Below are 54,969 nucleotides of genomic sequence, written 5' to 3' on the forward strand. Positions count from 1 at the left end.
GCCGGGTCGGCGTCCCTGTAATAGTGAACGCCCTGGACCAGCGACGACGCGCAGTTGCCGACACCGACAATGGCCACACGAACCGAACCCATGCGGTTCCTCCCATCAATGAACCGGAATGGTCACCATCCAAGTGCAGCGCAAAGGAGAGTCGCCACAAGCGTGTCGGGTATCCGACATTCACCACCTCCGGTGTTCGTCGGTCAGGTATCTGTAACTCCGATCCATCGAAGCCTGATTGGGTTGACTTGTTGTGCGCATAAATGCACACGGCTGCCGGAGAGGGAGGGCACCGATCACGCGCAGATGAGGCGTCGCAGCAGGGTGATGGCGACCCGCGGCTCTTCCGCTACGAACACTTCCCCCAACGCGATGGTGAACAGCGGATGCAGCGACACCGCCTTGAGATGACCCCACCCACGCTGCTGGTCGTGCGACATCCCCGGCTCACGGCACGGAACCGAGTTTTGAGCGGGGAGTCAAGCGCTGGTCGTCGGCGTATCCGTGGGCCGGCGGGCCCTCCAGCAGTTCTGCGTCTGTGTACTCGCAAACCGAACCTGCCACCTCACGGAATTCATGCCAGTATTCACGCGTCGTTGAGAACGGGAACACCTGCCTCACAAAATAGGCGCCTACGTGCAGGCGGCGTGGCCCAATCCGCATCGCTGCCGCTGTCATGATCGAACCATCCGGATGCCGGACCCTGGAAGGCGCCCTGCGCAGGGGCGGACTTGGCTGCCTTCCCAGATCAGAGGCACCTTTATCGTGCGATCAGCCCCACGGCGACGCTGTCGCTTACAGCGCATTCCGTAGATGGACACCTATATGCCGTGAAAGAATTCCACTGGGAAATGGCCGAAGGAGCGGCCCGGAGAGAAGCGGCGTTCCGTGATCTGACGGCATCAGCGGGAGTCAGATCACCGACGAACGTCCGAGCCCTGGATGGCGATTACCTGCAGACCCTTCCCCAAAGCCTGGGCGGCAGGACGGTCCGGCTTTACACCTGGCTTGAGGGCGCGCATGTGGACCCCGACGATCCGGCGACGGCTGCCCAACTCGGAGATTTGATGGGGCGACTGCACAGGCTCGCATCCCCGTCCAGGGAGAATCCCATCCCTGGTACGAGGTCGTCCCGGAGGAGAGCGAATGGGACGAGATCGCGCGCGCCGCGACCGCAGCCGACGAGGATTGGGCGCCACTCTTCCGTGAGAACCTTCAGGCGATGCTCGATCTGGCGACATTGGTGAAGCCCCTACCGGAGCACGAGCGGATCATGTGTCACCTGGACGTCCAACCGTCGAACGTGCTCGTCGACGGTGCCGGTCTGATGCTGCTCGACTGGGATGACGCCGGTCCGGGAAACCCGGAGCGAGAGCTGGCGTCGGTGCTCTACGACTGGCATGTGCGAGACGGCGTCGTAGACCGTGCCGGGGTGTCGCGAACCCTCGCCGCCTATCGACAGGCCGGTGTCCGCGCCGTGTTGGAAGGTGAGCATGCTTTTGCCATGAACGCGGCAACGCTTCTCAACTACATCGCGGCTCAGGCGCGACTCAGACTGGACACCGACGCCGAACCCATGCACCGAGAGACCGCCCGATCGGAATTGACAAGCGTGCTGGCCGATCTCCCATCGCGACGTATATATACGGACATCCTGGCCGCCGCTTCCGAAGAATCGACAGTGGCTCGTCACAAAGAATGACGGCCGCCCTCAGCGCCAGCCGAGTGCGGGGGCGACGTGGGTCAGGATCGATGAGAGCAGGTGCGCGTTGTAGTCCACGCCGAGCTGGCTGGGCACCGTCAGCAGGAGCGTGTCGGCCGCGGCGATCGCCTCGTCGCTGGCCAGCTCCTTGACGAGCACGTCGGGCTCGGCGGCGTACGTGCGCCCGAAGATGGCTCTGGTGGTGGCGTCGATGAAGCCGACCTGGTCGGAGCTGACGCGCTCGTGACCGAAGTACGCGCGGTCCGTCTCGTTGACGATCGGCATGATCGAACGGCTCACCGACACCCGCGGTTCGCCCTCGTGACCGGCCTCCTTCCACGCCTCCCGGTAGGCCGCGATCTGCTCGGCCTGCTGCACGTGGAACGGCTTGCCGTTCTCGTCGTTCTTGAGGGTCGAGCTCATGAGGTGCATGCCCAGGCCGGCGGCCCACTTCGCGGTCGCGTTCGAGCTGGAACCCCACCAGATCCGCTGCCGCAGCCCTTCCGAGTGCGGTTCGAGGCGCAGCAGCCCCGGCGGGTTGGGGAACATCGGCCGCGGGTTCGGCTCAGCGAACCCCTCGCCCTCCAGCACCTTGAGGAAGGTCTCCGCGTGCCCGCGCGCCAGGTCAGCGTCGGTCTCACCCTCGGCCGGCTCGTGGCCGAAGTAGCGCCAGCCGTCGATCACCTGCTCGGGTGATCCGCGGCTGATGCCGAGCTGAAGCCGCCCGCCCGCGATGAGGTCGGCCGCGCCGGCGTCCTCGGCCATGTAGAGGGGGTTCTCGTACCGCATGTCGATGACGCCCGTGCCGATCTCGATCCGGCTCGTCCGCGCGCCGACGGCCGCCAGCAGCGGGAACGGGCTCGCGAGCTGCTGGGCGAAGTGGTGGACGCGGAAATAGGCGCCGTCGGCACCGAGCTCCTCGGCGGCCACCGCCAGCTCGATCGACTGCAGCAAGGTGTCGGACGCGTTGCGTGCCTTCGAGTACGGCGACGACGACCAATGCCCGAAGCTCAGAAAACCGATCTTCTTCATATGCTCTTCAACCTTCCTCGCGTCAAGGACATTCCGCGAATCCAGCCGGGAGGCGGCGCCGGACGAGGTGGCCTCGCCGCCACCGGTGGCGGTCGGTGGAACCCGCCCGGGTGAACACCGATCCGCCCTGGTCACCGCTTCTGGTCGCAGCCACGTCGTCGAAGACGGGCCGCCTGGCAGCCGCGTTTCCGGCGATGCTAGGGTCTGCGGACATGAAAACCATTTCCATTCGATTGGGCGTGGTTGCCGGTCTGCTGACCTTGGTCACCGCATGCGGGAGCGGTACGGCGGAGACCACCGCCGCCGCACCTCAGGAAGCCCGGCTGACGAGTTGCGGGATTCCGCTGCGGATCGCCGCCCCACCGCGGCGGGCGATCGCCATGGAGCAGAACGCCGCGGAGATCATGCTGGCCCTGGGGCTGGCCCACCGCATGGCCGGCACCGCCTACCAGACCGACCCTGTGCTGCCCGAACTGAAGGAGCCCTACTCCCAGGTGCCCGTGCTCTCGGCCCAGTACCCGGGCCGCGAGGCGCTCCTGGCCGAGAAGCCCGACTTCATCTACTCCATGCGAGCCTCGGCCTTCGCGCCCGAGGCCGCCGGATCCCGGCAGGACCTCGCCAAGCTGCGCGTTCCCGCGTATCTGTCGTCCAACGACTGCGAAGATCGGGCGCTCATCCCCGCGACGGCCGAGTTCGAGGCGATCTTCAAGGAGATCAACGACATCGCCACGGTCTTCGGGGTGCCGGAGCGGGGACGGACGGTGGTCACCGACCTGAGGCGGCGGCTGGAGGAGGCCGAGCGTTCGGTGCCACAGGACCTCGATGCCGACGTCATGTGGTACTACTCCGGCACCAAGATCCCCGCCATCGCCGGAGACACCGGCCTGCCCGGCACCATCACCAAACTGCTGGGAGCACGCAACGCCTTCGCCGACGTCAAGCAGCAATGGCCGGAGGGCAACTGGGAGGAGATCGCCACCCGCGACCCCGACGTGATCGTGCTCGCCGACCTCACCCGCGGCGGCGACGGCGACAGCGCCGAGGCCAAGAAGCGCTTCCTGCGCGAAGACCCCGTCGCCTCCAAGCTCACAGCGGTCAAGAACGACCGCTTCGTCGTCGTCCCCGGCTCCTCCATGGACCCGTCCATCCGCAGCGTCACCGCCGTCGAGCAGGTCGGGAAGGGCCTGACCCGCCTGTACGGCTGAACCTCGCGCAAGCACCACCTCTTGGAGACATCACCTTGACCGCCCCCTTGACCTCCCTGTCACCGCGCGACCTGCTGGCCCACTGGGAGGAGCAGCAGAGCGCCTACGTCGCCTACCGCGAGAACCGCTTCGAGGCGATGCTGGACGTCCTCCGCCTGCACTCCCCCGCCGAGCCGACCGTGCTGGACCTGGCCTGCGGGCCGGGCTCGATCGCGGACCGGGTGCTGACCCGCCTGCCCGGCTCCCGTGTCGTCGCCACCGACTACGACCCCGTGCTGGCCCGGCTCGCCGAGACCGTGCTCGGCGAGTACGGCGAACGCGCCACGGTGGTCGACGCCGACCTGGCCGAACCCGGATGGAGCCGGCGCTTCACCGAGTGGCACTTCGACGCCGTCCTGACCTCGACCGCGCTGCACTGGCTCTCCCCCCAGCAGTTGCTCGGCGTCTACACCGAGCTGGCCGCGATCCTTCCGCCGGGCGCGGTCCTGCTCAACGCCGATCACCTCCGCTTCGGGCCCGAGCACCCCACCCTCGCCGAGATGTCGGTTCGCCACGACGAGCACGTGCAGCAGGCGGCCTTCGCCGCCGGCGCCGGCACCTGGGACGAATGGTGGACCCTGGTCGCGCGACAGCCCGGCCTTGCCGACCGGCTGGCCGAGCGCGAACGGCGCTTCGCCGACCGCCCGCCCCAGCCGCTGGCCCCGCTGGCCTTCCACCTCGCCGCCCTGCGTACCGCCGGCTTCGCCGAGGTGGGGACCGCCTGGCAGTACCTCGACGACTACGTCGTCTTCGCCAGGCGATGACGGAACGGACTCCGCCACGGCCCCGCACCGTTCTCATGATCGCCGGGGGCCTGCTGCTCCTGGTGCTGTCGATCGCGGCCGCCTCCGTGGTGGGGGCGGCCGGCCTGTCTCCCACCGACGTGCTCCGAACGGTCGCGGTCCACGCCGGTCTGCCGGTGGAGCCGCTCGCGCCGCTGGACGACGGCATCATCTGGGAGCTGCGCCTGCCCCGGGTCCTGCTGGCCGTGCTGGTGGGAGCCGGTCTCTCGGTGTGCGGGGCCGTCCTGCAGGCGCTGACCCGCAACCCGCTGGCCGATCCGTACCTGCTGGGGATCTCCTCCGGTGCCTCGACCGGGGCCGTGGCCGTGCTCGTCCTCGGGCTCGGCACCGGTGTCACGGCACTGACGACGGGCGCCTTCGGCGGGAGCATGCTCGCCTTCTGCTGCGTCCTGGCCATGATCGGCCGGGGGTTCGGCAGCGCGGTCCGGGTGGTGCTGGCCGGGGTCGTGGTCTCGCAGCTGTTCAGCGCCCTGACCAGCCTGGTCGTGATCTGGGCGGCGGACGCGCAGAGCACCCGTGGGATCACCTTCTGGCTCCTGGGCTCGCTGGCCTCGGCGAGCTGGGCGAGCGTGGCGCTGTGCGCCGCCGTCGCGACGGCGGGGCTGCTCGTATGCTGGCTGGCGTCCTCCGCGCTGGACGCGTTCGCCTTCGGCAGGGAGGCCGCCGCGTCGCTGGGCATCGCCCCGGCCAGGACGGAGGTGATCCTCTTCACGGTCACCGCGCTCACCACGGCGGTGCTGGTCGCGGCGAGCGGCGCCATCGGCTTCGTCGGCCTGATCGTCCCGCATGCCGTACGCGCCCTCACCGGCGGGCGGCACCATGCGCTGCTTCCGGCCTGCGCCCTGTACGGCGGTGTGTTCCTGCTCGCCGCCGACACCGTCGCCCGCACCGCCTTCGCCCCCCGCGAGATCCCCGTCGGCGTGCTGACGGCACTGATCGGCGTGCCCGCCTTCGCGCTCATCATGCGGCGGCGAAAGGAGACACCGGCATGACCATCCACGCCCACGACGTCAGCTGGACGGCTCAGGGCAGGCCGATCGTGGACAGCGTCACGGTCGAGATTCCGCCGGGCGGCCTCACGGGACTGCTCGGCCCGAACGGCTCCGGCAAGTCCACCTTCCTGCGGCTGCTCGCCGGGCTGTTACGACCGCACGGCGGCACGGTCCTGCTGGACGGTCACGACCTGAACCGCCTGCCGCGCCGGGACGTCGCCCGCCGCCTCGCGGTGGCCGCGCAGGAGGTGAGCACCGACGTGGAGATGACCGTGCTCGACGTGGTGCTGCTCGGACGTGTCCCGCACCGCCGCCGTCTGGCGGCCTCCGCCGGCGCGGATGATCTGTCGCACGCCCGCCGCGCCCTGCGGCAGTGCGGCGTCGCCGCTCTGGAACGCCGCCGCTGGTCCACCCTCTCCGGTGGCGAGCGCCAGCGGGTGAACATCGCCCGCGCGCTCGCCCAGGAACCCACCGAACTGCTGCTGGACGAGCCCACCAACCACCTCGACATCGCCCACCAGCTCGCCCTGCTGGACCTGCTCGCCACGACTCCCGTCACCGTCGTCACCGCCCTGCACGATCTCAACCTCGCCGCGCAGTACTGCGACCACCTCCTGCTGCTGCACGAAGGGCGGCTCGTCGCCGCGGGCCCTCCCGCGCAGGTCCTCACCGAGGAAACGGTGGAGCGCGTCTACCGTGTACGGACCGAGATCGCCACCTCCGCCACGGACCGTCCCATCCTTCGTTTCCTGAGCCCGTCCCTCCCCGCACACGTCGGGGACGACGCGCCAGGCTCAGGCGCGGGTGTCCACAGTGTGCAGGCCGGCGGCCCGTCTCCGGGAAAGGCGCGGTGAGGCTGCCTCAGAGAAGGCATGCTCCCGAAAAGCTCCCCGGTGCAAACCGCGCCGGCGAAGCTGGTGACCAGGTGGCGGCGGGTGGAGGCGCCAGGCACTGCCTGGACCGCATCGCCGCTCGCTGCGGCGTCGAGCCCGCCGGGCGGCGCATGCCAGCAAGCGCGATATGTACACTTGTACGCATGATGTCTGAGGCGGATGGCCGCTCCATGCGTGACCGGATGCTCGCCGGCGACCTGTACCTCGCCGACGACCCCGAGCTGGCCGAGCTCATGCTGGGCGCAGCGAAGCTGATGGAGGCGTTCAACGCGTCGTCGGCCCGCGATCCGATCGAACGCCGCCGGCTGCTCACCGAGTTGCTGGGCGGGATCGGGGAGGGCACCGAGATCCGGCCGCCGCTGCGGGTCGACTACGGCCGCCATCTTCGCATCGGCGCCCGTTCCTTCGCCAACTACGGCCTGGTCGCCCTCGACGTCGCGCCGATCACCGTCGGCGACGACGTGCAGATCGGCACCAACGTGCAACTCCTGACACCGACCCATCCGGTCGATCCCGAGCTGCGCCGGGCCAAGTGGGAGGCGGCCGAGCCGATCACCGTCGGCGACAACGTATGGCTGGGCAGCGGGGCGATCGTCCTGGGCGGGGTCACGATCGGGGACAACACCGTGGTCGGCGCCGGCGGCGTGGTCACCCGCGATCTGCCGGCCAACGTCGTGGCGGTGGGCAACCCCGCCCGGGTGGTCCGCACGATCGGGCCGGGTACCGAGCCGGCCCCCGCATGAGCGATCCCACCCCGGGACAGTCACCCGCACCGCGGCGGCCGCGCCGGCACGACCCGGGACGGCGGGACCGGCTGATCGACGCCGCGCTGACCGTGATCGTCGAGCGTGGCGTGGCCGCCACGACGCACCGGGAGATCGCCCGCGTCGCCGACGTGCCGCTGGGCTCGATGACCTACCACTTCAGCTCGCTGGAGGAGGTGCTGGCCGAGGCGTTCACCCGGCACGCCGAGGCGGTGGCCCGCGTCTTCGACGAACGGCTCGCCGCCGCACCCGACCGGAAGGCGGCGATCGAAGCCGTCATCACGCTGGTGGCCGACGACCTGCTCGGCTCCCAGGACGATCTCGTCCTGTCCGTCGAGCTGTACGTGGCGGCCGCGCGCAACCCGGCCCTGCGGGCCGTCACCCAGGCTTGGATGGCGCGCAGCCGCCAGGCGCTGGAGCGTCACTTCGACGCCACCACCGCCCGGGAGCTGGACGCGCTCATCGAAGGTCTCGTGCTGCACAGCGCCCTGTCGACCGACCCGATGACGCCCGAGCAGATCCGCCACGCCATCCACCGCTTCCTGCGCTGAAACTCCTTCCTGCCCCTCGCACGCAGCTCTGTCACCGTGATCGGAAAGCCGATGTCCGCTGTCGCCATGCCTCCCACCGGGCCTCCCACTGGGCCTCCCACTGTGCCCCCCGCTGTGCCCCCCGCTGTGCCCCCCCGCTGTGCCCACCCGCCGGGCCCGCGCCGCCTCGGCGGTGCGCTGTTCGTCGTGGGCGCGCTCGACGCCGTCGTCGACGTCGCGCAGAACGCCCACGGCCTGCGCGTGCAACGGCTCTACCGGCGCTCCATCCTCAACTCGCTGCACGGCGTGTGGAGCATCGGCGCCGTGCTGGGCGGCCTGATGGGCTCGGCCGCCGCCGGGCTCCGCTTGCCCCTGGCCGTCCATCTCGGCATCTCCGCGACGCTGTTCAGCATCGTCGCCATCGTCGCCTACCGGTTTCTGCTGCCGGGCCCGGAAGACGCCGAACGCGCCGCCGAAGCACAGGATTTCGCCGCCGCCGACGGTCGTCCCGCTGCTCCGCCCGCCCGGCCGGGCCGGCGCTGGTTCACCGGCGCTGCCGTGCGGATGCTCGCCGCGCTCGGCGTGCTGGCCGCGTGCGGCGCGCTGGTCGAGGACGCCGGCGCGTCCTGGGGCGCCCTCTACCTCACCGGGCTGCACGCCGACGCCGCAACTGCCGGCTTGGCCGTCGTCGCCTTCCAGGCCGCCATGACCATCGGCCGCCTGTCCGGCGACCGCGTCGTGAACCGTTTCGGACAACGTACGGTGGCCCGCGCCGGAGGCGTGCTGGCCGCCGCCGGCATGGGCGCCGCCCTCGCCATGCCGTCCGTCCCGGCCGCGCTGGCCGGCTTCACCCTGGCCGGGCTCGGCTTCGCCACCCTCGTCCCGGCGGCCATGCACGCCGCCGACGAACTGCCCGGCCTGCCCTCCGGCACCGGCCTGACCATCGTCAGCTGGCTGCTGCGCGGCGGCTTCCTGTTGTCCCCACTCCTGGTCGGGTTCATCGCCGACCTCATCAGCCTGCGCGCCGGCCTGCTGTCGGTCGTGCTGGCCGGCGTCGTCACCATCGTGCTCGCCCGCGTCCTGGTCAGCCGTACCCCGGCCTGACCACCGGGCCGGCCGCGGTCACTTCCTCAGCCAGAACATCGAGTACGGGCTGTCCCAGCGGCAGTCATACTCTTTGTACCCCTCTTGCCCACGCCTGCGCATGCGGTGGATGCCGAACTCGAAGGTGTTCTCCGGCTCCGATGCCTCGAACGCGAGCGGCACGACGGCGCTCTCTGGCTCCGGTAGAGCGCCCACTCCTCGCGGGCGGAAGGCACGGGGGCGGCATCCGCTTCGTCACTCAGAAGGCTTGTCAGCCCGAGCTGACGACATGGGCAGAAGGAAAACCTTCTCCCGCCTCTCCCAACGTATAGCGCAGCGGGGGGCTTGCGGCAAGACCCGGGTCGTACCGCAGAATCGTCGGCCGAGGCCGCAACCTGCGGAAGGGGGCACGACGGCGTGCGTGGGGGACGTGGTGGCGTCGAGCCGGTGATGGGACTGGCGGCGCGGTCGCGACGGAGCATGGCTATCTCGGAGGTGTCCCGATGATCGAGCGGTACGTACTGGGTCTGCGAGAGGTCGACGAGACGCGGGTCGCGGTCGTGGGCGGCAAGGGCGCGCACCTGGGCGGGCTGTCGCGGATCGAAGGCGTCCGGGTGCCGCCCGGCTTCTGCGTGACGACGGACGCCTTCCGGCGGATCCTGGCGGCAGCGCCGTCGATCGGCGATCGGCTCGATCAGCTGTCGCGTCTGAACCCGGACGACCGGGAGGCGATCCGCACGCTCAGCGCCGAGATCCGCCGGACCATCGAAGAGATCGCCGTCCCGGGCGACCTCGCGGCGGCGATCACCCGCGCTCTCGCCCAGCTCGGTGACCAGGGCGCCTACGCCGTCCGATCGAGCGCGACGGCGGAGGACCTGCCGACGGCCTCCTTCGCGGGCCAGCAGGACACGTACCTGAACGTCGTGGGGCCGGCGGCGATCCTCCACCATGTCAGCCGGTGCTGGGCCTCGCTGTTCACCGAGCGGGCCGTGACCTACCGCCTGCGCAACGGCTTCGACCACCGGAAGGTCCACATGGCCGTGGTCGTGCAGCGGATGGTCCTCCCGCAGGCGTCCGGCGTCCTGTTCACGGCCGACCCCGTCACGGGCAACCGGAAGGTGGCCACCGTGGACGCCGGCTTCGGCCTCGGCGAGGCCCTGGTCTCCGGTCTGGTGAACCCGGACGTGTTCCGGGTGCGAGACGGCGAGATCGTCGCCAAGGCGGTCGCGGCCAAGAAGCGTGCCATCCACCCGCTGCCGGGTGGCGGCACGCGGGAAGTGACCATCGACCCGCGGCGGCAGGAGCAGCCGGCGTTGACGGACGCGCAGGCCGTGCGGCTCGTGCGGCTCGGGCGGCGGATCGAAGCGCACTTCGGCCGCCCGCAGGACATCGAATGGTGCCTGGTCGATGATGACTTCCAGATCGTTCAGAGCCGGCCGATCACCACGCTGTTCCCCATCCCCGCGACCGGCGACCAGGGCGATCACGTCTACGTCTCCGTCGGTCATCAGCAGATGATGACCGACCCCATGAAGCCCCTGGGGCTCTCCTTCTGGCAGCTGACGGCCATGGTGGCGATGCACGAGGCCGGCGGGAGGCTGTTCGTCGACGTCACCCGGAACCTGGCGTCGCCCGCGAGCCGCGCCGGCCTCCTGGAGATGGCGGGGAGGTCCGATCCGCTGATCAGGGACGCGCTGGAGACCGTCCTCGACCGCGACGGCTTCGTCCCTTCGCTCCGGGACGGAGGTCCCGGCGGCCCACCGGCCGGCGGCGCGCCCGCCCCGATCGAGGCGGATCCGGCCATCGTCACCGGGCTGATCGAGCGCAGCGAGGCGTCCGTCGCCGCCCTGCGGCGCGAGATCCGTACGAAGACCGGACCGGCGCTGTTCGACTTCCTGCTGGAGGCCTTCGAGGAGCAGAAGCGAGTCCTCAAGGATCCGCTGAACTTCCAGGCGATCATGGCGGGGATGGAGGCCACCTGGTGGCTCAACGACAAGCTGCAGGAGTGGCTGGGCGAGAAGAACGCGGCCGACACGCTCACGCTGTCCGCCCCGGACAACGTCACGTCGGAGATGGGGCTGGCGCTGCTCGACGTCGCGGACGTGATCCGGCCGCATCCGGAGGTGGTGGCGTTCCTGCGGACCGTCGAGGACGAAGGCTTCCTGGAGAAGTTGCCCAAGCTCGCGGGCGGGACCGAAGCGCGCGACGCCATCAACGCCTACCTGGACCGGTACGGCATGCGCTGCGTCGGCGAGATCGACATCACGAGGCCGCGGTGGAGCGAGCGCCCCAGCACGCTCGTGCCCGTGATCCTCGACAACGTCAAGCTCTTCGAGCCGGGCGCCGCCCAACGGCGCTTCGAGCAAGGGCGGCAGGCGGCGGCGGAGAAGGAACGGGACGTGCTGTCACGCCTGCGGGCCCTGCCGGACGGGGAGCGGAAAGCCGACGAGGCCAAGCGGATGATCGACCGGGTCCGGACCTTCATCGGCTACCGGGAGTATCCGAAGTACGCCATCATCAGCCGCTACTTCGTCTACAAGCAGGCCGTGCTGGAGGAGGCCGAGCGCCTTGTGCGGGCCGGCGTGCTGCCCGAGGAGGAGGACGTCTTCTATCTCACGTTCCAGGAGCTCCACGACGTCGTGCGCTCGCACCGAGTGGATGACCGGCTCATCCAGCAGCGCAAGGCCGCGTTCCGGTCGTACTACGCGCTCACGCCGCCCCGGGTGCTCACCTCGGACGGTGAGGCCGTCGCCGGCGCGTACCGGCGCGACGACGTACCGGCCGGTGCCCTGGTCGGTTTGCCGGTTTCCGCCGGGACCGTCGAAGGGCGGGCCCGCGTCATCCTGGACATGGCCCAGGCCGATCTCGAGGCGGGGGACATCCTGGTCACGGCCTACACCGATCCCAGCTGGTCGCCCCTGTTCGTCGCGATCACCGGCCTGGTGACGGAGGTGGGCGGCCTGATGACCCATGGCGCGGTGATCGCGCGGGAGTACGGCTTGCCGGCCGTCGTGGGTGTGGAGCAGGCCACCCGGCTGATCCGGGACGGGCAGCGGATCCGCGTGCACGGAACCGACGGGTACGTCGAGATCCTGCCCTGAAGACCCATCCGCAACTTCCGGCGGTTCTCCCTACGCTGTCGCCCGGCCTGCCGCGCGGGCTTCGGCGGCCGGACGTTGGGCGGCGATCTCGTCCGCGAAGTCCGTCGCCAGGCTGGTGAGGTGCTCCAGGACGTCCGGATGGCCGTCCTTCAGGTCGTAGGTCTCAGCAGGGTCGATCTCCAGGTTGAACAGCTGAGGCAACTCCATGCCGTGTGCCCGGTTGGGGTCGCGCGGGAAGCGGTCGAGGTGGAGCTTCCACGGGCCCGATCGGACGGCGTTGAGCGTCCACCAGTGGAAGAAGAACAACGGCCGCGGTCCCGGGATCGATCGGCCGGCGAGGACCTCAGAGACGTCCACGCCGTCGATCGGCCGGTCCCGGGGCACCGTGCCGCCGACCAGGGCGGCCAACGTCGGCAGCAGGTCGAACAGGCACACCGGCTCGTCGGACACCGCGTCGGCAGGGATCCGCCCCGGCCATCGGGCGACGAAGGGGACGCGGATCCCGCCCTCGTACGTGTGCAGCTTGGTGCCGCGGAGCCCGCCAGTGCTGCCCTCGAACCACGGCCCGTTGTCGCTGGTCACCATGACCAGGGTGTCGTCGGCCAAGCCCAGGTCGTCGAGCCTGCCGAGCAGCCGTCCGATGTGGTGGTCCAAGCTCTCGACGACGTCGCCGTACCTGCCGCCGGCCGACCGGCCGCGGAACTCTTCCTCTACGTGGAGCGGGATGTGCGGCATGGTGTGCGCGAGATAGACGAAGAACGGCTGGTCGACGTGCCGCTCGATGAAGTCGATGGCCTGATCGGTGTAAGCACCGGTGAGCGTGGCCTGGTCGACGTCGGTGGTAGAGATCTCCTCCCCCTCGAACAGCTCGACCGGATGCATGTCGTTGCTGTAGAGCAGCCCGGCGTACTCGTCGAAACCGTGCCTGGTCGGGTAGTGCTCCGGCCGGCAGCCGAGATGCCACTTGCCGAACATCGCCGTCCGGTATCCGGCGTCCCTGAGCATCTCCGGCAGGGTGTGCTCCCAGGACGACAGGCCGGTGCCGTCACGGGGGGACAGCACTCGCGGCAGCCCGACCCGTTGTGGATACCGTCCGGTCAACAGCGCCGCGCGCGACGGGGTGCATATCGCCGAGGCCGCGTACATGTGGCGCAGGGTGATCCCGTCGGCGGCGATGGAGTCGATGCGCGGGGTGCGCAGGATCGTGTTCCCCGTGCACCCGAGGTCGCCGTAGCCGAGATCGTCCATGACCACCAGGACGATGTTCGGCTGGATGCGTGTCGGCGACTGGTCGCTCATCGTGCCCCCGGCTCCTCGTGACGTGTGCGGGCCGTAGCGTGATCGAGATCCAGCCAGACCGCCCCGAAGGGAGCGAGCAGGCCGTCGAAGTCGGCGCCGTCGCTGGCCAGCAGCACCTGACCGTCGAGTGGGATCGGCGCCGGGACCGGTCCGAAGTTGACGACGCAGCCGAAACCGGGCGAACGGGTGAACAGCAGCACGTCGTCACGCGGCGCGTCATGCCAGGTCACAGCGTTCGTACCGCCCAACGCCGGATGCGTGCGTCGCAGGCGGAGGGCCTGACGGTACAGCTCCAGGAACGAGGTGTCGTCGCCGTCCTGTGCCTCTACCGCGTGACTCCCCCATCCTGCGGGCTGAGGGAGCCACGCGCCGTCGTCGCCGAACCCGTACGAGCCGCCGTCGGTGGTCCAGGGCAGCGGCACCCGGGCGCCATCACGCCCCCAGCGCCGGCCCCCCGACCGGATCCAGATCGGGTCCTGCCGAGCGGCCGGGGGAATCTGGGCGTCCGCCAGCCCGAGCTCGTCGCCCTGGTAGATGTACGGGCTGCCGGGGAGCGCGAGCGTCAGCAGTGCCGCCGCACGAGCCCGGCGCCGGCCGAGCCGCTCGTCGACCGGACCCAGCTCCGGCCCGGACACGCCCGGGATGCGCCGGGTGTCGGCCCGGCCGTATCGCGTGACGACCCGTTCGACGTCGTGGTTGGACAGGGACCAGGTGGTGGGTGCGCCCACCGAGGCCGTGGCCGCGATCGAGGAGTCGATGGCCGTGCGCATGCTCGCAGGGGACCACGCGGACTTCAGATAGAACAGGTTCAACGTGGTGTTCAGCTCGTCGGGCCGGACGTAGCGCGACAACCGGTCCGCGTCGTCGACCCACGCTTCGGCGACGAACATGCGTGGCGGGTCGTAGGAGTCGGCCAGTTTCCGCCAGCTGCGGTAGATCTCGTGGACCTCGTCGCGGTCGCGGTGCGGGTGGTTCGGGCGGGTGAGGTCCGCCAGGAACGCGCCGTCCGGATACCCCAGGTCCGGCAGCCCGGGCGCCTTCATGAGGGCGGTGGCCACGTCGATCCGGAACCCGTCGACTCCCAGGTCGAACCAGAAGCGCAGGATGTCCTCGAACTCCGCGCGCACTTCCTGGCTGTCCCAATTGAGATCCGGCTGGGAGGCGTCGAACAGATGGAGGTACCACTCGTCCTCGTCCTGGACGCGGGTCCACGCGGACCCGCCGAACACGCTCAGCCAGTCGTTGGGTGGACTGTCCCCTCCGTCGCGCCCGGCGCGGAAGTGATACCAGGACCGCGCAGGTGATCCAGGCGATGCACGCAGCGCCTCGACGAACGACGGGTGCGCCGAGGACGTGTGGTTCGGGACGATGTCGAGGATGACCCGGAGGCCCGCGGCGTGGCACTCACGGATCAGCTCCCGCGCCTCACTCAGGGTCCCGTAGCGGGGGTGGATGGCGCGATAGTCCGAAACGTCGTATCCGGCGTCGTGCAGCGGCGAGCGATACCACGGGGTGATCCAGATGGCGTCGATCCCGAGCGCCGACAGGTAGCCGACCCGGCTGCGCAGCCCGGCGATGTCGCCGATTCCGTCGGCGTCACCGTCGGCGAAGGACTGGATATAGACCTGATAGATCACCGCGTCCTGCCACCACGGGGTCGCGGTCATGTCATCACCCATGTTCGAAGAATCTCTCTCGTGTCGTCACCGGGGGCGCGGAAGTGCCGGTGCCTCCCGCGCCCTCATCAAGCTTCCTGGCGAGGTCGGCGCTACCCGATGGCGTTGCCGAGGGGCAGGCGGCGCCACGACCTACCGTCCGACATCGCCATGCAGGGCGCGCCGTCGTGACCGTCGTCGACGTGGATCAACGCACCCGGCGCGTCGGCGGCCGTGGGCAAGGTCGCGACCGTGTACGGGTGCAGCCGGGTGGCGTGGGCGAACACGGTCCGGATACGTGCGTCCTCGCTGCCGATGTCGCGCGCGTTGTCCACAGGCGGAATGAGCCCGGCGACGCCGGCCTGGAAGGAGACGATCTGGTTGGTGGAGTTGGTCGAGCACAGCAGGTTGGTGGCCGCCGAGCCGGACGCGTTCACCGCCACCACCTCGACACCACCCTTGACTCCTGGTCCCGAGCCGGCCGGCAGCGCGCCCTCGACGAGGTAGCCGCCGTAGCTGTCGTCCGCGGCGATGCCGTCCACGGCCGTGCTGAGGACGCGCATCGCGGCGGCCTTCGGGGCGGCCAGCTGGAGCCTGGTGAACCGGCCCGGTTCGAACTCGACGAACGAGTCGGCATCGATCGACCCGGCGGTGACCAGGCCCTCCTGCTCGAACACGTTGCCGACCACGTTGGACTGGCTCAGTGTGCCGGTGACCCGGATCGGCAGCCCTGCCGGTTTCGGATTGGCCGAGATGACGTTGCCGAGGATCGCGAACCGGGTGGCGTCGGCGTTCACGAGCACCGCAGCGTGGGTCGACGAGTTGCTCAGGTTCCAGTGATCGAACGAGTTGTCCGTGATGCTGATCTTGTCGGCGGACTGGTCGAATCGGATGGCGGAGCCACCGATCCAGTTGAACGAGTTCGCCGAGATCGTGACGTTCTTCGCGGACACCCCGCTGGTGAAGTGGATCGCGTATCGGGGCGGGTCCCACGCCCCCGGCGTCGTGTCGAACCCGCCGATCACGTTGCCGGTGACCGTGAGATTGTGACCACCGGCGTCGATCTGAATGATCGCGTTCCCGGTGCCGTTCTCGATCACGTTGCCGGAGATGGTGGAGTTCGTGAGGCTGCCCTTGAAGAGCCGGCGGCCGATGTCGAGCAGGTTGTTGCTGATCACCGCGCCGCGGAAGTCGCCATCCGGAGCGCCGTTGAACACGATCGCGTCGAAGTTCGAGTGGAAGTGGTTGTCGGTGATCAGCCACTTGCGCAGGCCGTAGGGCAGGACATGCACGCCGCTGCCCTGGACCCCCTCCGTGGGCCACGAAATGGCGATCCCCGTGGTGCAGACGGCGACCTTGTTATTGATGAAGAGGAATCCGCGGCCGACGCTCTCGATCGCACGCTGGAAGCGAAGGAACGAACACTCGACGATGGTGACGTCGGTGTCGTCGGTGTTCGCCGTACGGGCGAAGTGGAGCCCTACGTTGTTGGCGGTCTTCTGCGGCGCGTCGAAGGCGATGCCGTTGATCCCACCGAGTGAAGCCTCCCACCGGATGCCCACACCATCGTGGTGGAAGGTGATCTTCGACGGCTCCCCGCCGTGCATCCCGTAGCCGCGCAGCACGAACCGGTTGAGGTGCTCGCCCGGCGACTCGTATTCGTGATCACCCACCACGAGCGTCGAGGTGACCTTGTACTTCCCAGGCGGTAACACGACGATCTTGTTCAGCTGCGAACGGGCCGCATTGATCGCTGCCTGGATGGCGGCGGTGTCATCGGCCTCACCGTCACCCACGGCGCCGAACTGCTGCGGCGTGAGGACCGGGGAACCGTCGGCATCGACCAGGCTCGGCGGTGCCGATTCGGCGCGGGCGGCCTCGCTCATCGCGAGCCCGCCGACGCCGACGACGCCTGCGGCGGCGGAACGGATCATCATGCGACGGTTGATTCGGTCAGTCATCTGCATTTCTCCCTACGGTGGCGGAGATGGGGGGTGAGCCGTGGTGGTTAGTCATGGTTCGTGGTGGTCGGTCTCAGCGGCTCACGTCGAGATCGACGGCGGCGGCGAGGAGCTCTCTGGTGTATTCGTGCTGGGGCGCGGCGAACAGCGACTGCGCATCGGCACTCTCGACCAGCTCACCCCGGCGCATGACCGCGACGCGGTCAGCCACCTGACGCACGACGCCGAGGTCATGGGTGATGAACAGCATCGACAGCGAGAGCGCCTCGCGCACGCTCACCAGCAACTGCAGAACCTGAGCCTGTACGGAGACGTCGAGCGCCGAGACCGCCTCGTCGCAGATGAGCAGCCGTGGGCCCAGCGCCAACGCGCGGGCGATGCTCACCCGCTGGCACTGACCACCGGACAGCGCCGTGGGTCGCTTGCCCGCGACGTCGGGATCGAGCCCGACCTGGCCCAGCAGGTGGACGACGGCGTCCCGGCGGCGCCGCGGATCAGTGCGCGCACCCGCCGGGGCCGCTTCCGGGTGCGCATGCCAGGCCTCGCCGATCGACGCCTCCACCGACATGCGCGGGTTCAGCGAGGAGCGCGGATCCTGGAAGATCATCGCGATGTCCCGTCCCTGGGCGCGGTGACGCCGGTCCAGGAGCGAGACTCCGTCGTATTCGATGGTGCCCGATGCGGGGGTGACGAGCCCCACGATCGCCCGGGCGATCGTGGACTTGCCGGATCCCGACTCGCCCACCAGCGCAACCGTCTCCTGTGGTGCGACATCGAGACTGACGGTACGCACCGCCGTGATCGGCGATCGCCGGCCCAGGCCGCCGGTGCGAGGACCGGGATACGTCACCGTGAGATCCGCGATCCGCAGTCCTGTGGCGCCGGTCATCGCAACTCCTCCGCGAAATGGCAGGCGCTGGCACGTCCCGGCGCGATCTCCCGCAGTTCGGGCACCTCGGTTCGGCAGCGGTCGACGGCCCGCGGACAGCGCGGGTTGAACGGGCAGCCGGCCGGGCGGTCGAACGGATTCGCCGGGCTGCCCGGTAGGGGATCGGCGATCGCCGCCTGCGTCCGCACCGATGGCACGCTTCGCACGAGCGCGTCGGTGTACGGGTGCAGGGGACGCGAGAGCACCGTCTTCGCCGGTCCGTGCTCGCAGACACGGCCGGCGTACATCACGACCAGGTCGTCGGCCACGTGCGACATCACCCGCAGGTCGTGGCTCACCAGAAGCATGGCGAGGTCGTCCTCGTCGCGGAGCCGGGCGAGCAGACCCAGGATCCGCGCCTGCACGGTGACGTCCAACGCCGTCGTCGGCTCGTCGGCCAGGATGAAGCGCGGCCCGCCCGCCAGCGCCAACGCGATCATCGCCCGTTGCCGCATCCCGCCGGAGAACTCATGGGGATAAGCGCTCACCCGGTCCGCGGCGTCGGGAATGCCGACGTGGTCGAGCAGGTCAGCGGCCCGCGCCCGCGCCTGACGCCGGGACAGCCCGCGGGAGCGCAGGATCTCACCGACCTGGTCACCGATCGTCATCGTCGGATTGAGCGCCGTCGACGGATCCTGGAACACCACCGAGATCTCCGAGCCCCGGACCAGCCTGACCCGCGCCGGAGTGGCGAGCAGCAAGTCCTCGTCGTCCAAGAGGACCTGCCCGCTGAGCTCGGCGGTGTCCGGGGTCAGACCGACCAGCGCCATGGCCGTGAGCGACTTGCCGCTCCCCGACTCGCCGATCAGTCCGGTCGTCCGGCCCTGGACGACATCGAACGAGACCCGATCGACCACGGTCGCCATGCCGCGAGGGCCGGGCAGCCGGATCGACAGCTCGCGGACCCGGAGGGCACCAGAGGATGTCCCGGGCGCACCATCGGACATCATGGCCGTAGCGCTCGTAGGCTGGGGTACGTCATTCATCAACCGAGACCGTGTCGAATCGTGGCAGACCTTCACCGTCGGGTACGAAACCTTGGACTCCGGCCCTGGTGGCGAATACGTTCTTGACGAACATGGGATACATTCCCACCGCCTGGTTCCAGATCAGCTCGGTCGCCTCGGCGTAAGCCGCCTGCCGCTTGGCGGGGTCGGTGGACGTCCCGGCCCGCTTCAGCGTGTCGTCCAGCTCCGGATTGCAGTAGCCGGTCCGCTTCGCGGCGCAGGTATAGAGCCGGCCGAGGTTGTACGACGCGTCCAGCCCGAGCGTCCCGACCTGCTGGATGTTGATGTCCCAATTCAGCGCCAGGAGGTCTTCGGTGTAGACGGCCTGCTCCTTCTCCAGCACTTCCACCTTGACGCCGATCGCGGCGAGATCGGATGCGACCGAATTGACCCACTGCCGGAACTGCGCTTGGGAGAAGTGGAAGCGCAACGTCTTGCCGAAGTCGAAGCCGGCGTCGACAAGCGCCTTCTTCGCCGCGGCCGGGTCGTGCACCACCGGCTTCTGTGGCGCATAGCCGAACACCGTGCGGCCGATGACCGAGTCGGCGAGCTCACCGGTCTCCGGGAACAGCGCCTTGATCTTCTTGTCGAAGTCCACTGCCTGCCACAGCGCCCGTCGCACTTCGGCCTTCTCCAACGCCGGCGTCGAGGCGTTCATCCACATGGTGATGACACCGGAACCCGCCGCGGAGACGACCTTGATCTCGGGGTTGCCCTTCAGCTGTGCCACCTGGTCGTCGGAGATGCCCCAGATGACGTCGAGCTCACCGGTCTGCAAGGCGGTGACCCTCGCGGCGACCTCGGGAATGGACCGGATGGTGAGCTTGTCGACCTTCGGCTTCTCTCCCCAGTACTTCTCATTGGGGACCATGACCAGGTTTCCACCAGGGGTGAACGACTCCACCTGGAACGGACCGGACGTCACCGGCTTGGCCAAGTAGCTGCCTTCGGTGGCGCCGGCCGGGGTGATCATCACTCCGGTCAGCTTGGCCGGAAGAGCGGGGTCGGGGTCAGCCGGTGTGAACGTCACCGTGTCGTCGGTCGCCTTGACGCCCACACCCTTGAAGTTCGCCGAGAACGGACTGTCGGAAGCCACCGTGCGCTCGAACGACGCGGCCACGTCCCGGCCCGTGATCGGCGAGCCGTCGGAGAAGGTGATCCCGTCACGCAACGTGAAGGTGAACTCCGTCGCGGCATCGTTGCTCTCCCAGCGCTCCGCGGCTCTACCGTCGAACTTGCCCGGGCCGACCGTTTCCAGCAACGGGCTGTACAGCTGTAAGGATGCGACGCGAGTGCCGCCGTCAATGGCCAGGGGTCCGTTCGGATCGATGGACTCGGTGGGGAACGGACTGGCAACGGCGACTTCCCCTCGGCCCGCGTCGTCACCGCTACCGGTCGAAGCTCCATCGGCGCCGCACGCTGCGACCGCAAGCAGGCCTAGGAGGGCGGTTGCCGCGATCGCGGCGTGCCGTGGGAATTTCATTGCCTTACTCCTTGCTGGGCTGTGTCCGTCAGCCATGGGGGGTGGACCGGAACTGCGCTCGTTTCGTCATTGCTGTCGGCTGAAGTAGCGGGTGAGGCGATCTCCGGTGAAGCCCACGCAGATCACGAGCACCGCGAGGGCGATGCCAGGAATGGCAGATATCCACCACGCACTGGCGAGATATTCCTTGCCGGAGGCGATGGTCTGCCCCCAGGAGACCGACGCCGCTGGCAGGCCGAGCCCGAGGAAGCTCAGGGAAGCCTCAGCCAGAATGGCGGCGGCGAACTCGGTGGTGGCCAGCGCCAGTGTCGGTCCGGCGATGAACGGCAGGATGTGCCGTGCGATGATGCGTCCCCGGCGGACTCCCATGACCGTCGCTGACTTGACCCAGTCGCGTTCCCGCAGCGTCATGGCCATCGAACGCGACAGCCGGGCGAAGCTGATCCAGTTGGTGACGCTGAGCGCGATGACCACGATCGCGAGGCTTCGGTCGAACACCCCGGCGATGACGATGGCCAGCAAGATGCCGGGAAACGCGAGCAGCACATCGATGACGCGCGACGCCACGAGATCGGTCTTGCCCCGCAGATAACCTGCGACGGTGCCGACGGTGATGCCGACCAGGCCGCTGAACAGCACGACGAGCGTGCCGATGACCAGGGATGTGCGGGCGCCATAGACGACTTGGCCGAAGAGATCCCGGCCGAGCGCGTCGGTGCCGAACACGGCGGTGCTGCCGTCGCTCACCGCCGAGCCGGGGGGCAGGAGGCGATCATCGAGCTCGCCGCCCACCGGCGAGTAGTCGATGAACAGCGGCCCGAGCAGCCCCGCCACGACGTACAGGCCGAAAATCAGGACCGGGACGGCTACGACGACTCGGCCCATCCTGGTCCGCCCGGTCCGCATCGAATTCGGAGCCGTCGTCGGCGTCACCGGGTTCGGCGCCAGGCCCATCGTCGTCATGAGGTGACCCCCGCCCGGATGCGTGGATCCAGCCGGGAATTGACCACGTCGGCGAGCAGGTTCATCGTCACCACGACGATCGCGAGCAGCACGGTCGCGCCTTGCACGATGGCGTAGTCGCGATTGCCGACCGCATCGACCAGGAGCGATCCGACCCCTTCCCACGCGAAGACCTGCTCGACGATGACGGCGCCGCCCAACAAGGTGCCGATGTGCAGCGACACGATCGTCACGACCGGGATCATCGAATTGCGCACGGCATGCCGGGTCAGCACGGCGCGCTCGGACAACCCCTTCGACCGCGCGGTCAGGATGTAGGGCTCGGCCGTCACCTCGGCGACGCTGCTGCGGGTGATCCGGGCGACCAGGGCGGTGAACGGGATCGAGAGGGTGATCGCCGGCAGCACCAGGTGCCGCAGGTCACCAGACCCCGCACTGGGCAAGAGCCGCAAGGTCAACGCCATCAGGAGGATGAGCATGATGCCCGACCAGAACGACGGAATCGCTTGCATCACGAGAGCGATGCCCGAGATGGCGCGGTCGACAGGTCGTCCCGGCGAACGGCCCGCGACCACGCCCGCCACCAGACCGATCGTCAACGCCAGAACCGTCGCGGTGACCGCGAGCAGAACGGTTGCCGGAAATCGCTCGAGTATGACCGTCATCGCAGACTCACGGAACCGGTACGACTCACCGAAATCACCGGTTACCGCCGAGCGAAGATAGTCCAGGTACTGCGCGAAGATCGGCTGAGTGAGCCCGAGCTCCTCGCGCAACGCGGCCACATCGGCGGCGGCCGCATCTGGTCCTAGCTGCACGGTGGCCTGATCCCCGGGCGCGAGCCGAAGGATCACGAAAGTGAGGCTGACCGCACCCCACACGGTGAACACCATGAGGCCGAGTCGACGTACGAGTTGGGCGAGCATCAGCCCTCCCCTCCTCTCGATCGCAGCGAGGACGAAGCGTCCCAGCTACGGGTTATCCCTTCAGGGCGAGGTGGACGAGCACGGTCGCCGGCTGCTCAGGCGTCGCACCGGAAATGGCCAAACGCAGCCACCCGCCGAAATTCACCAGGTCGATCGAGGCGATCTCCTCCTGCGCGGACATCACGCAGGAGCGGCCCCGATCAATCCAATGCAGCCCGTCCGGGGAGATCTGCGCCTGAATGGACAGCTCTGGATGCCGGCCTTCGACCTGAATGAAGAAGACCGCTTCGCCGGCCCAACCGGCCTCGTACGGGTGGGTGGTGTGCACGGCGCTGATCTCGAGCCGGCGTTCGATCACCGAGGTGGCAAATGTGAGCACAGAGCGGACCCTTCTCGAAGAATATCTGCAGTGGTTCTGGTGATCTCATTCCGTGGAATACACAACAGAATCGAGGAAGAGGTTCACGCTTCGGTTCGTGTCGGTCTCGACGAAGAAGATGGGGTTGATCAAATTGGTGATGCTCTTGTAGGGATCAGACAGGGTCGGCGTCAGGCCGCGCAGGTCGAAGGTTCGGTCCATGCTCTGCATTTCCACGTACTCGCGCCGCTGGTAGTCGACCAGGAGCCGGAGATACAGCCAGTTGATCTTGTCCGGGCTCTCGTTGTAGAGCAGATCCTGCTCACCGTCAGGCATCCATTGGAAAGCATCGGCGGAGCCGTCGGGAAAGCGGCGCCCGTACCAGAGATTGTCGATTCCCGGTCGCTGCCAGCCGTCCTCACGCCCATAACACCAGTCCTTCTTCGTCACCCCGTCAGCGACTTTCCAGTACTGCCATTTCTTGGTCAGTTCGCCGTTGACCGAGTTGACGTAGCGAAGGCCGGGCATCCAGCGGTACTGGGAATCCTGCAAGTCGAAGTAGAAACCGAACGCACGCATGTCCTCTTCGCCGAAGCCCAGCCGGTCCTGCTGCGGGGTGTAGGCATACCACGTCTCCATCTGGATATACCGCATGGCGGGGTCGAAGTTGGAGAGCCGTTTGAGCGCGACGCCCATGCTTCCGTTCGCCGGCTTCTCCTCGTAGCGGTTGGCGACCGGTTTGGTGTTCAGCTTGAGCGAGTATGTGCCTTCCATCGATCCGTGGGTGGCGGCGAATCGCATCGGCGCCGCGCTGATCATGCTCGGCGCCCAGCTCGCCAGGTCCACTTCGGACGGATGGTGCCGGTAGTCGTCGTTGACGAAGTTCGGAGTCAGATCCATCCAGCCGTTGAAGCCACGATCGAAGTCGTCGTAGGTGACGATGTTGCGCAACGGCTTGAACTTCTCGAGGCCGCGTTCATAGGCAATGACCTTGTGCATCGTTCCTCCGTGGTGACGAATGCCCGCTCCGCGGGTGCGTTCGGGCCGGTATGAGAAGGGGTCGCCGGTCGATCAGCATCGATTGCGGTCGAGCATCTCGCCGCTCCCTCTGGTGCGGGTTCGCCGCGAGCCGGCGACTCGTTCGACCTGCCGTTCATCGGTCATGGCGGCCACCGGTGGGCGGTTCCGCCACCGAGTCCCCGGGGATCTGGGTGCAATCCAGGTACAGCTGCCGGGCGCTCCTGGTGTCGTCGTCCAGCAGTTCGAGGAGCAGCCGGACGGCTTCGCGACCCATCTCCTCGCGGCGGATGCTGAACCGTGTCCAGTCGCGTCTGGTCGCCTCGACGAGTGGCGGGTCACCGAGCACGACCACCGAGATGTCGTGCGGGATGCCGACGCCGGCTTCGGCGGCCCCGCGCTCTACGGCGACGATCGCGCGGTCGTCGGCGCTGGGCTCGATCACCACCGCTGTGATCCCCGCGGCCAGCCATTCCGAGAGCTGGAGACCCGAGACGTATGCCGTCTCGTCCATCGTGTGGACGAGGACCTGGTCGTCCGAGATCCCGGCTTCCACCAGTCCCTGCCGGAACCCGGCCTCCCGATCCCGGGTCCATTCCTTGTCATCGGCCAACTTCAGGTACGCCAGTCGCCGATGTCCACGCCGGATCAGCGAGCGCACCGCATCGCGCGTCGCACCGACATAATCGGCCGCGACGTAGGACAACTCCTCACCCGGCACCTCACGCCGCCCGATGAAGACGAAAGGGAAGTCCTCACGGAGGAGCCCGGCCATGTCGTCGTGATGGAGGCGACGACCGAGGAGAACGCAGCCGTCGGCCACCTTGAGCCGGTTGACCCCGCCGGCGTATATGCGTCGATCACCGCCCGAGGTCGCCGAGCTGAAAAGCAGGAGGTCGTAGCCGTACTCGGCGGTCGCCTCTTCCACGCCGAGCAGGAACGGGAAGTAGAAGTCACGCTGGTCCACCGGGAAGACCGGCTCGAAGGTGTACACGCCGAGCATCCGGTTACGCCCGCCCTTGAGATTGCGCGCCGCGGCGTTGACCGCGTAGCCAAGCTCGGCGGCCGTTCGGAGCACCGCCTGCCGCGTGTCTTCAGCGACCTGGTCGCTCGCCGCGCCACCACTGATGACCAGGGAAACCGTCGCCTGGGACACGCCGAGGCGACGGGCAATGTCAACCTGCGTAGGGCGCCGCCGTTGCGCTGCCATATCCGTCCTTAATACGTATCAGGTCGAGTGGCGCTTACGTTACGTACAGATGACGCGCGCCGTCAAGAGTCCGTCGTCGGGTCGCCGGGGGCGACGTCGCGGAGCCGGTCGCCGTCGCAGCCGAAACGACGGGACACCGTCAGCTCGCCATCGGGCGCGCTCTCGTCGCGCTGCGGTGGCGCTGCGGAACCCTTCCGGTTATGGCTTTTCGATGACCGTCAGGCGGATGAATCGCGCCATTTCCCGTGTGGTCCGGTCGAAATACGTGCCATTTTCCGCACCGGGCCGATGCGGGGCCCCGCTTCGCGGATTGAAGAACCCGTGTCGCTGGCCGGGGTACAGGATGATCTCGGCGTGTCCGCCGTGCGACGTCACTTTCCTGGCGAAGTCGACCGAGTTCTCGTGGTGCACCGCGGTATCCGCCGTGCCATGCATGATCAGCATGGGGGGCGTTTTCTCGCTGACATTATGCATCGGCGAGTAGAGCCGGGCTTGATCGGCATTGTCGAAGTGTCGTCTGCCGAATCCGACCGGGAAGTCACCGGAGGTGTTCGTGACCGGATTCAGCAGGACGAGAGCCGCCGGCCGATGGACCGGGTCGGTGTTCGGCAGTTCGAGCACGGCCGTCGCCAGTGCCAGGTGTCCCCCGGCCGAGCCGCCGATCGCCACGATGCGCGCCGGGTCGCATCCGATGTCGTGGCCCATCTCGACGACGGCGTTCATGGCGGCCACCGCGTCCTCGGCGGCCACCACGGGCCCCTCCGTGCGGTACTCGACCAGGACGGCGAGCACGCCCAGCGCGTTGAGGCGAGCGGCCTGCGGCAGGAACATCCGCCAGCTCCCCGCCACCCACCCACCGCCGTGGTAGAAGACCGCCGTCGGCGCCGGCGAGCCGATCGACTCGCGCGGTGGCGACACATGAAGGAACAGCGTCCTGCCGCCGGCGACCGCCTTGTAAGGGATCTCGCGCACGATGTCGAATTATGCCCGGTGCAGACTCGTGACCCGCTCCGGGGGATTCGCCGCCGATATCTCAGCGGCATGATGCGTCCGGTGAGTGCGGACGAACGCCTCCCGGACGGAACAACGGATCCCGCTGAAGACACCATGGTCAGTCAGGGCGAGAGCCAGATTCCGCCGGAAGGCGTTCATCTACATCCGCACTGTCAGGCCAGGATGCGGGTCGAGCCGCTCCAGCCGTGCCCGACCTCGCGCGGCTGACTCCCCCTAAACGGCTGACCATCGTCACGCACGAAATTGTTGCTGTACAACCTCATCGTGCCGCCGCCATCCACAGCCAGCAGATCCGTGAACCCATCACCCGTGACATCCGCCGGAATAATCCGCGTCGAGCCGCTCCAGCCGTGCCCGACCTCGCGCGGCTGACTCCCCCTAAACGGCTGACCGTCATCACGCACGAAATTGTTGCTGTACAACCTCATCGTCCCACCGGCATCCACAGCCAGCAGATCCGTGAACCCATCACCCGTGACATCCGCCGGAATAATCCGCGTCGAACCACTCCAACCATGCCCGACCTCGCGCGGCTGACTCCCCCTAAACGGCTGACCGTCATCACGCACGAAATTGTTGCTGTACAACCTCATCGTCCCACCGGCATCCACAGCCAGCAGATCCGTGAACCCATCACCCGTGACATCCGCCGGAATAATCCGCGTCGAACCACTCCAACCATGCCCGACCTCGCGCGGCTGACTCCCCCTAAACGGCTGACCGTCATCACGCACGAAATTGTTGCTGTACAACCTCATCGTCCCACCGGCATCCACAGCCAGCACGTCAGCGTACGAGTCACCCGTCACACTGTTGCCGAGCATCGGCTCGTCGACCGGCGGCTCGTTACCGACGCCCGCAGGTGCCACGTACCCGTCGATGTCCCCGTTCGTGAGCGAGTAGCTCGCTCGACTGACCTTGTCGCCCTGGTTGCCGCCGATCGTGGCGACGTGGGTACTGTTCGCGCTGGTGACGATGGCGACGTGGTCTATCGGGTGGTCATCGTCAGAGTCGTGGTCCCAGTCGAACACGATGGCGTCACCCGGCTGGGGCCGGTATCCGCTGGAGCGGGCGTGGTAGAGACCTCGCTCTTTCCCGTAGGTCTTGAACGACTGCGCCCAGGAGTCCAGGCCCCGCACGTCGGACACGCCGGCCTTGCCCCACACCCAACGGGCGAACTCCGCGCACCAAGCGATACCGCAGCTGTTGTGGTAGCCCGGGTTGCATTCCGTGCCGCCGAGCTGGTCGGTGGCCACGCTGACGATTTGCTGTCGCGTCGATGCGGCATCCGCGGGGGACGCCATCAGGACGATGCCACATAATATGGCCAGCACGGACGTGAGTACGGTCCGGCCGAATCGTCGTCGCGCAGTGGGTGCGGCTCGCGGTACGCCGGTGAATGAGGCGCCTGTGCCGGCGGAAAGGGCGCCGCCGGTGGTTCCGAGTCGAATCGGCATCTGTTCTTGGGTCCTTTCAGAGTCACCTGACGGTGATATTCGCCGTGCACTTCGCCCCAGCCGCGCACTCAGCCATGGGTAGGTGAAGAATCACATGCGAAAGTAGCGACACCCGGTATGTTCTCGGTATGTCGCCAATATGGCGGCGCCCTGCCGTGCTCGGCGTTTGACGTGGATGGCGAAAGCCCGAAACGACCGATGATCCGATCCGCAAGGAGGGCCAAGGAGATGTCCGACCGGACGCTTCCCGCCGCCCGGCCCTCCTCAAGAAGGGTCACGATCTTTCCCCTCAGGTCGGCGTACCGCTCGGAGGAGTGCGCTCGTGAGCGGTCGTTGCCGGCCGCCTCCAGCGCGTGCGCCACCATGCTGTTCAGCAGGGCCATCAGCCCCGGCACCCGCATGCTGTGCTCGGCCGGCTGGATTACCCGGATCGCGCGAGCGCGACCGGTACCTGTTCCGCGACGGCGCCGGCGACAACGGCGAACTGCCGCCCAACGACTGGCAGGCCGAGCCGGCACCGCGGGCAGGCGTTGCCGCCGACGACCTCGTGACTATCCGGCGGCGTACAGCTGGGTGATGCGCGCGCTGAGATCGGCGCCGTAGTTCTGGTGGTACACCTGCGCGGAGCAGTAGACCGGTCCGCCTCGCCGGGACAGTACGGACGTCCAGATGCCGGCGTTCTCCACGCCCGGGTCGCTCAGTCGCATGCCGGTGGCGACGATGTCGTCCACGCGCACGTCGACGACGTAGTCGGTCACGCCCTTGCGCTCGTACAGGCGCCACTGCAGTGCCGCGCTCGTCGCACCGGCCAGCTCGGCCGTCAGATCGATCGTGGTCCGCTGCCACGCGTCCTGATCAGCGGTGACGTCCCGCTCCCAGACCACCTTGCCGTTGAGGAGCAGCTGCTTGACGTGGTAGCCGACCGGGTGCCCGGATCTCCGGTCGTCCCGGTGCCAGAAGCTCACCGTGCGCTGGGCCGCGCCGGGCGTGAGCTGGACCTTCCGCGTGGCGCCGCACCACATCCCCGCGCTGGTGGCGGTGTCGGCCTGGACGACGAAACTCAGCCATCCGTCGCCCTCACGGGCGAGGTTGTCGGTCGCGGGACGTTCCCACCCGGAGGTACGGGACATGAAGGGGAGCTTGTACTGCACCACCCCGGCGAGTTCTCCCGTACGAACATGATCGAGCGCCTTCCTGGTGACCGCCTCGACGTAGGCGACAGTCGGCTTCTGGGCGGCGTGGCTCAAGGGATAGGCGTACGGCATCACGTAGACGTCGGTGTCAGGGAGCCGCTTGGCGAGCTGCTTGACCTGGAAGGACAGGCTCCACGACCACGACGTGTCGCGGACCGGGTCATCCCAGAAGGGGAAGATCACCCCGTCCAGCAGCGGGGCCTGCTCAGCGATGAACGCATCGGTGAAGTGGGCGTAGTAGACGGTCGGGATGAATCTCAACGAGGGGTTGATCGCCTTGGCTGCGGCGCGCATCTGCTTGACGTACGCGGGGGTGAACGTCCTGAGATCGTAGCTGTAGTCGTCCACGGTCCATCCGGCCAGGTTCGGATGGCTCTTCGAGAGGGTGGCGAGCTCACTCGCCCACTTCACGTAGTCGTGCTTGTACGGCCGGGAGACGCAACAGCCCGTCTGGCTCGGCGCGTACACCAGGACCCACACGTCGATCCCGGCCTTCGCCGCGGCCGGGAGGAACTCCTCACGCAGGTCGTCCCAGTGATGGAGGTCGCCGGCCATGGGATAGACGTAGGTGTTCACGTTGAGGGCCCGCAACGCCGCCACCATCGCCTTGGAGTCCACATGCCTGACTCCGTCGGCACGCGGCTCCACCTCCCGTACGAGGTTCGCCGCTGTCCCCACCACAGCGGGCACCGCGGCATGGGACACGCCGGGGAGCAGCGACAGCAGCAGCGAGACGGCTGCCGCAATGAGAGCGGGACGAGGCATGACGATCCTTCAGCATGATCCGTAGGTGAGGATCCGCCAGCATAGGAAACGCCGGTATGTCGCCGGTATAGCCGGTCGTCAGCGCTTCGTGAGGTTGTAGAACGTGCCGGGCGACCTGTAGTAGTGGGTCCGACGCTCACCAGGTCCGATGGTCCAGCACGGGCCGTCGGGCCATGAGGCGATCCTCGCCCGCACCTTGTTGGTCTGCCCGCACTTGCTCTTGATCGACACGCTGCGGTAGAAGCCGACGTCGTTGATCCGGATGTCGTAGCAGGGGATCTGCGCGCCGGCCTCGCCGGCCGGGATCGCGCCAGCGTGAGCGGTGCCCACGATGCCGACTCCAGCGAACGCGCTGAATCTCGGCCCGAGGTGCCGGGGCGTGCTCTCATGCGTCGGCCTGTGCCTGGCGCTGCTGAACTCGGGTGATCACAGCGGCCATGCGTTTATCCAGGAGGCCGGGCATGAACCTGATCATCCGGGCCCGCGGCGACGACTGACCCGGTCCGCCGCGACCGTACCGTCGGGCGGACCGTGTTCCGGTGACCGGCGACCAGGTCCACGGCGCCGCCCAGCGACACCAAGGTCAGAGCCGGCTTTTCACCGCGCCCGGGTGCTGTAGGAGTGCGCACCGGCCCCGGCCAGGGCGCCTCCCTCGACGATGAGGTACTCCTCGCGCATCGGCGTCCCCTCCAGCCACGCCTCCAGGATCTCGCGCGTCCCCGCGGCGTAACGCGCCTGCGCGGACAGGGACGAGCCGGAGATGTGCGGTGTCATGCCGTGGTGCGGCATCGTCCGCCACGGGTGGTCGGCCGGCGCGGGCTGGGGATACCAGACATCGCCGGCGTAGCCGGCGAGTCGCCCGCTCTCCAGCGCGCGGACGATCGCGTCCCGGTCGGCGATCCGGGCGCGGGCGGTGTTGATCAGGTACGCGCCGCGCTTCATGGTGGCGAGCAGCGCGTCGTCGAACAGCCCCTCGGTCTCCGGGTGCAGCGGCGCGTTGACGGTCACCACGTCGCAGTGGGGGACCATGGCGGCGGCGTCGGGGTGGAAGGTGAGCCCGAGCTCCTCCTCGACCTCGGCCGGCAGACGGTGCCGGTCGGTGTAGTGCAGGTGCACGCCGAACGGCTTGAGGCGGCGCAGCACCGCCGTGCCGATGCGGCCGGCGGCGATGGTGCCGACGTGCATGCCCTCCAGGTCGTAGGAGCGGGCGACGCGGTCGGCGATGTGCCAGCCGCCGTCGAGCACCGTCCGGTGGGCGGGCAGGTAGTCGCGTACGAGGGAGAGGATCATCATCATGACGTGCTCGGCGACGCTGATGCTGTTGCAGTAGGTGACCTCGGCGACGGTGATGCCGCGGGCGATGGCGGCGTCCAGGTCGACGTGGTCGGATCCGATGCCGGCGGTGATGGCCAGCTTCAGCTTGGGGGCGCGGGCGATGCGCTCGGCGGTCAGGTACGCGGGCCAGAACGGCTGTGAGATGACCACGTCGGCGTCCGCCAGCTCGCGGTCGAAGGTGGAGTCGTCGCCGTCCTTGTCGGAGGTGACCACGAGGGTGTGCCCGCGCTCCTCCAGGAAGCGGCGCAGCCCGAGCTCTCCGGAGACGCTGCCGAGCAGGTGGCCGGGGGTGAAGTCGATCGCCTTGGGGCTGGGCAGCGTCTGGCCGCCCGGGTAGCCGGTGAGCGCGGGCAGACCGTCGCGTGCGTAGGCGGTCGGATGTCCGTCGATGGGGTCGTCGTAGAGCACGCACAACACTTTGACCATGGTTCCGGCTCCTCGTCGTTCGGGGTGATCTCACTGTCAGCCCGCACGTCTTCGCAGGTCAAAGCGTTTGTGTCTATCGGGTGATAGGCGCCGTCTATGCCAGGTGCTCAGCGGCGATCCGGTCGAACACCTCACGCAGATCGAGGTCCCTGGCGATGTCCAGCACGGCCCTGGCCATCGCCGACTCCGGTCCCGCGCCGGCCACGACCAGCCCCACCCGAGGCTCCCTGGCCGACCGCTCCAGCCGGACCACCCGCATGCCCTCCGGAACGCCGAACATGTGCAGCCAGGCATGCGCGATCACGCTGGACCAGCGGTGCGTCGCCACATGCGCGAACAGGGCGGAAACGGTGTCGGTCTCGATCGCCGGCACGGCGACCGCCCCTGCCTGGCGGAAGTTGGCGTCCAGGATGCGGCGGTTGCGCATCTCGGGGGCGAGCAAGCACAGCGGCAGGGCGGCGACCTCCGCCCAGCGCGCCACCCGCCGGTCGGCCAGCTCACCGTCGGACGGGGTGAGCAGCAGGTAGCGCTCCTCGTACAGCGGGCTGACACGTACCTCGCCCAGATCCTCCTCGCCGTCGAGGTAGGTCATCGCCATGTCGATCTCGAAGCCGGCCAGCCGCCGCGTGATCTCCCGGGACGACAACGACGTCAGGAGCACCCGTACGTGCGGATAGCGCTCGCAGAACGGCGTGGTCAGCAGGGAGGCGGCGGTCAGCGCGGTCGGGATCGCCCCCATGCGCAGCGTCCCCGACAGGCCCTCGCGCATCTTGGACAGGTCCTGGCGCAGCGCGTCGGCGTCCGCGAGGATGCGGTGCGCCCACAGCACCACCCGCTCGCCCTCGGGCGTCAGCCCGGCGAAGCGCTGCCCGCGCCGCACCAGCGGCACGTCCAGCTCACGCTCCAGCTTGCGGATGGCCGCCGACAGCGACGGCTGGGAGACATGACAGGCCGCGGCGGCGCGGGCGAAATGTCGCTCCCTGGCCAGGGCCACCAGATATTCCAACTGGCGCAACAGCACGTCACAGGATGTCGCGTATGTACCCCTTCCGTCCACCCTCCGGCGGGTGGCCCACGTCGACCGCGGGAAGAGCCGCCGAGGTCGCGGGCGAGCGGTTGAGGAGGAGATCGCTGGCGCGCGCGTACACCTCGGCGCGGCTGCGGCCCGGGTGGTCGACGGCGAGGAAGTGGCCGCCGATCGCCATGCAGAAGGCGAGCAGGCTGCGGGCCTCGACCTCCTCGGGGTCGGAGCAGACGGTGCTGATCGCGTCGCGTAGGAGCTGCATCCGCCGGTTGTCCACTCGGCGTAGCCGTTCGGCGGCCGCCTGGTCGCGGCGGGCCCAGTCACGGACGGCCAGGTCGATGGGAAACAGTCGCGCGCTGGAGAAGGTGAGCTGCCCGGCCAGCCGAACCTTGTCCAGCACGTCGCCGTCCTCCCCCTCGATCCGGGCCAGGACGTCGTCGACGCACTCGCGCTCCCAGGCGTCCAGCATCTCTGTCAGCAGCGCGCCACGATCGGCGAAGTAGCCGTAGAAACCGCCCTTGGTCACGCCGAGCGCCTTGGCCAAGGCCTCGACCCGCACCGCGTCCACACCGCCTTCGGCCAGTGCCCGCAGCCCCTCCTCGACCCACTTCTCGCGCGGTGTGCGCAACGCACCCATGTGTTGCCTACCTCACTCCCCGGACCGGTTGTACGGAAGCGTATAACCGGACTACGTTCGACTTATACGGTAACGTACAACGCTAGAGGAGACAGCGATATGTCACTCCGTTTCGACATCTTCCGCGGCCCGACCTCCCCGCACGCCGTCGGTGGGCCAAGGCCGCCAGGGAGGTCGGCTCGCGTCGCGTCTCTCACGGTGACAGGGCGGCTGTGATGTCGATAAGGCTCCCCGACGCCGAACACACCGCCCGCCCATGGCGGATCCACGAGATCGCGCCTGACTTCGAGGTCGAGGATGTGTGGGCATACCGGACACCCGGCGCCGGGCCTGACGACTTCCCCGTCATGCTGGCCGCGCTGCGGGCCGGCGGCGGCCTCAACGAGAACCCCCCGGTGGTCCGGTTCCTGTTCGCCGTGCGCTGGAAGCTGGGCGCCCTGTTCCGCTGGGACGAGCCCGAGCAGAGCGTCGTGGGGCGGGTCGCGTCGCTGTGCGACCGCCTGCCCCAGGACCTGCGCCAGGACGCGGCCGGGGAAGCGGTGCCGAACACCCCGTTCACCATGGTGTACGAGCTGCGTGACGAGTGCGTCATCGAGCTGACCAACAAGACCGTCCACGGCATCTGTCACCTGGGCTGGGTGCCGGCCGACGACGGCGGGTACGAACTGCGGATGGCAGCCCTGGTCAAGCCCAACGGCCTGCTCGGACGGCTGTACATGGCCACGATCAAGCCGTTCCGGCGCCTGATCGTCTACCCGGCATTGACCGGGAAATGGGAACGGGCGTGGTGGAACCGGGATAGGCACCCAGGAGAATCCAGATGATCAAATGGGCTGGTCGGCTCATCGTGCTGTTCGGAGTGCTGCACACGCTGGGCGCGCTGACGGTGGAGGGCGCCGCACACCACGCCGGGGCGTGGTTCAGCGGGGAGTTATGGGGGGAAGACCTCGCTGCCATGAGCCCGGCCAACAGCGCGTACTGGCTGAGTGTGGACAGCTTCGGCGTGCCGGTCATCTTGATCGGCCTGACGGTGCTGTGGCTGGATCGTCGCGGCATCACACCTCCGACGTTCATCGCATGGACGCTGGGGATCTGGTCAGTGATCGATGCCGTGGTCCTCGGGCCGACGCCACAGGCGCTGGCCGGCCCGCTCCCTGCCATCCTGCTGCTGATCGGGGCTCGACGCGCCCAGCACAGCATCAACTCCGCGCCCCACGCCGACACAACGCGATCTCCACACGCCGAGAAGCCGGCGGGGTGACCGAGGAACGCCTCAGCCGAGGCCGACCCGAGCAGGCTGCGCGCCGGGCCTGGCCGGCGCTGAGAGGACCGCACCAGCTGCACGCACAGGGAGAGGGACGAGCATGACGGGGAAGTCTCGCCTGGCCGGCGAGGTGGTGGACGTACACCTCAGCCCGACGCACACGTTCAGCAAGGAAAGCAGGGATCTCATCAACCTGCTGGAGGGTCGAGGTGTCGAGGGGGACGCCCATTGTGGGGTGACCGTGAAGCACAGGTCGCGAGTCAAGGCCGATGCCTCGCAACCCAACCTCCGTCAGGTACACCTGATCCACTCCGAGCTGTTCGACCTCTTGTACGAGGCCGGCTTCGCGGTCAAGAGGGGAGACCTGGGCGAGAACATCACGACCCGGGGCATCGACCTGTTGGGATTGCCTGTGGGGTCCAGGCTCACGATCGGTGACGCGGTCATCTCCGTGACCGGCTTGCGAAATCCCTGCCAGCAGATCAACGACTTCAGAACCGGGCTGCTGAAGCAGGTGGTGCGGACGGACAGCGATGGAAACCTTGTCCGCCTGGCGGGGATCATGGGGACCGTGTCGCGGGGAGGGGTAGTAAGACCCGGAGACCGGATTCGCGTCGAACTGCCGCCACTTCCCCACCATTCACTCACCCGGGTGTAAACCCTCAGCACGCCGGCACGGCGCCCGGTGACCTTCACCGCCAGCCTTCCGCTCCGGCCGGACCGGCCGGCCGGGCGCGGCCGCTCTTCACGGTAGCTTCACGGTTCGAGTCGTACGGGCCACACGGCTCCCCGGTTCCATCCCGGGCATGGACGTTCTTCACCTCACCCGCGAACGCCGTGCCAAGTCCGGCGTCGTCCGCACGCCCCAGCCGGCGGTGCCTTCGTGAGAGCGGTGGCGGTGTTCCTGTGCGCGCTCGGACTCGTCTGGATCGTGGCGGCCCCCGCGTTCGCCGACGGAGTGCCCGGCGGCGGTGACGTCCATGTCGCGCAGACCCTCGGCGACCGCGAGCTGACGGTGGTGATCCGCCGGGTGGAGCCGGTGCCCGGCCCGGTGTACGTCGACGTGGTCACGCACGTGGGCAGCCCGCCCGGCGAGCTGACGCTGCGGCTCTGTCAGGACGGCCGGCAGACCGGTACGGCCTCCGTACGGCTCGGCGCGCAGCCGGGCTTCTACCGCGCCGGCGCGCTCTCGGCGCCGGGCGCCGGCCTGTGGGAGCTGACGATCGACGACGGCGAGCGGATCGCGACGATCCCCTTCATCGTGCCGGCACGGGTGCTGTCGCCGCTGGAGAAGACGACGACCGCGGGATTCGTCACCACAGGTGTGCTGATGCTGGTGACGCTGGTGGTCGCGGTCCGCCGCCCGGGGGCCGCCGCGCTGGTGCCCGCCACGGGCGCGGTGGCGGCGCTGGCCGTGGCGGTGACGGCGGTGACGCTGTCGTGGAGCGCGCCGCCGCTCCCCACGCCGGGCGCCACGCTGGACCCGACCGGCCGCGGAGCCGGTGAAAGCCGTACACACCGAACAGGTGCAGGCCGGGCCCTACCCGGTCACCGTCGGCTTCAGCGTCTGGCCGTTGAAGGCCATGCAGTCGCTGGACTACACCTTCGAGCCCGACGGCGGCATCAAGGGCAAGAGCGGCACTCTCACCGTGACCGGTCCCGACGGCTCCCGCCACGAGGGCGAGCTGGCCCGCCACCCCCGCCAACGCGACGTGTGGGGCCTGGACGTCCAGTCGCTGGACGAACCGGGCGCGTGGACGTTCCGGTTCACCATCGACGGCCCGCAGGGGCCGGGGACCGGTGAGCTCAAGCTCACCCTGCTGGAGCAGCCCGGTCCCCCGCTGGCGATCAGTTGGGCCATCAGCTCCGGACCTCTGATCGGCCTGATCGCATTGATCGTCGTCGGCTGGCGGCGCGTCAGCCGAGGGAAGCGATGATGCCGGCCAGCTCGCCGGGCATGGAGAGGAAGGGCGAGTGGGAGGCGTCGAGCGTGACGACGGAGGTCAGGTTGTCCGGGAAGGCGGCATCCGCCTCCGCGATGAACCTCGCCTGCAGCGCCGGCCCGATCGCCTTATCCCTGCTGCAGGTGAGGTACGTGCGCCGCACCGATCCCCAGCCGTCGTGGGTCAGGGTGGTGGTGCCGAGCATGATGCCGAGCGGACCGTCGGGCGTCAGCAGGCCGGTGGCGGCGTCGGCGAGGACCGGGTCGACGTCACCGTAGAACGCCTCGCGAAGCCGCCGCCGGTAGGACGCGTCGTCCGTGGCGAAGTCCAGCCGCACCGCGCCTATCCGGCCGGGCTCGCCCCGCACCAACGGCACGACCTGGTCATCGGCGGCCTCCGGCAGCTGCGAGTACGCCCCGGCCGGCACGCCGGACGCCGGCATGTACGCGCAGACGTACACCGCGTGCGCGACCAGATCGGGCGTCCGCTCGGCCACACGCATCAGTACGGGCCCGGCCGCGCTGTGGGCCACCACCGTGACCGGCCCGCCACCGCCGATCCGCTTGATCTGCGCGGTCAGCAACTCGGCCGCGTCGTCGAGGCTCACGTCCGCCACGGGCGAGACCTCCGTACCGACCGCCTCGGGATCGTACGGCTGTTCGGTGAACCACCGGGGCCGGCGGGCGTACAGCCCGTGCCCCGCCAGGTCCACCGCGACGGCAAGCCGACCGGCGGCCACCACATGGGGGATGACCCGGCTCCAGCACCAGGAGCCGTGCCAGAACCCGTGAACGAGTACCAGCGTGGAGGTGGCGTACATGGAGGGCTCCCTGGCTTCTAGGACGCGAGCCTGACGGGCAGGGCGCGGTACCCGTTCGAGACGAAGGACTCCAGCGGCAGCAACCCGCCGGGCTCGGGGGCCATGGCCAGGTCCGGGAAACGCTCGAAGAGCGCGGGGAGCGCGATCGCGGCCTCCAGCCTGGCCAGCGGCGCGCCGAGGCAGTGATGCGCGCCGTAGCCGAAAGTCAGGTGGTCCTTGGCCGGGCGTGTGACGTCGAACCGGCCGGCGTCCGGCCCGTGCACGAGCGGGTCACGTCCGGCGGCCCCGTAGCAGACGAGGATGGCCTCCCCCGCCCGCAGCGTGACGCCGTCGCCGAGGTCGATGTCCTCGACGGCGAAACGCAGCGGCAGGTTGGGCACCGGCGCCTGGTTGCGGAGCGCCTCCTCGATCACGTCCTCCCAGGTGGCGTCCCCGTCGCGGACACGGCCGAGCTGTCCGGGGTCGGTGAGCAGCGCGACGATCGCGTTGCCGAGCAGGTTGACGGTGGTCTCGTGGCCCGCGCTCACGAACAACCCCAGCGTGTCGACCAACTCCTCCTCGGACAGCGGCGAAGTGTCGTCGCGGGCGGCGATCAGGGCCGACGAAAGATCGTCGCCAGGTCGCTCGCGCTTCTCCGCGACCAGCTCCCGGAGGATCTGCTGCAGGCGCGGGAAGGCGGCGACGGTCTCCTCGGGCGCCTTCCCGATGTTGAACAACGCGTCCACGCAACGGGCCACCTCCTGGCGGGTGCCCTCGTCACCGATGCCGAACAGCTCGCAGATCACCCTGATCGGCAGCTGATAGGTGTAACGGTCGCGTAAGTCGACAGGCTCCTCCCGGGGCAGGCCGGCCAGCTCGTCCAGCAGGTCGCCGGTGATCTCCTCGATGCGCGGCCGCAGCGCGGTGACGCGGCGTGCGGTGAAGGCGCCGGCGCTCAGCCCGCGCAGCCGACGGTGGTCGGGACCGTAGGCCGTGAGCATGTTACGCACGGCCACCCAGGGAAACAGCGGCCAGTCCGGGGTGATCTCACCGTTGATCCAGGCCGGCCAGTGCTGGTAGGCGTCCTTGGACACCCGCGGATCGACGAGCAGGCGCCTGATCAGCCCCTGGTCGCTCACCGCCCACGCCCGCACACCACCGGGCAACTCCACGCGTGCGACCGGGCCGAGCGCGCGGATGCGCTCGGCCTCACCGAGGACGTCGCGGCCACTGGGATCGAGGACGAAGGGGACGACGTCGGCATGGTTATCCATGATCTTCTCCAGAGTCACGGTCGCGGAACGTGGTCGATCGGGTCGGCACGGGCGCGCGGCCTGCTCGGTCGAGGTCGACAGTCTTGGAACGCGTTCTCCTTTGGCAAAGTAGTACGCGCCTGGCACCAAGTCACGGCCACCGGCGCGGAAGTCCGCCATGACCGGCCGGTGAGTTCGGCACCGAGGAGTTCCACGGAAGCTTCACGGCCTTACTCGTGAACGACACATGATCCGTTAGTTCCATGTCGAAGTAAGCATCCTTCGCAAGGCCGGACCATGGAACGCAGATGTTTTCTCAGGACATCGGCCGCCGCGACGGGTGCCGCCACGCTCGGATCGCCGGCGACGCCCGCGGCATGGGCTACGGGCAAGCCGAAGCGCGACGGGGTGATACGGGTTCAGATCCTGATGTTCGCGGGTGTGGAGGTGCAGGACTTCGCGGGCGGCGACGCTCCTGACAGACCAGCGGCACTGGCACGAACCGGCCGGTGTACGCGATCAGGGCTCGGCTCTGCCGGTCGCCCATGCCCAGGCCGCGATGGCGACGCGGTTTCTGGCGCCGGTCTTGCGCTGGATGACCGCGATGTGGTTCTTCACGGTGCCCGGGGAGAGGAAGAGTTCCGCGGCGATCTCGGCGTTGGTCCTGCCGTGCGCGAGCAGTGCCACGACCTCGTCCTCCCGCTCGGTGAGGACGACATCCGGCCTCTCGTGCGGCAGGCCGTGTCGGCGCAGCAGCCGGACGGTGAGCTGCGGGCTGATGAGCATGTCGCCGTTCATCGCGGCCCTGATGGCCTCGACGAGCAGCGTAGGCCCGGAGCGTTTGAGGATGAACCCGGCGGCGCCGTGCCGCAGTGCCGCGTGAACGTACTCGTCGAGACCGAAGGTGGTGACGATCACCACGTGGATTCCGGTGTCGGCGAGGGTGCGGGCCACCTCGATGCCGTCGGCACCGGGCATCCGGATGTCGGCGAGCACGACGTCGGGTGTGATCGCCTTCGCGGTGTCGATCGCGGTGCGCCCGTCGGCGGCCTCGGCCACCACGGTCATGTCGGGCTGGGCATCGAGGATCATGCGGAAGGCGCTTCGGATGCCTTCCTGGTCATCGGCGATGAGGATGCGGGTGGACACTCCGGCGATTGTGCCAGCGGCAGGGACACGGTCAGCGACCACCCATCCGGTACGGCCTGCGTGACCAGTTCGCCGCCCTGCGCCCGGACGAGCGCGGTGAGGCCGGGAAGGCCCGACCCGCCGCGCCGGCCGCTTCGCGCCCGGGTCACGCCGTCGTTGGTCATCGCGATCTCCAGGAGGCCGGATCCGGCGGTGATGCCCAGGTCGACGCGGCCGGCTTGAGGAGCGTGCCGCCGGACGTTGGTGAGGCCTTCGATCACGATCCGGTACGCCAGGGCCGCCGTCTCCGGCGGGACCGCCACCTGCGGGTCCATGCGCAGGTGGACGGGCGCGGGGCCGGCTGCGGAGAAACGTTCGGCTGCCTCACGGATGCCGCTGAGGTCACCGGTGGAGGTGAGAGGCCGGTCGTGGTGGAGCATGTCCAACGTACGGTCCAGCATCGACATGGCGCGCTGGCCCGCCGCTTCGACGCGTTCGAGCGCCTGCAGCGGATCGCCCGCGACGCTGCCCGCCTGGGCGTGGGCCACCATTTCACTGATGTCGTGGGCGACGAAGTCATGCAGGTCGCCGGCCAGTTGCAGGCGCAACGCGGTGCGGGTGTCGGCCACGGCGCGGGTCTGCCGTACATCGAGGAAACGCAGGTAACCGCCCACGGCGGCGGCGAGGAGCGCGCCCGACCCCCAGAACGCGCACGCGCCCAGCCCTTCCAGCGGCGAGGCGGGCGTGAGGAAGCGCAGCAGCCAGGTGGCCGCGGCCATGCCTGCCGCAGCCGCGGCCACCGCCGCCCGCCGTGCCGGCGCGTACCGGATGACCAGGCCGACCAGCGCCATGAGCGCGAGGCTCTCGATCATGCCCAGTGCGGCGGCCTGCGGCGCGGGCCGGGCGGCGCCGACGACGTGAGCCAGCGTGAGGGCCAGCGAGCCGGCCGCCGCCACGCACGTCAGGGCGGGCAGCCGCCACCTCAGCGCCGGACGCCACAGCACCGCCACCGCCGCTGTCACGGGAACCAGCAGCGACAGCCACGCGGCAATCCACATCGAACTCACCGAACCGACGATACGTCCGCCCTCAAATCCGGCCAAAGGTGCCGTTCGGCACCTTTGGCAGTCGCCAGAGGTGCCGAACGGCATCTGGTCCGCCGGGCTGCCCCCCGGCGACGCTGATCACATGAAAACCATCACTTCCGCCTGGCGAGGCTACGCGACGGCACTGTGGGCGCTGGCCTACGGCCTGCTCGGCTCGGCGTGGGCGCTCGGGCTGCCCGGCTTCCCCTGGGGCGCCTCCGACCCCGACCCGGACGGGGCACTGTCCATCCTGGCCGGGACGACACCGCGCTTCGGCTGGTGGATCGCCGCGTTCAGCCTGATCACCGCGGTGACGGCGCTGATGCTCACCCGCAGGGACGACCGTCGTGCTCCGTTGTTCCTGGCGTGGCCCATCGCCGCGATCCTGGTCCTGGTGATTCCCGACTCGCGCCTGATGATGGGCGTCGCCTACACGCCGCTGCTGCTGGTGGCGCCGGCCTTCGGCTGGAACCTGGGCGGCGTCGGCTTCGCCGATGCCTGGCCATGGCCCGTCCTCAATCAGCTTGTCTGCGTGCTGGGCGGGCTGCTGCTGGCCGCGACGGCGCTGGCGTATGGCCGTGGTCAGGGCCGTACGCGCTGGTTCACCCCGCAGCGGGGGCGCACCGCCGTGTACGTGGCCGTCGTGGTGCCTCTGGTGTACTGCATCACCCGCTGGGCGTGGGCGCTGGGCATCCCGCTCGGGGTGAGCCCGGAGTTCCTGGCCGAAGGCGAGGACGGCCTGTGGCTCGCGGGCGCCTATCTGGCGACCTTCGGCGCATTCGGCGGCGTGCTCACCCTCGGGCTGGTTCAGCGCTGGGGAGAGGTCTTCCCGCGCTGGATCCTCGGCCTGCGCGGGCGGCGGGTACCGCCCCTGCTGGCGGTCATCCCGGCCGGCTTCGTCTCGATCATCATCACCGTGGCCGGGCTGTCCTACATCCGGTGGACGATCGCAGGCCGGTTCAGCATGGCCGAATGGGGCGCCTGGCTGCCGGAGTGCTTCTGGCCGATCTGGGGCGCCGCCCTGGCCACCGCCACCGTCTCCTACCACCTGCGCCGCAAGGACGACCCGAACGGGCCGGCCGTCCATCACAAGGGTGAGCCGAAGGCCGAGTCGCTGAAGTCGCGGCCCTGATCGTGAGCTGGGGACCCGCTCGAACAGTTCGACCATGAACTGAAGTGACGGACGAATGCGTCAGGTTTTCTCGGCCGCCTGCCGCAGGCTCGCCATTCTCAGCTCGACCAGAACGGCATTCACGCGCTCGGTATCGGGGCTGTCGGGCAGCCCCGATTCGATCGAGCCCAGCGCCGCCAGTTCCTTGTTGACGAAGGTGGAGAATGCCTTCGGGTTGAGCGTGGCCAGCCGACCGGCGGCGAACACGTCCTCCCGCTGTTCCGACATGTCGATCACCAGCCGCCCGGTCGTCAGCAGCGCGCGCCCCTGCCGCAGGAGCCGCACGCAGGACCGGGCGTGCCGGACGGTGCGCTCGGCGAGCGCGTCGTCGCCGCTGAATTCGTCCCGGTCCTCATGAGGCGACGATGAAACTCGGCGGAACGACCGCAGCGCCGCGTTCGCGTAGGCTTCGCGCACGCGCGGGGCCGCCAGGAACGCCTCGCGAATGTCGATGAGCGCACGGCCTTCCTCCGTTCGGACCGTGTAGGAGTCCAGCCACAGCAGTTCGCTCGCCGCCGGATCGGCTTCGAGCGCGAGGGTCGCGAATCGGCACAACTCGTGCATGGTGAGGCTGCCATCGGGACTCACGTAGGTGCGCGTCAGGGCGGCGGGCCCGCGCAGGCCGCAGACGTCCTCGGCGTCCGCGAGATAGACGCCGAGCACTGCCGGTTCGCAATCTTCGGTGGCCAGCCCGTAGGCAGTCGATCCCACCACTCCCATGAGCACTGTCATACTCCCCGCTTTCCCAGGCGTTCGGCATCATGTCGGCGAGGTTCTGCCTGCCACGACCCGAAACCACGGCTTGCCGGCCGGTCACAACCTGCCGAGAGCCTTGGCCAGCGCGGTCGCGGTGGAGGCGATCACCTTGTCATCGTGCGGGGTGTTGTCGGTGTTGCGATTGGTGAACACCGACAGGATGATCGGCGCTTTCGATCCGGGTGTCCAGACGATCGCGAGGTCGTTGGCGGTGCCGTGGTTGCTCGCGCCGCCGGTGCCGGTCTTGTCGCCGACCGTCCAGCCCTTGGGGAGACCCGCCCGGATCCGGTTCGCGCCGGTGAGGCCGGCCTTCAGCCAGCCGACCAGCCGTGCCCGGTCGCGAGTGTCCAGGGTCTTACCGGTGGTGAGCTTGGTGAAGGTCTGTGCGGCCGCCACGGGGGTAGTGGTGTCGCGCTGTTCACCGGGTGCCCAGTGGGTCAGCGTGGGCTCCATCCGGTCCAGGCGGCTCGTCCGGTCACCGGTGGCGCGGAAGAACTGGGTCAGCCCGTGCGGCCCGCCGATCTGCTTCAGCAGCGTGTTGCCTGCGAAACCGTCTGATTTGGTGATCGCGGCGCGGCACAGCTGGGCGGGGGTCATGCCGGTGTCGGTGTATTCGGTGGTCTCTGGGGAGTTCGCGGTCAGCTCGGCCATTTCGGCAGGCTTCCAGCGGATCACCTTGTCCATCAGCCCGGGGGCGCTGGTGCGCGCTCGGTGCAGCACCGCGGCGCATGCGAACGCCTTGAAGCTGGAGTTGAACGGGAAGCGCTCGCCTGCCCGGTAGCCGACCGTCTTACCTGTCCCCAGGTCGATGCCCACCGCGCCGATCCGCCCGTCGTAGGACTTCTCCAGTGCCCGCAGCGTCTTGGTCAAGTCCGGGCCGGAGGCACTCGTCTCGCCCGTGACGGCACTCGCCGCAGGGGCGGGACCGCCCAGCAGCGCGGAAGCGGCCAGAGCGACCCCGAGTCGCAGTCGGAGATGGTGTGTCATGCCGAAGAGAAGATCAGGAACCGGCCGGTTACGTCCAATATCGATATTGGCCATTTCGTCATATCGGCACGGATATCGATAGCCCTCTCCAGCAGAGGAGTGGCCGTCGCGCCGCTCGGTGAGCCCAGTGCCCGAACGCCAGGCTTTCGTTACTCTCCGTTGTCATACGACTACGCAGTGTTGTTAAGTGAGGTGTCTGCCACCGCAGGCGTTCACCGCACAGCAAAGGAGTCCCCCATGACGACCCTCCTCCGCAGGACCGCAGTACTGCTGGCCGCGGTGACGGCCGCCGCCGGGCTGGCCCTGCCCGCCTCAGCCGCGACCTCCGCCGCCAGCTCCACCACAGCCGCCGCCCAGGTGCCCTGCCCCAGGATTCTCGCGGTCTGCGCCCAGACCGCGCAGGGCGAGCTCAGGATCATCGTCAGAGACGAGCCCGTCATCGTCCCGCCCGTCGTCCGGGCGGTGAACCAGACCCCCGAACCCTGGTGCTTCTTCTCGGCGCCCGGCTTCAACGGCGACCGCCGCGAGGTCTCACCCTGGGAGACCGTCGAGGACTTCGGCTTCGAAGTCTTCTCAGCCCGCCGAGGCGCGTGCACGTGGTCCTGAGCCGTCAGGTCCCGGCCTGATCCCCGGCCGCTGAGGCACTCGCCGCCGGCCCGGCCATGAAGGGCCGGCGGCGTTTCACACCGGGCGCAGGCTCGCACCACGGGTGCGCGTCACCCGTGCGGTTGTGCGCGAATGAGGGTGTCGAGGCGCCGCCACGCCGGGGACGAGGCGTTGACCGTGCCCTGGATGAGGGCGGGGATCTCGGAGGCCGCATCCAGCTCGGGCGGCTCGTCGGCTCCGTAACGTGCCCTGGTCGCCTCGGCGATCCGGCGGGCGAGGTCGTCGATACGGGGATCGCCGGCGTCGAGGTCGTACGCGCGGTCGTAGTCGAGGAAGAGCCGCCGTAGCGCCGGGTCGGCCAGGGTCTCGGCCTGGTCCCGGAACAGGACGATCGCCCGGTCCGGGTGCGTGGCGAACACGAGGATCCACAGGTCGCGTTGCAGGTTCACCCACCGAGGGGTGAACCCCCAGCGGGTCAGGTGCTCCAGATGGGCGCCGACCTCGGCGGGCAGCGGTGTCAGCCGCCCGGCGGCGAGCCGGCGCAGGCGCCCCTGCGTCGCCCGCAGGCCACGGATGCGGCCGGCGAGCTCGTCGTCGATGTCACGCAGCGCCCGCCGGAACTCCTCGTCGGTCGCCGATCTCAGGTCCCGGATACGGGCGAGGGGGACGCCGGACTCGGCGAGCGTCCGGATCTTGATCAGGTCGATGGCGTCGTCGGCGCCGTATCGCCGGTAGCCGGACGCGTCGCGGCCGGGCTCCGGGAGCAGCCCTCTGTCGTGATAGACGCGGATGGTCTTGATCGATACGCCGACGCACCTGGCCAGCTGCCCGATGGTGATCACCTGGCCATCGTCCCACTTGACCCTTCCCCAGGGGCAGGGTTGCACCATGACGTCATGGCGAACACGAACATCGATCGGGAGACCCTGCGCGCGCTGGCCGACGAGGGCAACGAGACCGCTCTGGACCGGCTGGCCGACCTCGCCGACGCGGCCGGCGACCTCGGGGAGCTGAGCGAGCTGCTGGACGAGGGATCCATGCGCGCCGGGTTCCTGCTCACTCGCCGCGCGGTGGCGGCCGGCGACCTGAGCGAGCTGCAACGGATCTCCGACGCCGGGTACGACGCGGCAGGGGGCGAACTGGACCGGCTGTTGCGGGCACCGTCCGACGACCGTTGAGGACAGGTTTCAAAATTGCACACTGGCGGCCGGCCATGGGCGGCGCGGGCACCCGCGCGCACCTGCCGCGCTTCGCCGAGGGCAACGTCGAGAGCAACCTCGCGCTGGTCGGGGAGCTGACGAAGATCGCCGACGCCCTCGGGGTCACGGTGGCGCAGCTGGCGATCGCCTGGGTGCTCGCGCAGGGCAGGGCACACGACGACATCGTCGCCCTGGTCGGGGCCAAGCGGCCCGAGCGGATCGCGGAGGCCCTGCCCACGGCCGCCCTGGAGCTCACCGACGCGGACCTGACCGCGATCGAGCAGGCGGTCCCGAGGACGGCCGCGGCCGGGGAACGCTACGCCCCCGCCCTGCTCGCCCTGCTGGACAGCGAGCGCTGATGCCGGCGAACCCACCGCTGGACGCGGACACGATCCTGGCCGCCACCGAAGAGGCGCTGCGCCGCCACGGGCCCGCCAAGGCGACGGTCCTGGACGTGGCACGGGCGCTCGGGGTCAGCCACACCGCCGTCTACCGGCACTTCCCCTCCAAGACGGCGCTCCGCGAGGCCGTCACCCGGCGCTGGCTGAGCCACGACCGCGACACCCTGGCCGCGATCGCCGGCGACACCGAGCTCCCGCCGCCGCAGCGGCTGCGCGCCTGGCTCGCCGCGGTGCTCGCCGCCAAGAAGGCGAAGGTCCGCGACGACCCGGAGCTGTACGCGGCCTACGGAATCCTCGCCGCCGAGCACAGCAGCGTGGCCGCCGACCACGTGGCGGACCTCCTCGGCCAGCTGCGGGCCATCCTCGCCGACGGGATCGCCGGTGGCGCCTTCCAGTCCTGCGACCCGGCCGAGGCCGCGCACACCGTCTTCGACGCCACCACCCGCTTCCACCATCCCGCGCACGCCTCCGAATGGGAGACACCCGGCATCGAGGCTCAGCTCGACACCATGTGCACCCTGCTTCTCAACGGCCTGGAGAAACGAACGGACGGCTCAGTCCCAGTCGTGGTCACCCGGGAGTAGCACCATGTTGTGGGCGCCCAGGATGTCCACCAGTTCGTTGAACTTCTCATCCGGCCAGGGCTCCGGAGCCCGGTCCGTCTCGCCGTACGCCAGGAAGAAGGCTTCGGGCCCGGCGGGCATGTAGAAGACGAGGAGCCTGGCCGGCTCCGCACTGATGTTCTTGAAGCCGTGGCGGGTGCCCTTCGGGATGTACACGAAATCGCCGATGCCGGCCGTGATCTTCTGGTTTCCGTTGATGAACGAGAACTCTCCGGAGACGACGTAGAACGCTTCGTCCTCCTTGGAGTGGATGTGCGGTTGGTTGCCGTGGCCGGGCTCGATGATGCCGTCCATGAAGGCGAACGCGCCGTCGGTCTGCTCTCCGGTGACCTTGACCGCCATCGTCTCGTGTCCGGTGAGCCGGATGACGCCGCCGTCCTTACGGACGACGAAGCCGTTGGCGGCCGTCCAGACAGGGTCATCCTTGGGGGGCAGCGGCAGGTTGAGGGCCATGCTGTGATCCTTTCTCGACCAGATTTTCATTGATCGTAATTCATTGAATGCCAGTCAATCAACTACTCTCATCGATGATCTTGGAATACCCTGAGGGCTGGGACAAGTCGCATCACCGGGAGGATCAGACGTGACCGGGTCCGTCGCAGGCAAGCCGCCCACGCGGCGGCAGTTGGCCGCCCAGGAGACGCGCCAGAAGCTGCTGCACGCCGCACTGGAGAACTTCTCGCAGCGCCCCTACGCGGACGTCACCGTCGGGGACATCGCCCGCTCAGCCGGGGTCGCCCACGGACTTCTGTCCCACCACTTCAACGGCAAGGAGAGCCTCTACGCGGAGGCCGTACGCGAGATCGACCGGCGACTCCGCGCCGCCGCGAAGATCGACGGCGACGGGCCCGTCCTCGAACGTCTCCGCCGTCATCTCATCGCCCATCTGGAATTCCTGGCCGAGCACGAGGACGCCGCCCTCAACCTGATCCTGCGCCGCGCGGAGGGCACCGACGTGGCATGGGAGGCCTTCGAGGCGACGCGCCGGGAGGGGCTCCGCGCGATCTGCCGGTTGCTCGGCCTCGACGCGGACGAGCCGGCGCTTCAGTTGCCCCTGCGCGGGTTCGCCGCCGCCTGCGACGAGACCGCCCTCCTCTGGCTCAGGAGCGGCCGGCCCTACGAGACCGTGGCGCTGGTCGGCATCTGGATCAGGTTTCTGTCGGGCGCGATCCGCGCCGCCCACGACCTCGCGCCGGCTCCCGCGCTGAGCGAGGCTCTTGAGGAGCTGCGACGTCCATGACCGTACGAGGCCGGACGTCGGCGGACAGCAGATCTTCGAGTTCGGCGACGTCGCCGGTCTGCGCGGCGGCGAGGAACGTCCGTACGAGGCGCCGGTGCGCGGTGGTGCTCACCGGGTTGCGCCGCTCGGCGCCGAGGTGACCGCGGGCGCGTCGTACGAGCTGCCGCGCGTGGTCTTCGCCCAGGCCGAGGATCTCGGAGATCCGGCGGTAGGGATAGTCGAAGGCCACGCGCAGGAGATAGACCGCTCGCTCGGCGGGGGTCAGTCTCTCCAGGAGCAGCCGGATCGCGGCGTCGACGGCCTCGTGACGTTCGGCCGCCGTCTCGGGGCCGACGGAGCCGTCCGGCGTCTCGGGAAGCCAGGGGCCGGCGGAGGTCTCGCGCCGCCTGCGGGCGGACTGCACGACGTTGATGGCGAGTCTGGTGGTGGTCAGCGCCAGGAACGCGGGCGGGCTGATGACGACCGAGCGGTCGGTGCCCGCCCACCGCAGCCACGTCTCCTGCACCACGTCCTCGGCCTCACCCGCGTCTCCCAGGACGCGCAGACCGATCGCGAAGAGCCGGGGCGCGACTCCGACGAACGCCGAAGCGGCTAAGTCCCGGTTTCTGACCGACGGCCCCACGGGGTCGCCGTGCGGCTCCAGCACGTTCATGGTCACGATCTCGGCTCCGTTCGTACGCGGCGTCGGCAATGCCTGCGTGACCACGGTCGCTTTCGGAGCCCCTCCATCGCGCCCTGGGAAGAGCCTGGTCGATACCCTGGCGGTCCGTTGCGGATGCCCAGGGGGGCACTGGGGTAGATCGCCCCCTAGCTGGGGACTTGTCCCTACGGACCAGGTGGCCGCCGGATCCGTGACACCGGGCCTGTCACGGACCCGCGTGGTGTCGGGTCGTAGCAGACAACCGCCTTGAGGAGGCTGAAAGATGAAGATCGCCGTCATCGGCGGGACGGGCCTCATCGGATCCCGGGTGGTCAGGATCCTGAGCGCGCGCGGGCACGAGGCGGTGCCGCACTCGAGGTCCACCGGTCTGGACCTGACCAGCGGCGAGGGCCTGCCGGAGGCGTTGACGGGCGCCGACGTCGTCGTCAACCTGACGAAGCCGTCGACCTTCGACGAGGCCGCACCGGCCTTCTTCCGCAAGACCATGGGCAACCTGGTGATCGCCGCCGCGGCGGCCGGCGTCGGCCACGCGGTCATCCTGTCGATCGTGGGCGCCGACCAGGTGCCCGACCTGGTCTACTACCGCTCGAAGGTGCTGCAGGAGGACATCCTCAAGGCCGGCCCGGTGCCGTACTCCATCGTGCGGGCCACGCAGTTCTTCGAGTTCGTCGACACGGTGCTGTCCTGGACCTCCGACGAGCACGCCGTCCGCCTGCCCGCCACCCTCATGCAGCCCGTGGCCGCGGATGACGTCGCCCAGGCCGTGGCCGACGTCAGCGTGGGCGTCCCGCTGGGAGGCACCCGGGACATCGCCGGTCCCGAGGTCTTCGCGCTCGACGAGCTGGGCAGGATCACCCTCGCCGCCCGTGGCGACCACCGCACCGTCGTCACCGACGACGGCGCCGGCATGTACGCCGCCGCCTCGGGCTACGCCCTCATCGCCAAGAACGGCGCCGTCATCGCCAGGACCACCTATCGGGAGTGGCTCGCGCGCTGACCGGTCGGCGGGGCGGCGCCCATGGCAGGCCGCCGGTGACCAGGAATTTCGCGGCAGCCGTCACAAGCCTGAAGGCTGTCCGGTCTTAACTGGCGACCGGGTGGCACCAAGCGCCCGGCGGACAGAAAAGGATCGCGATGAAGATCGTAGTAATCGGCGGGACCGGCCTGATCGGGTCGAAGCTGGTGGCGAAGCTGACCGAGCACGGTCACGAGGCGGTGGCGGCGTCGCCGAACACCGGCGTCGACACCCTCACCGGCGAGGGGCTGGCGGAGGTGCTGGAGGGCGCGCAGGTGGTGATCGACGTGTCCAACTCCCCGTCGTTCGAGAGGGCCGCGGTGCTGAGGTTCTTCGAGACCTCCACCCGCAACCTGCTCGCGGCCGAGGCGAAGGCGGGCGTGGGCCACCACGTCGCGGTGTCGATCGTGGGCACGGAGCGGATGCCGGAGAACGGCTACTTCGCGGCGAAGATCGCCCAGGAGCAGCTGATCGAGAAGTCCGGGATCCCGTTCTCGCTCGTGCACTCGACCCAGTTCTTCGAGTTCACCCGCGGCATCGCCGACGAGGCCACCGTGGACGGCAAGGTGCACATGGCCCCGGTGCTGTTCCAGCCCATCGCGGGCGACGATGTCGCCAAGGCGGTCGGCCGGACCGCGGTGGGGTCGCCGCTGAACGGCAGGATCGAGATCGCCGGGCCCGAGCAGTACCGGATGGACGAGTTCTTCCGCAAGGCGCTGGCGGCCTGGGGCGACCAGCGCGAGGTGGTCACCGACCCGCACGGGCGCTACTTCGGCAGCGAGCTGAGCGAGCGGTCGCTGGTCCCGGATGACGGCGCCGTGCTCGGCGAGATCCACTACCGCGACTGGTCTGGAAAGTAGCCCGGCTCAGGCGTCTGAACAGGAGTTGTGCTGTGACCGCAGCGGCGATGGTCGCCGAGTTCGATGACGTCGCCGGCTGGACCGCCGACGCCGTCGAGCAGCTCGGGAGGCGGCACGCCATCCCGGCCGCCTGTCGCGGCAGCGCGAGCCCGGCGCCGCTGTCGTGGTCGCGACGTGCCGAGCAGGTGGCGGCGGTCGTCGCGACCCGGCACCAGGCCCACCCGGCCCACGCGCTGGCGGCTCACCAGGGCGAGCGCTTCGCCCACCTGTTCGCCTCCGGCCAGATCACCGTACGACTGATCCACGCGGTCAGCCGGACCTCCACGCGAGCCACGTACGGCGCTGCGAGGGGCGTACGGAACGCGGATCGGGAGGCCGCGTGAGCGCCTGTGCTGGGCGACCGGCCGAGCCGGGCGATCCCGGGCGGTCGCAAGGGGACGGTCAGGGCTCCTGCCCGTGGGCTATGCGGCGCCCGGCGCCGCCGGGTCGAGCTCGGCGAGCGCGGTCTTCAGCTCGGCGCGCCCCTTGACGCCGAGTTTCATGAAGACCTTGCGCAGGTGGTACTCGGCGGTGCGCGCGCCGATGTCCCGGTTGGTGAGTCCTTCGCGGGCGAGACGCGCCACGTTGACCTCCTGGTCGGTGAGTCGCGCCGCCGACCCCCGCGCGCGCGTGCGCACCGTCTCGCCGCTCGCGCTCAGCTCGCGCGCGGCGCGCTCGGCGAAGCCGTTCAGGCCACAGGCCGACAGCACCTCGTACGCGACCCTGAACTGCTCGCGCGCGTCGGCGTGCCGGCGTTGGCGGCTCAGCTCCTCCCCGTACAGCAGGCGGCAGCGCCCCACCATGATCGGGATCCGCTCGCGCTCGAAGCGCTCGATCGCGTCCCGGTACAGGATCTCGGCCTGGTCGCCTTCGTGCAGCTGCGCCTCCGCCGTCGCGAGCACGGCGAACGCCCAGCCGGTCCCCACCGGCCGCGTGACGCTCGCCAGCTGCTCGAACGCCTGCTCGGCGAGCGCGTGCTCGCCGGTGTGCGTGGCCGCCTCGACGAGTTCGAGCAGCGTGCGCATCGCGTGGCTCAGCTCGTGTGTGTACGGCAACTCGCGGCTGCCGGAGGCCACCGCCTCGGTGAAGCGTCCCAGGCCGTTGTAGAGGATGGCCTCGGAGAAGTTGACCGCGCTCAGCCCGTAGCCCTCGCCACGCGCGTACGCGTCGGCTCGGATCTGCTCCGCCCAGCGCTCCGTCGCCTCGGCCTGCCCTCGGTACGCCGCGAGGAAGAGCCGCCCGTACTGCGGCAGCGGGTTGCCGGTGACGTCCTTGATGGCGTCGATCTCGTCGCAGGAGGCCTCGGCCGCGTCCAGGTCGCCGTCGACCGTCTGCGCCAGCATCAGCAGGCTCAGGGCGATCGGCAGCACCGTCACGACGCCTTCGGCGCGGGCGAGCTCGACCTGCCGATCGGCGAGCGCGCGCAGTGCGCGGGGATCCCAGAGGTCCTGCGCGCCCCGGGACGCGAACCACATCCCGTGCAGCTCGAGCGCGTCCGGGGCCTCCTCGAGGAACGCCTGCTGCGCCCGGCGCAGGGTCTCGATCGCGGCCTCCTGCCCTTTGGCGGCGAGCAGCGCCTGGCCGCGCAGGATCAGGTCCCTGGCGCGGTCGGAGTCCCCGGCGGCGGCCGTCGTCTCCAGGATCGCGTTGGAGACGGCGGCCACCTGCTCGGCGTCACCGAGCCGGCCGCCGTAGAGCGCGGCCGCTGCCCGATGCATGGTGTCTGCGGTGTCGAATCCTATCTGAGACGTCGGTGGTGACACGAGCCACGAAGAGGCTCCGCCTGTCTCGCGCAACGTCGAAGGCGGGAACCGAAACCGGTTCCCGCCTTCGGCGTTGTCACCGTGCGATGGCGCGACGGTCCCGCCGCTCTTCCAGCTCCTCCGGGCTGACCACGGTCAGCATCGGCTGGCCGGGCGCGCAGAACATCGTCACCACGAACGCCGACTCCTCGTCCGCGAGGTGGTTGCCGTCCTGGTAGTGGATCACGTCCCCACCGGGCTCCCAGAACGCCTCGCCGGCCCGGACGACCCGCACGGGTTCCCCTTCGAGCTCGAAGTTGATCGCCCCCTTGATCACGTACCCGTACGCAGGCCCGGAGTGACGGTGGGGCGGCGCACCGGGGCTGTTCGGCGGCAGCGTGACCAGGATCGTCATCGCCTCGGCCCCCGCCGGCGCGGGCGGCGCCCCCGGCACGGTGGCGACCACGTCGAGCTTCGGCGGCGGCCCGCTCTTGTCGGGGTTGTCGAGGTGGTGCGCGTTGGCGTGGTCGGTGCTCATCAGGGTTCCTTCGCTGGACGGTGGCCGGCACGATCCGGCCGTGTACCAGCTCAGACAAGGCAGCGACCCGATGTGTGACACCGGCGTCAGAGGGCCAGCGCCGCCATGAGGGCCATGCTGGCCGCCATCCCCGCCGCGCACGCGTCCTGGCCGAGCGCCCGTCGATCCGCGTCCCGGCCGGGCAGCATGCGGATGAGCCGGGCGCAGGTCCAGGCCAGCCCGATGACCAAGGCCACCGGGGCCAGCGAACCGCCTCCGTGCGCGTGTCCGGACGAGACGCCCGCGAGCGTGGCCGCGCTGAGCGCTGTCAGCACCAGGAGGACGGACATGATCACGAAGTCCGGGATGTGATGGCCGGTCTCCGTGCGGCGGGAGGGTGCGCCGCAGAGCCAGCCGGCGGTCAGCAGCGCGAGCACCGCGACGGAGAGGAACCAGCCGCCCAGGTGCCCGGCCGCCATGCCGGACGCCATGACGACGTGCGGCCATCTCCTGGCAGGACGCGCGCCGGGCAGCAGGGCCGGGACGAGGGCCAGGACGCAGCCGACCACCACCACCGCCGCGTGCGCCTGGCTTCCGCCTGCGACCGGCGTGCTGAACAGACTCAAACGGGCATCCATGACGCGCTCCTTGCCGTTGTCCCTCGTTACCTCCTCTGACAGGACGGCTCGGCCGGCTGTGACAGGACCCCCGGCGTCCTCGGCGAAAGCCCGGTTCCGCCTATGCCGCCAGGTCCGCCCGGCTCGCGGGGCGGTGCCGGCGGGAGTCCGAGACGGCGACGCCGCCGACGACGAGCGCGGCCAGGACGGCGAGCGCGAGCGGCGGGATCAGGGACGGCGCCAGCAGCACCACCACCGCGGCCACCGCGAGCACGCCGACGGCGACGAGCCGCCCGGCCGGGAAGCCGCCGAACACGACGCGCTGGAACACCGCGTGCCCGGCCAGGAACAGGGCCGGGCCGCCCAGCACGGTGAGGGCCGTGCCGGGCGTGATGCCGCCGAGTGGATGCGCGATCGCCAGCTCGTCGCCCACGGCGGCGACGATGACGCCGGCCACGATCGGGATGTGGCTGTAGGTGTAGGCCGACCTGCCGAGCCGGCCGGTGTCGTCCGATTCGGCCACCTTCTCGGCGGCGGCGTCCGCCGTCCGGTCGAAGTACACCCACCACATCGCCACACTGGTCAGGAAGGCCACCGCGAAGGCGATCACGGTCGCCGCCGACAGGTGATCGCCTTCGGCCAGCGTCAAGCCGGTGATCAGCACCGACTCGCCGAGCGCGAGGATCACGAACAGCTGGCAGCGCTCGGCCATGTGCGCGGTGTCGATCGACCAGTCGGCCGTCGTGGCTCTGCCGAGCAGCGGCATCCGGTAACCGTGCCAGGGTGCCACGAACTCCACGAGCAGCGCCGCCACCCAGAGCACCACCTGACCGGTTCCCCCGGCCAGCGCGCCGCCGATCCACAGCACCGCGCTCACCGCGTGCCAGGCCAGGATGAGCCGGAACGTGTGCCCGATCGGCTCGTTCCGCGCCGCGACCGCCACCACCAGCGACCGCCCGACCTGGAGGGTCACGTACGCCGCGGCGAACCACAGCGCCCGCGCCCCGAAGGCCTGCGGCAGCGCCGCCGCCATGGCCAGCCCGGCCAGCATCATCCCGGCCATCGTCAGCCGCATCGCGGGGTGATCGGGGTCAAGGTAGTTCGTCATCCAGGTGGCGTACATCCAGGCCCACCACACGGCCAGCGTCAACAGCAGGGTCTGGGCCGCCCCGGCCACGTCGAGATGCTCCAGGAGCAGGTGCGAGAGCTGGGTGATGGCGAACACGTACACGAGGTCGAAGAAGAGCTCGATGGGGACGACCTTCGCCGCTCGCTCGCGGGGCCTGAGAATCACTGCCGTAACCGTCCTCGGCTGGAATAAACGATCATCGGCAGCATTGTAATCGTGTAATCGACAGGCCGTCATCGACGGGATCCCGTGCGACGTTCAGGGGGTCAGGGACCGGTCGCGCTCCTGCTCCTCGTCCAGGGGGACCTTCTGCCCGCCGTACGCGACGGACATCCTGGCCCGTAGCCTGCCGACAGGGCCGCGCATGCGCGGGGACGGGACGCTGGAGCCGTTGGGAGCGGTGAGCACCGGTACGGCTTCCTTACCGCGCAGGTGCGCCTCGATGTCCTCGGCCAGTGGTGTGTGCGCTTCGGTGAACGCGCCGCCGGGCAGGCGCCTGATCACGCCGGTGGGCACGCCGTGCCCGATGAGGTCGGCGTCGGAGCGTTGCAGGCCGAGGCAGATCCGGTAGGTGATGACGTAGGCGAGCACGGGTCCGGCGATCACCAGGACGCGGCCGGCGTAGGTGGTGGCGTTCAGGCTGATGTGGAAGGTGGACGCGATCTCGTCGTTGGCCCCCAGCAGCCACAGCACGCCGTAGAAGACGACGGCGGTCATGCCGATCGCGGTGCGGTGCGGGTTGTTGCGGGGACGATCCAGGACGTGGTGCTCGCGCCTGTCGCCGGTGATCCACTGTTCGATGAACGGGTAGAGCAGCATTCCGGTGAGGACGACGCCCAACGGCACCAGCGCCGGGACGACCACGCTCAACGGCACCGTGCCCACGTGGCCGGTGCCGAGGAGGTTGACCTCCCAGGCGGGCATCAGGCGCAGCGCGCCCTCCAGGAAACCGAGGTAGAAGTCGGGCTGCGAACCGGCCGAGATGTCGGCCGGACTGTAGGGACCGTACAGCCACACGGGGTTGATCTGGGCGAAGGTGCCCAGCCCCGCCACCGCGCCCAGGGTGAACAGGAAGAACGCGCCGGTCTTGGCCATGAACGACGGATACAGCGGAGCGCCCACCACGTTCGTG

The 54,969-nt window shown here is 69.4% G+C and carries 58 protein-coding genes (1 of these 58 only partly in view); 22 read left to right on the forward strand and 36 right to left on the reverse strand.

Translation table 11 applies throughout. The features are described from left to right. Window positions 1-296: 296 nt before the first annotated feature. Complete coding sequence (locus ACTMTF_RS20640; protein ID WP_441112148.1) at window positions 297-440, reverse strand: hypothetical protein; 144 nt, start codon at window positions 438-440, stop codon at window positions 297-299. 716 nt (window positions 441-1,156) lie between these two features. On the opposite strand from ACTMTF_RS20640, the gene ACTMTF_RS20645 reads away from it, so the two are divergent. Further along, window positions 1,157-1,702 carry a phosphotransferase family protein gene (locus ACTMTF_RS20645; protein ID WP_441112485.1) on the forward strand — a complete coding sequence of 182 codons (546 nt, stop codon included), beginning with the start codon at window positions 1,157-1,159 and terminating at the stop codon, window positions 1,700-1,702. 9 nt (window positions 1,703-1,711) lie between these two features. Here ACTMTF_RS20645 and ACTMTF_RS20650 read toward each other — a convergent pair whose 3' ends face one another. Then, the gene (locus tag ACTMTF_RS20650; RefSeq protein WP_441112149.1) at window positions 1,712-2,734 is read right to left on the reverse strand and encodes an LLM class flavin-dependent oxidoreductase; all 1,023 of its coding nucleotides are present in this window, start codon (window positions 2,732-2,734) and stop codon (window positions 1,712-1,714) included. Window positions 2,735-2,946: 212 nt separating this feature from the next. Here ACTMTF_RS20650 and ACTMTF_RS20655 point away from each other — a divergent pair, with 212 nt between their 5' ends. From ACTMTF_RS20655 to rph, 8 genes are all read left to right on the forward strand, one after another. Then, window positions 2,947-3,939 carry an ABC transporter substrate-binding protein gene (locus ACTMTF_RS20655; protein WP_441112150.1) on the forward strand — a complete coding sequence of 331 codons (993 nt, stop codon included), beginning with the start codon at window positions 2,947-2,949 and terminating at the stop codon, window positions 3,937-3,939. Window positions 3,940-3,974: 35 nt separating this feature from the next. Further along, window positions 3,975-4,742 carry a class I SAM-dependent methyltransferase gene (locus tag ACTMTF_RS20660; protein WP_441112151.1) on the forward strand — a complete coding sequence of 256 codons (768 nt, stop codon included), beginning with the start codon at window positions 3,975-3,977 and terminating at the stop codon, window positions 4,740-4,742. A gap of 35 nt (window positions 4,743-4,777) precedes the next feature. Beyond that, window positions 4,778-5,773 (forward strand): FecCD family ABC transporter permease, encoded by a 996-nt coding sequence (locus ACTMTF_RS20665; RefSeq protein WP_441112152.1) that lies wholly within the window; start codon window positions 4,778-4,780, stop codon window positions 5,771-5,773. Then, complete coding sequence (locus ACTMTF_RS20670; protein ID WP_441112153.1) at window positions 5,770-6,627, forward strand: ABC transporter ATP-binding protein; 858 nt, start codon at window positions 5,770-5,772, stop codon at window positions 6,625-6,627. Before ACTMTF_RS20665 ends, ACTMTF_RS20670 begins: the two co-directional genes overlap by 4 nt. Before the next feature lie 182 nt (window positions 6,628-6,809). Further along, the gene (locus ACTMTF_RS20675) at window positions 6,810-7,409 is read left to right on the forward strand and encodes a sugar O-acetyltransferase (protein WP_441112154.1); all 600 of its coding nucleotides are present in this window, start codon (window positions 6,810-6,812) and stop codon (window positions 7,407-7,409) included. Then, the gene (locus ACTMTF_RS20680; protein WP_441112155.1) at window positions 7,406-7,981 is read left to right on the forward strand and encodes a TetR/AcrR family transcriptional regulator; all 576 of its coding nucleotides are present in this window, start codon (window positions 7,406-7,408) and stop codon (window positions 7,979-7,981) included. The genes ACTMTF_RS20675 and ACTMTF_RS20680 overlap by 4 nt, the downstream gene beginning before the upstream one ends. 126 nt (window positions 7,982-8,107) lie before the next feature. Beyond that, window positions 8,108-9,064 carry an MFS transporter gene (locus ACTMTF_RS20685; RefSeq protein WP_441112156.1) on the forward strand — a complete coding sequence of 319 codons (957 nt, stop codon included), beginning with the start codon at window positions 8,108-8,110 and terminating at the stop codon, window positions 9,062-9,064. A gap of 482 nt (window positions 9,065-9,546) precedes the next feature. Next, window positions 9,547-12,144 carry a rifamycin-inactivating phosphotransferase gene (rph, locus tag ACTMTF_RS20690; protein ID WP_441112157.1) on the forward strand — a complete coding sequence of 866 codons (2,598 nt, stop codon included), beginning with the start codon at window positions 9,547-9,549 and terminating at the stop codon, window positions 12,142-12,144. A 30-nt stretch (window positions 12,145-12,174) separates the two neighbouring features. Here rph and ACTMTF_RS20695 read toward each other — a convergent pair whose 3' ends face one another. The 18 genes from ACTMTF_RS20695 to ACTMTF_RS20780 form a co-directional block, all read right to left on the reverse strand. Continuing rightward, on the reverse strand, window positions 12,175-13,443 hold the full coding sequence (locus tag ACTMTF_RS20695; protein WP_441112158.1) for a sulfatase family protein: 1,269 nt from the start codon (window positions 13,441-13,443) through the stop codon (window positions 12,175-12,177). Continuing rightward, complete coding sequence (locus ACTMTF_RS20700; RefSeq protein ID WP_441112159.1) at window positions 13,440-15,122, reverse strand: glycoside hydrolase family 13 protein; 1,683 nt, start codon at window positions 15,120-15,122, stop codon at window positions 13,440-13,442. Before ACTMTF_RS20700 ends, ACTMTF_RS20695 begins: the two co-directional genes overlap by 4 nt. 89 nt (window positions 15,123-15,211) lie before the next feature. Beyond that, window positions 15,212-17,059 (reverse strand): glycosyl hydrolase family 28-related protein, encoded by a 1,848-nt coding sequence (locus ACTMTF_RS20705; protein WP_441112160.1) that lies wholly within the window; start codon window positions 17,057-17,059, stop codon window positions 15,212-15,214. 73 nt (window positions 17,060-17,132) lie between these two features. Then, complete coding sequence (locus ACTMTF_RS20710; RefSeq protein WP_441112161.1) at window positions 17,133-17,948, reverse strand: ABC transporter ATP-binding protein; 816 nt, start codon at window positions 17,946-17,948, stop codon at window positions 17,133-17,135. Next, window positions 17,945-18,937 (reverse strand): ABC transporter ATP-binding protein, encoded by a 993-nt coding sequence (locus tag ACTMTF_RS20715; protein WP_441112162.1) that lies wholly within the window; start codon window positions 18,935-18,937, stop codon window positions 17,945-17,947. Before ACTMTF_RS20715 ends, ACTMTF_RS20710 begins: the two co-directional genes overlap by 4 nt. A gap of 28 nt (window positions 18,938-18,965) precedes the next feature. Then, window positions 18,966-20,477 carry an ABC transporter substrate-binding protein gene (locus ACTMTF_RS20720; protein WP_441112163.1) on the reverse strand — a complete coding sequence of 504 codons (1,512 nt, stop codon included), beginning with the start codon at window positions 20,475-20,477 and terminating at the stop codon, window positions 18,966-18,968. Between the two features lie 66 nt (window positions 20,478-20,543). Then, a complete protein-coding gene (locus ACTMTF_RS20725; RefSeq protein ID WP_441112164.1) occupies window positions 20,544-21,440 on the reverse strand; it encodes an ABC transporter permease in 897 nt (298 codons plus the stop codon). Next, on the reverse strand, window positions 21,437-22,366 hold the full coding sequence (locus tag ACTMTF_RS20730) for an ABC transporter permease (RefSeq protein WP_441112165.1): 930 nt from the start codon (window positions 22,364-22,366) through the stop codon (window positions 21,437-21,439). The genes ACTMTF_RS20725 and ACTMTF_RS20730 overlap by 4 nt, the downstream gene beginning before the upstream one ends. A gap of 52 nt (window positions 22,367-22,418) precedes the next feature. Then, window positions 22,419-22,745: a DUF6385 domain-containing protein gene (locus ACTMTF_RS20735; protein WP_397004257.1), complete on the reverse strand. Its 327-nt coding sequence runs from the start codon at window positions 22,743-22,745 to the stop codon at window positions 22,419-22,421. A 45-nt stretch (window positions 22,746-22,790) separates the two neighbouring features. Then, a complete protein-coding gene (locus ACTMTF_RS20740; RefSeq protein ID WP_397004259.1) occupies window positions 22,791-23,723 on the reverse strand; it encodes a DUF6772 family protein in 933 nt (310 codons plus the stop codon). A 154-nt stretch (window positions 23,724-23,877) separates the two neighbouring features. Further along, window positions 23,878-24,951, reverse strand: a complete 1,074-nt coding sequence (locus ACTMTF_RS20745) for a LacI family DNA-binding transcriptional regulator (protein ID WP_441112166.1) — start codon at window positions 24,949-24,951, stop codon at window positions 23,878-23,880. Window positions 24,952-25,149: 198 nt separating this feature from the next. Then, a complete protein-coding gene (locus ACTMTF_RS20750; RefSeq protein WP_441112167.1) occupies window positions 25,150-25,923 on the reverse strand; it encodes an alpha/beta hydrolase in 774 nt (257 codons plus the stop codon). A 194-nt stretch (window positions 25,924-26,117) separates the two neighbouring features. Next, the gene (locus ACTMTF_RS20755) at window positions 26,118-27,269 is read right to left on the reverse strand and encodes an FG-GAP-like repeat-containing protein (RefSeq protein ID WP_441112168.1); all 1,152 of its coding nucleotides are present in this window, start codon (window positions 27,267-27,269) and stop codon (window positions 26,118-26,120) included. Between the two features lie 704 nt (window positions 27,270-27,973). Next, complete coding sequence (locus ACTMTF_RS20760) at window positions 27,974-29,380, reverse strand: hypothetical protein (protein WP_441112169.1); 1,407 nt, start codon at window positions 29,378-29,380, stop codon at window positions 27,974-27,976. A gap of 78 nt (window positions 29,381-29,458) precedes the next feature. Continuing rightward, on the reverse strand, window positions 29,459-29,710 hold the full coding sequence (locus ACTMTF_RS20765) for a hypothetical protein (protein ID WP_441112170.1): 252 nt from the start codon (window positions 29,708-29,710) through the stop codon (window positions 29,459-29,461). A gap of 267 nt (window positions 29,711-29,977) precedes the next feature. Beyond that, window positions 29,978-31,141: an NAD-dependent formate dehydrogenase gene (locus ACTMTF_RS20770; RefSeq protein WP_441112171.1), complete on the reverse strand. Its 1,164-nt coding sequence runs from the start codon at window positions 31,139-31,141 to the stop codon at window positions 29,978-29,980. Window positions 31,142-31,235: 94 nt separating this feature from the next. Next, window positions 31,236-32,162, reverse strand: a complete 927-nt coding sequence (locus ACTMTF_RS20775) for a LysR family transcriptional regulator (protein WP_441112172.1) — start codon at window positions 32,160-32,162, stop codon at window positions 31,236-31,238. Window position 32,163: 1 nt separating this feature from the next. Beyond that, window positions 32,164-32,802 carry a TetR/AcrR family transcriptional regulator gene (locus ACTMTF_RS20780; protein WP_441112173.1) on the reverse strand — a complete coding sequence of 213 codons (639 nt, stop codon included), beginning with the start codon at window positions 32,800-32,802 and terminating at the stop codon, window positions 32,164-32,166. 215 nt (window positions 32,803-33,017) lie between these two features. On the opposite strand from ACTMTF_RS20780, the gene ACTMTF_RS20785 reads away from it, so the two are divergent. From ACTMTF_RS20785 to ACTMTF_RS20795, 3 genes are all read left to right on the forward strand, one after another. Beyond that, complete coding sequence (locus ACTMTF_RS20785; protein WP_441112174.1) at window positions 33,018-33,626, forward strand: DUF2867 domain-containing protein; 609 nt, start codon at window positions 33,018-33,020, stop codon at window positions 33,624-33,626. Next, window positions 33,623-34,063 (forward strand): DUF6463 family protein, encoded by a 441-nt coding sequence (locus ACTMTF_RS20790; RefSeq protein WP_441112175.1) that lies wholly within the window; start codon window positions 33,623-33,625, stop codon window positions 34,061-34,063. The genes ACTMTF_RS20785 and ACTMTF_RS20790 overlap by 4 nt, the downstream gene beginning before the upstream one ends. A 103-nt stretch (window positions 34,064-34,166) precedes the next feature. Then, the gene (locus ACTMTF_RS20795) at window positions 34,167-34,724 is read left to right on the forward strand and encodes an MOSC domain-containing protein (protein WP_441112176.1); all 558 of its coding nucleotides are present in this window, start codon (window positions 34,167-34,169) and stop codon (window positions 34,722-34,724) included. 159 nt (window positions 34,725-34,883) lie between these two features. On the opposite strand, the gene ACTMTF_RS20800 is transcribed toward ACTMTF_RS20795, so the two are convergent. Both ACTMTF_RS20800 and ACTMTF_RS20805 read right to left on the reverse strand, forming a co-directional pair. Further along, a complete protein-coding gene (locus ACTMTF_RS20800) occupies window positions 34,884-35,141 on the reverse strand; it encodes a hypothetical protein (protein WP_441112177.1) in 258 nt (85 codons plus the stop codon). Between the two features lie 95 nt (window positions 35,142-35,236). Further along, window positions 35,237-35,542 carry a hypothetical protein gene (locus ACTMTF_RS20805; RefSeq protein WP_441112178.1) on the reverse strand — a complete coding sequence of 102 codons (306 nt, stop codon included), beginning with the start codon at window positions 35,540-35,542 and terminating at the stop codon, window positions 35,237-35,239. Window positions 35,543-35,568: 26 nt separating this feature from the next. On the opposite strand from ACTMTF_RS20805, the gene ACTMTF_RS20810 reads away from it, so the two are divergent. Beyond that, window positions 35,569-36,003: a hypothetical protein gene (locus ACTMTF_RS20810; RefSeq protein ID WP_441112179.1), complete on the forward strand. Its 435-nt coding sequence runs from the start codon at window positions 35,569-35,571 to the stop codon at window positions 36,001-36,003. On the opposite strand, the gene ACTMTF_RS20815 is transcribed toward ACTMTF_RS20810, so the two are convergent. From ACTMTF_RS20815 to ACTMTF_RS20830, 4 genes are all read right to left on the reverse strand, one after another. Then, on the reverse strand, window positions 35,984-36,829 hold the full coding sequence (locus ACTMTF_RS20815; RefSeq protein WP_441112180.1) for an alpha/beta hydrolase: 846 nt from the start codon (window positions 36,827-36,829) through the stop codon (window positions 35,984-35,986). The genes ACTMTF_RS20810 and ACTMTF_RS20815 overlap by 20 nt on opposite strands. Window positions 36,830-36,846: 17 nt before the next feature. Then, on the reverse strand, window positions 36,847-38,082 hold the full coding sequence (locus tag ACTMTF_RS20820) for a cytochrome P450 family protein (protein ID WP_441112181.1): 1,236 nt from the start codon (window positions 38,080-38,082) through the stop codon (window positions 36,847-36,849). A gap of 498 nt (window positions 38,083-38,580) precedes the next feature. After that, the gene (locus tag ACTMTF_RS20825; protein WP_441112182.1) at window positions 38,581-39,210 is read right to left on the reverse strand and encodes a response regulator; all 630 of its coding nucleotides are present in this window, start codon (window positions 39,208-39,210) and stop codon (window positions 38,581-38,583) included. Beyond that, complete coding sequence (locus ACTMTF_RS20830) at window positions 39,150-40,256, reverse strand: sensor histidine kinase (protein WP_441112183.1); 1,107 nt, start codon at window positions 40,254-40,256, stop codon at window positions 39,150-39,152. The genes ACTMTF_RS20825 and ACTMTF_RS20830 overlap by 61 nt, the downstream gene beginning before the upstream one ends. A 121-nt stretch (window positions 40,257-40,377) precedes the next feature. Here ACTMTF_RS20830 and ACTMTF_RS20835 point away from each other — a divergent pair, with 121 nt between their 5' ends. Further along, window positions 40,378-41,406, forward strand: coding sequence for a hypothetical protein (locus tag ACTMTF_RS20835; protein WP_441112184.1), 1,029 nt, complete (start codon window positions 40,378-40,380; stop codon window positions 41,404-41,406). Window positions 41,407-41,466: 60 nt separating this feature from the next. On the opposite strand, the gene ACTMTF_RS20840 is transcribed toward ACTMTF_RS20835, so the two are convergent. Both ACTMTF_RS20840 and bla read right to left on the reverse strand, forming a co-directional pair. After that, window positions 41,467-42,177, reverse strand: coding sequence for a DNA polymerase beta superfamily protein (locus ACTMTF_RS20840; protein ID WP_441112185.1), 711 nt, complete (start codon window positions 42,175-42,177; stop codon window positions 41,467-41,469). An 81-nt stretch (window positions 42,178-42,258) separates the two neighbouring features. Beyond that, on the reverse strand, window positions 42,259-43,188 hold the full coding sequence (gene bla / locus ACTMTF_RS20845; protein ID WP_441112186.1) for a class A beta-lactamase: 930 nt from the start codon (window positions 43,186-43,188) through the stop codon (window positions 42,259-42,261). Between the two features lie 237 nt (window positions 43,189-43,425). Between bla and ACTMTF_RS20850 the strand changes: the two genes are divergently transcribed. Continuing rightward, window positions 43,426-43,794, forward strand: coding sequence for a hypothetical protein (locus tag ACTMTF_RS20850; RefSeq protein WP_441112187.1), 369 nt, complete (start codon window positions 43,426-43,428; stop codon window positions 43,792-43,794). A gap of 110 nt (window positions 43,795-43,904) precedes the next feature. On the opposite strand, the gene ACTMTF_RS20855 is transcribed toward ACTMTF_RS20850, so the two are convergent. Then, entirely contained in the window at window positions 43,905-44,636 is a 732-nt protein-coding gene (locus ACTMTF_RS20855; protein WP_441112188.1) for a MerR family transcriptional regulator, read from the reverse strand. Between the two features lie 54 nt (window positions 44,637-44,690). Between ACTMTF_RS20855 and ACTMTF_RS20860 the strand changes: the two genes are divergently transcribed. The 3 genes from ACTMTF_RS20860 to ACTMTF_RS20870 are packed head-to-tail and all read left to right on the forward strand — an operon-like array spanning window position 44,691 to window position 45,978. Beyond that, window positions 44,691-44,972, forward strand: coding sequence for a hypothetical protein (locus ACTMTF_RS20860; RefSeq protein WP_441112189.1), 282 nt, complete (start codon window positions 44,691-44,693; stop codon window positions 44,970-44,972). Next, entirely contained in the window at window positions 44,969-45,352 is a 384-nt protein-coding gene (locus ACTMTF_RS20865) for an aldo/keto reductase (RefSeq protein WP_441112190.1), read from the forward strand. The genes ACTMTF_RS20860 and ACTMTF_RS20865 overlap by 4 nt, the downstream gene beginning before the upstream one ends. Continuing rightward, entirely contained in the window at window positions 45,352-45,978 is a 627-nt protein-coding gene (locus ACTMTF_RS20870) for a TetR family transcriptional regulator (protein WP_441112191.1), read from the forward strand. Before ACTMTF_RS20865 ends, ACTMTF_RS20870 begins: the two co-directional genes overlap by 1 nt. On the opposite strand, the gene ACTMTF_RS20875 is transcribed toward ACTMTF_RS20870, so the two are convergent. After that, window positions 45,949-46,470: a cupin domain-containing protein gene (locus ACTMTF_RS20875; protein WP_441112192.1), complete on the reverse strand. Its 522-nt coding sequence runs from the start codon at window positions 46,468-46,470 to the stop codon at window positions 45,949-45,951. The two genes, ACTMTF_RS20870 and ACTMTF_RS20875, sit on opposite strands and share 30 nt — an antisense overlap. 130 nt (window positions 46,471-46,600) lie before the next feature. Here ACTMTF_RS20875 and ACTMTF_RS20880 point away from each other — a divergent pair, with 130 nt between their 5' ends. Continuing rightward, the gene (locus ACTMTF_RS20880; RefSeq protein WP_441112193.1) at window positions 46,601-47,257 is read left to right on the forward strand and encodes a TetR/AcrR family transcriptional regulator; all 657 of its coding nucleotides are present in this window, start codon (window positions 46,601-46,603) and stop codon (window positions 47,255-47,257) included. On the opposite strand, the gene ACTMTF_RS20885 is transcribed toward ACTMTF_RS20880, so the two are convergent. Continuing rightward, complete coding sequence (locus ACTMTF_RS20885; RefSeq protein ID WP_441112486.1) at window positions 47,166-47,909, reverse strand: sigma factor-like helix-turn-helix DNA-binding protein; 744 nt, start codon at window positions 47,907-47,909, stop codon at window positions 47,166-47,168. The genes ACTMTF_RS20880 and ACTMTF_RS20885 overlap by 92 nt on opposite strands. Before the next feature lie 271 nt (window positions 47,910-48,180). Here ACTMTF_RS20885 and ACTMTF_RS20890 point away from each other — a divergent pair, with 271 nt between their 5' ends. From ACTMTF_RS20890 to ACTMTF_RS20900, 3 genes are all read left to right on the forward strand, one after another. Further along, window positions 48,181-48,915: an SDR family oxidoreductase gene (locus ACTMTF_RS20890; RefSeq protein ID WP_441112194.1), complete on the forward strand. Its 735-nt coding sequence runs from the start codon at window positions 48,181-48,183 to the stop codon at window positions 48,913-48,915. 137 nt (window positions 48,916-49,052) lie between these two features. Further along, window positions 49,053-49,793 carry an SDR family oxidoreductase gene (locus tag ACTMTF_RS20895; protein WP_441112195.1) on the forward strand — a complete coding sequence of 247 codons (741 nt, stop codon included), beginning with the start codon at window positions 49,053-49,055 and terminating at the stop codon, window positions 49,791-49,793. A gap of 32 nt (window positions 49,794-49,825) precedes the next feature. Continuing rightward, a complete protein-coding gene (locus ACTMTF_RS20900; RefSeq protein ID WP_441112196.1) occupies window positions 49,826-50,176 on the forward strand; it encodes a hypothetical protein in 351 nt (116 codons plus the stop codon). 78 nt (window positions 50,177-50,254) lie between these two features. Here the strand turns inward: ACTMTF_RS20900 and ACTMTF_RS20905 are convergent, their stop codons facing one another. From ACTMTF_RS20905 to qcrB, 5 genes are all read right to left on the reverse strand, one after another. Further along, on the reverse strand, window positions 50,255-51,550 hold the full coding sequence (locus ACTMTF_RS20905; protein ID WP_441112197.1) for a helix-turn-helix transcriptional regulator: 1,296 nt from the start codon (window positions 51,548-51,550) through the stop codon (window positions 50,255-50,257). 121 nt (window positions 51,551-51,671) lie between these two features. Further along, on the reverse strand, window positions 51,672-52,112 hold the full coding sequence (locus tag ACTMTF_RS20910; protein ID WP_441112198.1) for a cupin domain-containing protein: 441 nt from the start codon (window positions 52,110-52,112) through the stop codon (window positions 51,672-51,674). Between the two features lie 86 nt (window positions 52,113-52,198). Further along, a complete protein-coding gene (locus ACTMTF_RS20915; RefSeq protein ID WP_441112199.1) occupies window positions 52,199-52,729 on the reverse strand; it encodes a hypothetical protein in 531 nt (176 codons plus the stop codon). 100 nt (window positions 52,730-52,829) lie between these two features. After that, complete coding sequence (locus ACTMTF_RS20920; protein ID WP_441112200.1) at window positions 52,830-54,002, reverse strand: low temperature requirement protein A; 1,173 nt, start codon at window positions 54,000-54,002, stop codon at window positions 52,830-52,832. A gap of 93 nt (window positions 54,003-54,095) precedes the next feature. Next, window positions 54,096-54,969, reverse strand: the 3' portion of a protein-coding gene (gene qcrB / locus ACTMTF_RS20925; protein ID WP_441112201.1) for a cytochrome bc1 complex cytochrome b subunit. The gene runs 740 nt beyond the window's last position; 874 of the gene's 1,614 nt are visible here — the last part of the coding sequence; its start codon lies off the right edge, out of view; it ends in the stop codon at window positions 54,096-54,098.

The sequence above is a fragment of the Nonomuraea sp. ZG12 genome (assembly GCF_052068115.1).
In the GTDB taxonomy this organism is placed as follows: domain Bacteria; phylum Actinomycetota; class Actinomycetes; order Streptosporangiales; family Streptosporangiaceae; genus Nonomuraea.

What these genes read in the sequence shown, in the direction of transcription:
- ACTMTF_RS20720 (WP_441112163.1), bottom strand. Translation starts at nt 20,477, where the DNA reads ATGAAATTCCCACGGCACGCCGCGATCGCGGCAACCGCCCTCCTAGGC.
- bla (WP_441112186.1), bottom strand. Translation starts at nt 43,188, where the DNA reads ATGACACACCATCTCCGACTGCGACTCGGGGTCGCTCTGGCCGCTTCC.
- ACTMTF_RS20770 (WP_441112171.1), bottom strand. Translation starts at nt 31,141, where the DNA reads ATGGTCAAAGTGTTGTGCGTGCTCTACGACGACCCCATCGACGGACAT.
- ACTMTF_RS20730 (WP_441112165.1), bottom strand. Translation starts at nt 22,366, where the DNA reads ATGCTCGCCCAACTCGTACGTCGACTCGGCCTCATGGTGTTCACCGTG.
- ACTMTF_RS20745 (WP_441112166.1), bottom strand. Translation starts at nt 24,951, where the DNA reads ATGGCAGCGCAACGGCGGCGCCCTACGCAGGTTGACATTGCCCGTCGC.
- ACTMTF_RS20755 (WP_441112168.1), bottom strand. Translation starts at nt 27,269, where the DNA reads ATGGCGTCCCCCGCGGATGCCGCATCGACGCGACAGCAAATCGTCAGC.
- ACTMTF_RS20870 (WP_441112191.1), top strand. Translation starts at nt 45,352, where the DNA reads ATGCCGGCGAACCCACCGCTGGACGCGGACACGATCCTGGCCGCCACC.
- ACTMTF_RS20725 (WP_441112164.1), bottom strand. Translation starts at nt 21,440, where the DNA reads ATGACGACGATGGGCCTGGCGCCGAACCCGGTGACGCCGACGACGGCT.
- ACTMTF_RS20715 (WP_441112162.1), bottom strand. Translation starts at nt 18,937, where the DNA reads ATGATGTCCGATGGTGCGCCCGGGACATCCTCTGGTGCCCTCCGGGTC.
- ACTMTF_RS20850 (WP_441112187.1), top strand. Translation starts at nt 43,426, where the DNA reads ATGACGACCCTCCTCCGCAGGACCGCAGTACTGCTGGCCGCGGTGACG.
- ACTMTF_RS20835 (WP_441112184.1), top strand. Translation starts at nt 40,378, where the DNA reads ATGAAAACCATCACTTCCGCCTGGCGAGGCTACGCGACGGCACTGTGG.
- ACTMTF_RS20695 (WP_441112158.1), bottom strand. Translation starts at nt 13,443, where the DNA reads ATGAGCGACCAGTCGCCGACACGCATCCAGCCGAACATCGTCCTGGTG.
- ACTMTF_RS20905 (WP_441112197.1), bottom strand. Translation starts at nt 51,550, where the DNA reads ATGCATCGGGCAGCGGCCGCGCTCTACGGCGGCCGGCTCGGTGACGCC.
- ACTMTF_RS20710 (WP_441112161.1), bottom strand. Translation starts at nt 17,948, where the DNA reads ATGACCGGCGCCACAGGACTGCGGATCGCGGATCTCACGGTGACGTAT.
- ACTMTF_RS20915 (WP_441112199.1), bottom strand. Translation starts at nt 52,729, where the DNA reads ATGGATGCCCGTTTGAGTCTGTTCAGCACGCCGGTCGCAGGCGGAAGC.
- ACTMTF_RS20665 (WP_441112152.1), top strand. Translation starts at nt 4,778, where the DNA reads ATGATCGCCGGGGGCCTGCTGCTCCTGGTGCTGTCGATCGCGGCCGCC.
- ACTMTF_RS20650 (WP_441112149.1), bottom strand. Translation starts at nt 2,734, where the DNA reads ATGAAGAAGATCGGTTTTCTGAGCTTCGGGCATTGGTCGTCGTCGCCG.
- ACTMTF_RS20780 (WP_441112173.1), bottom strand. Translation starts at nt 32,802, where the DNA reads ATGGGTGCGTTGCGCACACCGCGCGAGAAGTGGGTCGAGGAGGGGCTG.
- ACTMTF_RS20795 (WP_441112176.1), top strand. Translation starts at nt 34,167, where the DNA reads ATGACGGGGAAGTCTCGCCTGGCCGGCGAGGTGGTGGACGTACACCTC.
- ACTMTF_RS20895 (WP_441112195.1), top strand. Translation starts at nt 49,053, where the DNA reads ATGAAGATCGTAGTAATCGGCGGGACCGGCCTGATCGGGTCGAAGCTG.
- ACTMTF_RS20640 (WP_441112148.1), bottom strand. Translation starts at nt 440, where the DNA reads ATGTCGCACGACCAGCAGCGTGGGTGGGGTCATCTCAAGGCGGTGTCG.
- ACTMTF_RS20670 (WP_441112153.1), top strand. Translation starts at nt 5,770, where the DNA reads ATGACCATCCACGCCCACGACGTCAGCTGGACGGCTCAGGGCAGGCCG.
- ACTMTF_RS20675 (WP_441112154.1), top strand. Translation starts at nt 6,810, where the DNA reads ATGATGTCTGAGGCGGATGGCCGCTCCATGCGTGACCGGATGCTCGCC.
- ACTMTF_RS20885 (WP_441112486.1), bottom strand. Translation starts at nt 47,909, where the DNA reads ATGAACGTGCTGGAGCCGCACGGCGACCCCGTGGGGCCGTCGGTCAGA.
- ACTMTF_RS20860 (WP_441112189.1), top strand. Translation starts at nt 44,691, where the DNA reads ATGGCGAACACGAACATCGATCGGGAGACCCTGCGCGCGCTGGCCGAC.
- ACTMTF_RS20820 (WP_441112181.1), bottom strand. Translation starts at nt 38,082, where the DNA reads ATGGATAACCATGCCGACGTCGTCCCCTTCGTCCTCGATCCCAGTGGC.
- ACTMTF_RS20815 (WP_441112180.1), bottom strand. Translation starts at nt 36,829, where the DNA reads ATGTACGCCACCTCCACGCTGGTACTCGTTCACGGGTTCTGGCACGGC.
- ACTMTF_RS20705 (WP_441112160.1), bottom strand. Translation starts at nt 17,059, where the DNA reads ATGACTGACCGAATCAACCGTCGCATGATGATCCGTTCCGCCGCCGCA.
- ACTMTF_RS20680 (WP_441112155.1), top strand. Translation starts at nt 7,406, where the DNA reads ATGAGCGATCCCACCCCGGGACAGTCACCCGCACCGCGGCGGCCGCGC.
- ACTMTF_RS20760 (WP_441112169.1), bottom strand. Translation starts at nt 29,380, where the DNA reads ATGCCTCGTCCCGCTCTCATTGCGGCAGCCGTCTCGCTGCTGCTGTCG.
- ACTMTF_RS20840 (WP_441112185.1), bottom strand. Translation starts at nt 42,177, where the DNA reads ATGACAGTGCTCATGGGAGTGGTGGGATCGACTGCCTACGGGCTGGCC.
- ACTMTF_RS20875 (WP_441112192.1), bottom strand. Translation starts at nt 46,470, where the DNA reads ATGGCCCTCAACCTGCCGCTGCCCCCCAAGGATGACCCTGTCTGGACG.
- ACTMTF_RS20790 (WP_441112175.1), top strand. Translation starts at nt 33,623, where the DNA reads ATGATCAAATGGGCTGGTCGGCTCATCGTGCTGTTCGGAGTGCTGCAC.
- ACTMTF_RS20740 (WP_397004259.1), bottom strand. Translation starts at nt 23,723, where the DNA reads ATGCACAAGGTCATTGCCTATGAACGCGGCCTCGAGAAGTTCAAGCCG.
- ACTMTF_RS20785 (WP_441112174.1), top strand. Translation starts at nt 33,018, where the DNA reads ATGTCGATAAGGCTCCCCGACGCCGAACACACCGCCCGCCCATGGCGG.
- ACTMTF_RS20890 (WP_441112194.1), top strand. Translation starts at nt 48,181, where the DNA reads ATGAAGATCGCCGTCATCGGCGGGACGGGCCTCATCGGATCCCGGGTG.
- ACTMTF_RS20700 (WP_441112159.1), bottom strand. Translation starts at nt 15,122, where the DNA reads ATGGGTGATGACATGACCGCGACCCCGTGGTGGCAGGACGCGGTGATC.
- rph (WP_441112157.1), top strand. Translation starts at nt 9,547, where the DNA reads ATGATCGAGCGGTACGTACTGGGTCTGCGAGAGGTCGACGAGACGCGG.
- ACTMTF_RS20655 (WP_441112150.1), top strand. Translation starts at nt 2,947, where the DNA reads ATGAAAACCATTTCCATTCGATTGGGCGTGGTTGCCGGTCTGCTGACC.
- ACTMTF_RS20910 (WP_441112198.1), bottom strand. Translation starts at nt 52,112, where the DNA reads ATGAGCACCGACCACGCCAACGCGCACCACCTCGACAACCCCGACAAG.